We start from the raw sequence: 57,671 nt of genomic DNA, 5'->3' as shown, positions 1-57,671 counted from the left end.
TAACGATTTCTATAAAATAACCATGCAGAATGCGGTGGTAAAGTTGTTCCCGAATTCTATAGTAAAGTACGAATTCATCAACAGAGGAAAACATCATTTTCCACCGGGCTTTGATGCAGCGCTGAAAGAAGCTGTTAATAAAATGGCTGAATTGAAGCTGACAAAAGACGAAAAAAAATTCATGGCAAAGACCTGCCCGTATATTGATCTTCCCTATCTCGATTTTCTGGAAGGTTATCATTACGATCCGTCTGAAGTAAAGATCCATCAGGAAGGAAGCGACCTTAGTGTAACTGTTGAAGGTTTATGGTACAGAACGATACTTTGGGAAGTTCCCTTGCTGGCACTTATCAGCGAACTTCACTATGAGATGAACCATATGGAAAGAGATTCCAACGAAGCAGTGATGACCAAAACCATTGAGAAAGCAGATTCATTGGGGAAACTTGGAGTAACCTTTGCTGAATTTGGGACAAGAAGAAGACATTCCTATAAAGTGCAGAATCTGGTTATGGAAGCTTTAACCCAGAAAAAAGACTCTACATTTATAGGAAGTTCAAATGTTCATTTTGCGATGAAATACGGAGTTAAGCCCATCGGGACCCATGCTCATGAATGGTTTATGTTCCATGCTGCAGAATACGGCTTTAAAATGGCCAATGAACTGGCTTTAGAGCATTGGGTAGATGTGTATAGAGGTGATCTTGGAGTAGCGTTATCAGATACCTATACCACAGATGTATTCTTTCAGCAGTTTGACAAAAAATTCGCGAAACTGTTTGACGGGGTACGCCACGACAGCGGTGATCCTTTGGAATTTGCGGATAAAACCATTGCCCATTATCAGAAAAATGGCATCAATCCTATGTTTAAATATATTATTTTTTCAGATGCCCTGAATCTTGAAAAGGTTGCAGAAATCACCAACTACTGCCGGGGAAAAATAGGAATCTCTTTCGGGATAGGAACGAACCTTACCAACGATGTAGGCTTAAAACCAATGAACATCGTTATGAAACTGATTGGTGTTCAGGCTCCTAATCAGGAATGGATTCCTACCGTAAAACTGTCTGATGAGCACGGAAAATATACCGGGGATCCTAAAATGATTGAACTGGCTAAAGAATTTTTGAGAATAAAAGATTAATCAATAAAGAAAACCCATGAAAAAAATGTTCACATTATTTCTGACTTCTTTTTTAATGTCATCATGCGTGATGTACACTAAAGGTCAGGATGGAAAAAAAGGAGAGTCTGCAAAACCTGCCGCCTCTCCAGCATTTAACGCAGAGCTTGCAAAATCTCTGGGAGCAGACCAGTATGGTATGAAAGGCTATATCATCGTTATGCTGACCACCGGAACAGCAAAAATTGAAGACAAAATCAAAATGGGGGAATTAATGAAGGGACATATGGGAAATATCACCAGGCTTGCTGATGAAGGAAAGATTATTGTGGCAGGTCCTTTTTTAGAAAAGAATAAAGAAAACTACCGCGGCATGTTTATTTTCAACACAAAATCCAAGGAAGAAGCCGAACAATGGGTAAAAACAGATCCCGCGGTACAGGCCGGCGTTTTCAGCTATGAAATCTTCCCATGGTATGGTTCCGCCGCACTGCCATTATATTTAAAGCATCATAAAGAAATTTCAAAGGAAAATCCGTAACCCAGTCAAACACCATGAAATTCATCTAATATTTAAATTAAAATGAGATGTCAAAAAAATTTGCTTTGTTTTTTATCTTACTTACCACAACTCTATTTGCACAAAACTATGAAAGATATAAAAAGCTAAAAGACACAACCATTCACTCAAAAAATCTTGGATTTGGAAAAAAAATTTCCATAACAGTTCCGGTAGAGTGGCAAAACGGAATAAAAAACAATTTCCCGTTAATTATTGTATTTGACAGACAAAACAAAAGAAGTCATAATTATATCATCAATACCATTGATTATCTGACGAGTACTGAACAAATGCCTTCATCTGTAATAATCAGCGTGGAATCTGAACAGCGTTACCGTTATCATGAAACACAATACAAAACCTCTGAATCTAACGGTCTTGCGCTTGAAAATGAAAAATTCATTTTTGGGGAACTTATCCCTCTTGCCGAAAAAGATTACAAGGCTTCAAAGTTCAGGATATTAATTGGCCATTCAAGATATGGCTATTTCACAACTTCTGTTTTTAATTCAAGAGTCAATGATTTGAACGGTGTGATTGCTATGAGCCCTTTTTTCTTTCAGAAAAATATTGACTTAACGGATTCCATCAGCAAAATGAACAGCCTTTCCTATTATTCTAAAAAATATTATCGTTTCGGAATTGGTAACGATTATCCGGAGGATTTTGCCAAGATGGATTCTGTCATAAAAAAGAATATCCCCAATCCTTTTTTAGACATTAAAGGATATCGATTTAAAGCAGCTGATCACAACGCAACACCCGGTTTATTAATAAATACAGCACTTTATGACATATTTGAAGAATGGTCTGCTCTTCAGGCAGAATATTCCTCCAATAAACAAAAAGACTTAAATAGTAAAAAATCTCTTGAGCAAAAAATATTATCCCATTACGGAATCAGACTCAATTTTTCAATTGGTGCCTTAAATGGTAAGGGATGGTATTTTTATAATGAAAAACAATATGATAAAGCTATTCAGGCCTGGCAAATATTAATGGATTCTTACCCCAATTTTTCACAAGGCTTTTTATACATCATACAAGCTCAAATTCAATTAAAACAGAATTACCTTCAGACAGTCGAAAAATTTAAGACATCTTTGGTGAATTCAAAACTTTACACAGAAAAAGAAAAGCAGGAATTAGAAGCAGAATTACAGGAAATAATAAAATAAGTATAAACTAACAGAGGATTTCTTATTAAAAAACACCTTTATGCTCTTTTAAAAATTCAAAAAAACAAATTATATAACACTAATGTGATTTATTTTCACTATATTAGAGATTCATTTTCAACATCATACAAAATAACCAAAAAAAATAATTCCATGAAAAAAATGAATTTATCTAAACTTTCGAGAACAGAACTGAAAGAAATATCCGGTGGATATTTATACCCTGCATTATGTAACGGTGGATGCCACGGTGAAGCTATGATCAGATGCCCTGACGGATCAACCACCATGACTGATTACATATGCATCAACGGAAGATGTGAAGTCAATACCGGATATTGCAAGCCAAGGGTTCTTGAGCCTATCGGGCCTGTTGATCCACTGCCTCTTTTCCCATAGAAATCTATCAAAAAACAATACAAAAGCTATCCCGAATGAGATGGCTTTTTTACTTTCCCTAACAGATTCCTGTCAAAGAATGAACAAAACAAAACCGTTTTAAAGCTCTGCACATCCATCTCCAACATCCACCCTTTTTTCATACTTTTGAAAAATGGAGATGACCTATTTAATTATCGGATGTATGACCGGCGGCCTTCTGGGTGCCCTGATTTTATATTTTGCCCTGAAATCATCATCAGTTTCGAGAAGTTCCTATGATGAATTAAATAATTTATATATCAAAAGCACTGCTGATCTTACGAATGCAGTTCAGAAGATCAGAGAGCTTAACGAAGAAAATGCTAAAGAAAAAGAACAGCATCTGCTCAATCAGGATCTTCTGAATGATCTGAAAAATGAATTTGCCAGATTATCAGCAGAACACACTTCACTGAACGCACAGTTCCTGGAGCTAAAACAGCTTAATACCAGACAAACATCTCATATAGAAATGCTGGCTACTGAAAAGCAGAATATTTTTGCTAAAAATGCTGAGCTAACAGCGAAAAATGAAAGCCTTCAGCACTCATTGGAAACCCAGAAAGCAGAGATTACAAAAATCCAGGAAGAATCTAAACTACAGTTTGAAAATCTGGCCAATAAAATTTTAGAAGAAAAGACAGAAAAATTCACAACACTGAATCAAAATAATTTAAAAAATATTCTTGAACCTTTTCAGGAAAAAATAGCGGATTTAAAAAACAAAGTCAATGAAGCCTATGAAAAAGAAAATAAAGAACGCTTCTCTCTGGCTGAAAAAGTAAAAGAGCTCGCAGAGCTTAACCAGCAGATCTCTGAAGATGCCAAAAAATTAACCCGTGCTTTGAAAGGCGAAAGTAAAACCCAGGGAAACTGGGGTGAAATGATTCTGGAAAGTATCCTCGAAAAATCAGGACTGGTAAAAGGAAGAGAATATTTTCTGGAACATGAGCTGCGTGACGAGGACAATAACGCCATATTCTCTGAGTTTTCCGGTAAGAAAATGCGGCCTGATGCTGTTGTAAAATATCCGGACGAAAGAAATGTAATTATTGACTCTAAGGTTTCTCTGACTGCTTTCACAGATCTTGTGGATGAAAACGATCCCGATATTTATTCTATTAAACTGAGCCAGCATCTTGCTTCCATTAAAAACCACATTACTCAACTGAGCCAGAAAGCTTATGATGATTATGGAAAATCTCTGGATTTCGTCATGATGTTTATTCCCAGTGAGCCGGCTTATATTGCAGCCATGCAGGCCGATCAGAATCTGTGGAATTATGCATATGAAAGAAGAATTCTACTGCTGAATCCAAGTAACATGATCACTTCCCTCAAACTTATTGCTGATCTCTGGAAACGCGAATATCAGAACAGAAACTCAATGGAAATTGCTGAGCGGGGAGCAAAACTCTACGATAAATTTGTAGGTTTTGTGGAAAATCTTGAAAAAGTAGGCAGGAATCTGGATCAGGCCAAAAATGTTTATAATGACGCTTACAAACAGCTTCACACCGGAAATGATAATCTTATCATTCAAACGCAAAAGCTGAAATCACTGGGAATTAAAAACAAAAAAGATCTTCCGCCAAGTCTTATCGATAACAGCAATATCACAGAAACAGAGGGCCCGCAGTTATGAAAACCGGAACAGGCACCGGAAGATTCTTTTTATAAAGCCAGCCTATATCATCATAAATTTTGCATAATTTTGCGGAATGTTGATAGAAAGCTTTCAGAACGATAAAATAAAAAATGTCACTAAACTCTTAGCTGACAACCGTTTTCGTAAAAAATCAAAAGTTTTTGTTGTTGAAGGACAGCAAGAGAATGACAGAGCATTAAACTACAGCTTTGAACCTGTAGAGTTTTTTATTTGTGAAAATATCTTTAAAGGAAAGCTTCCTGATGCCAGAATTCACTATGTAAGTGAAAAAGTATATGAAAAAATAGCTTACAGAGGAAGCTCTGAAGGGATTATCGGTATATATCAGGCGAAAGAAGCTTCCTTATCATCATTTATTCCGAAAGAAAATGCTACGGTTATTATTGTGGAAGGCGTGGAAAAGCCCGGAAATCTGGGAGCCATTTTAAGAAGCTGCGAAGCCTTCGGCATTGATGCATTGATTGTAGCAGACGGTAAAACCGATTTTTACAACCCAAATGTCATCAGATCCAGCGTAGGCTGTCTTTTCGGGATGGAGGTTTATCAGGCTGAAAATGAAGAAGTATTTCAGTTTCTTCAGAGAAATACCTTCAATATCTACACTACCCTTATGGATGAAACCGCTGAAGATCTTTATAGAAGAGATTTCACGCAACGTTCTGCAGTACTTTTTGGTACTGAACATTCCGGCTTAAGTGATTTCTGGGTCGGAAAAGGAAAAAACACCCTGATTCCGATGGCAGGAAGTATTGACTCTCTGAATCTGAGCAATGCTGTTGCCATTACATGTTACGAATCTTTAAGGCAGAAAAAAGGATAGTTTCAGAAAAGAAGATCAATGAATCAGAGATAAAACCCGGAAGAAAATAGTAAACTGTTCTGATCTATTCAGACCATAGCTTAAAAAACAAAGCATAAAAAAACCGTTTCACTGGGTGAAACGGTTCCTTTATTGTTAAGCTTAAGCTAAAATTATTTCTTAGCAGCTTCTTTTGTAGCATCTTTAGCAGCGTCAGCAGCTCCTTTAGCAGCATCAGCAGCTCCTTTAGCAGCGTCAGCAGCACCAGCAGCAGCTCCTTTAGCAGCATCAGCTCCAGCAGCAGTTGTAGCAGCAGCAGCATCTTTAGTAGCTTCAACACCAGCAGTAGCAGCTGAATCGATTACTTTAGCAGCAGAATCAGTTACGTTAGCAGCAGAATCAGTAGTAGCAGCTGCAGAAGAATCAGTTGTTCCTTCAGTAGCAGTAGCTTCAGTTTTTTTACAAGCAACTAGAGAGATTGCAGCGATAGCAGCTACGAATAATGACTTTTTCATAATAAATTAAATTTAATTTTGTTAATATTGTTTTATAAAATTTTCTTCTGTTCTGTTATTTGAACAAGACAAAGGTATAGCAGATAGAAAAGTTGTTTATGAAAAATAATTGTAATACCTTTGTAAAATAGTTTTACAAAAAAACATAACTGATAATCAACAAATTAATTATTAAACAAAAAATTGACAGATTTAGATCTATTGCATTTTGAACAGCTTAAAAGAGACGTTCAGGCACAATATTTAAAAGAATATACTCCTTCCTATGATGATATTTCTAAATGGAAGGGGATTGATATTATTTATTTCCAGGAAGACCTGCGCAAAAAAGCGAAAGGCAACATCAGTGAAAAGTCATTCTACACCTATTTCAAAAACTCACCTGTCACTAAATTACCAAGAATTGACATGCTCAATTTACTGAGTATTTATGCGGGATACGATTCATGGTATGAGTTCAAGAAACAGCATCTTTTTGCCGGGGAACTTCTTCAGGAAAATGAAGAAATTGAAGAAGAAGACATTATTGAACTGGAAAAAACAGCTGCTGAGGCTCCGGAACTTCCAAAAACCGAGATTCAGCCTCAAAAAACCGAATACCAGCCACAGGAAAACACCAATTTACAAAAAACAACTACTGAAAATCAAACAACTAAACAAAAAACAATAGCTACAGAAAGTACTGAAATAATACCAGCACCGACGAAGAAAAATTTCTTTAAAAAACATATCTGGGCTATTGTAAGCTCAATTTTAATTACCATTACCGGGCTTCTGGGTTTTAAAGATGAAATTTTTTCAAAAACCTATAAATATTGTTTTGTTGATAAAGACAGGGGAACTTCCGCCATCAACACGATTAATATAATGGTGATGAAGGACAATGAATCTCCTATCCTTTATAAAATAAAACCGAACGAGTGTTTTTATTATTCCACAAAGGATAAAAACCTGAAAATGGTAATCACCTCTCCTTTATATGAGCCGCTCACGGTAACCAGAAGCCTGGAAAACGCTCCGGAAGAAGAACGTATAGAGCTGAAACCGGATGATTATAAAATGGCCGCTTATTATTTCTCTGTAAAAGATGCCAAAGGAAATCCGGAACTGCTTAAACAGAAAAGAAGTCAACTGGAAAACCTGATCAGCAATACTGCCGTAATTTATCAGATTTATGACAATAACATCTACGGAATTGAAAGGCTTGACAAACAAAAGTACATCACGTTGGTAACCACACCTACTACTTCTTTAAAAAACCTGAATCTTATAGAAATGATTAAGGATAAGAAAGGGAAAATAATATCTATTAAATTTAAAATTGCATCCACAGATGAAAAAAATAAATAACTTTTTACTTCTAGCAGTACTTATTATTGCATTTGCTGCCTGCAATAACAAAAAAACAGAATCAGTCAGTGATCTTGAGAAATTAAGAAACAGCAACAATACCAAAAGCTATCCTGCCGTGCAGATAGACAGTATGCAGATCATCAATTCCATTACCCAGCAAAAAGTACAGGAGCTTCTTGATCTCTCTACTCTTTACCTGACAGGAAACAGAAATACAGAAATAGATACAGCCATTTACTCCCAGATGGAAAGCTATTTTCACAAGCCTGACTCTTTAACATTCAAAAAGCTGTTCAGAGAGTTAGACAGCCTGAAGGTGAAATCGGTAAAAGTAAATAATCTGAATGTTTATAAGGAATTTTATAAAAAAGACACATTAGATTATGCCAGATTCAATGTGGAGTATTTTGATGACAAAAAGAAATCTCTCGGAACTTTTGAAAAAAATGCCCAGTATATTCTGCTATTAACTCCTTCTAAAATGCAGAAAGAGTTTAAATTCTATTTTCTGGATTTCTACTCTGCCCCGCTTAAGAAAGACAGCACAGCTTCAGGGGTTACCAAGTAATCTAAAGGGATATCGTTTTCCCAGATATCATCCACATATTCGTCGGGGTTAAAGTAATTGACCCCGATTTTTTTTGCATTCTGCGAGATACATTGAAAAAGCTTGTCATAAAATCCTTTTCCATAGCCAATTCTGTTGCCATGAGGGTCACAATACAGTAAAGGAGTGACCACGAAGTCAAAATTAATTTCTCCGGAATCCGTATCAGAAACAGGCTCGGAAATTCCCCAAGTATTGGTTTCAAAGACTGAATCTTCAAAAATCTCAACAGCAATAAGTTTATCCCCGACAATCCTGGGCACATAAACCCTAATGTCATGTTCAAAAAAATACCTGATGAAGATTTGTGTATCAATCTCTTTAAACTTCTCAATAGGGATGAAAATATGTACTTTCTGGCCTTCCCTCAGGCTGAAATAATCTAAAAAATTTCTGAATATATTCTCTGATAACAAGAAAGCCTCATCGGAAGACAAGGCTTTTCTTTTTTGCATGTATTTTTTTCTTAGTTCGGATTTTTGCATAATGATATCAATACCCATTCATTAATCACAGACCAAAATTTTTATGATCGTTATATCTTTGAGCCGAAGAAATAATTCCGCACATTATACCGTTCCTCAGGATAGAATTTTATATAATTTATCTGACAGACGAACCCTGAACGGAAGTTGAAAAGTAATCTGGTCTCCTGGTTTTGCTGTCTCACAAGGTCCTCCATGGGCATGCATTTCAGTAATGATTATTTCCTGGTCACCAGTAGTTGGTCCTGAAATCAATACTTTATCACCTAATGAAAGCTCATTATTTTCAAGTAAAAACTGTGCAATTTTGGACTTTGAATAATAATGTTCTGCTTTTCCGATCAAAGTTTTTCTGACCGCAATTTTCTGACGGATATTTTTCGTTTCAGCTTTTGCCAGAGGTTTAGCTGGTAAATCTCCTGAGTTCTTAAACTTCAAAGCATCCGATTTCCCTTTTCTGAACACTTTATTTCCGACCTGTAATCCTTTTCTCAGCTTCAGCTGTTCTTCTAAAGGCAGATGTATTGTTTCTAAACATTCTGTAGAACAGCAGTTTTCCATAGCTGCTTTACATTCATCACACTGGATAAACAGTAAATGACAGGCATCATTAGCACAATTCGTATGATTATCACAAGGCTTACCGCATTGGTGACACTGTGAAATAATATCGTCTGTAATTCTTTCTCCTAAACGGTGGTCAAAAACAAAATTCTTTCCGATGAATTTACTTTTTATGCCTTCCTCTTTTATCTGGCGGGTATATTCAATAATTCCGCCTTCCAGCTGGTATACATTTTTAAAGCCCTGATGCTTGAAGTAAGCACTGGCCTTTTCACAACGGATTCCGCCTGTACAGTACATCAGAAGGTTTTTATCTTCTTTATAATCCTGTAACTGATCATTGATAATCGGCAGGCTTTCTCTGAAGTTCTCAACATCAGGAGTAATTGCCCCTTCAAAATGTCCTACTTCACTTTCGTAATGATTCCTGAAATCGACTACAATAGTGTTAGGATCTTCAAGCATATCATTAAATTCCCGTGCTTTCAGGTGAATTCCTTTATTGGTAACATCAAAAGTCTCATCATTCAATCCGTCTGCCACGATTTTATGTCTGACTTTGATTGTCAGCTTTAAAAAAGAATAATTATCCTGTTCAACTGCAACATTCAGGCGGATTCCTTTCATAAAGTCATATACTTCCAGCGTATCCCGAAAAGCCTCAAAATTGTCTGCGGGAATACTCATCTGAGCATTAATTCCTTCGTGGGCAACGTAAATACGGCCAAGAGCATCAAGGGCATTCCAGGCTATAAATAATTCGTCGCGAAATTTTTTGGGATCTTCAATTTTGGCATACGCATAGAAAGACAAAGTAAGACGGTCTTTACCGGCCTCATCAATAAGCTGGGCTCTTTCTTCTGCGCTTAAGGTGTTATACAGTTGCATGCTATAAACGTTTTAAGTGAGAAAAATATTTTTGCAAAGATAATCATTTTTCGGGAAAATAATGATGAGGGAAATAAGCAGCTTTATGCAGGGATCATTTTGTCATTATATTTTTACATCGTACCTTGTACTGGACATATCGTCCACATTTCTTTAATAATTTTTTAAGTTTTGTTAATTGGGGCGGCTGCAATTATGACATAATATATAAAATCACACAATAGCCGTTAAATTTTAGTTAAAATTGAAACACTTAGCATTAATTGCATACTTATTTAGCATTAAATTTGCTTACAATAAAACGGAAAATTAATAAATAAAAAAAGAAAGATATACAATGAAGAGTACTTTAAAAAAACTATTACCATTTGCAGTAGTGGGAGTTGTCTCAGGAGCTACTACCGTTGGGACAATACAATATTTCGGTCAGCATAATAATAACGGTGACCAGTCTTTTTTCACAACAGCAGCCCCTACAGCATCATTTGTAGGAATGAATACAGGAGCTGTGGGTGATGATTTTGTAAAAGCAGCCAAGACTACTGTTCCGGCTGTGGTAACCATTAAAAATTATCAGAGCAGAACAACCAGCAGAGCTTCAGAGCAGGATCTGTTTGATTTCTTCTTTGGAGATCCTTTCGGAGGAGGAAGGGGCCAGCAGAGACAAAGACAGCAGCAGGCTCCGGACAATATGCCTTCAGGAATGGGTTCCGGGGTAATTATTTCTCCTGACGGATACATCATTTCAAACAACCACGTTGTAGCCGGCGCCAATAAACTGGAGGTTGTATTAAGCAACAAAAAGTCATATATCGCTACCCTGGTAGGAACAGACCCTAATACAGATATTTCTTTATTAAAGATTGAAGAAAAAGGACTTCCTTATCTCAATTTTGCCAATTCAGACAATATTGAAGTAGGACAATGGGTTCTTGCTGTAGGGAACCCGCTTGGGCTTAACTCTACCGTAACAGCAGGGATCGTTTCTGCGAAAGGAAGAGGAATCGGCATTCTGGGAAGCCAGGGGAAAGCAGCCAATCCTATTGAAAGCTTTATTCAGACCGATGCAGCCATCAATCCGGGTAACTCAGGAGGTGCACTGGTGAATGTAGCCGGAGATCTTATCGGGATCAATTCTGCCATCCAGTCTACAACAGGATATTATCAGGGGTACGGATTTGCCGTTCCGTCTAACCTGGCAAGAAAGATTGTTGAAGACATCAAGAAATTCGGAATTGTTCAGAGAGGATTCCTTGGAATTCAGTCTTTAGACTTATCCAATGATCAGCTGGTTCAGGCTTATAACAGACAGAATAAAACAAGCCTGAAAGTAGGTGCCGGAGTATATGTTACAGGCTTTGGAGATAACAGTGGTGCTGAGGATGCAGGTCTGAAAAAAGGAGATATCATTACCAAAATAGACAGCTATGCCATCACAGATTTTGCAGACCTTTCCATGTCTATCGGAAGCAAGCGTCCTGGCGATAAGGTTTTGGTAACGTATTCAAGAAACGGTAAAGAGGCTACAACCAATGTAACCCTGAGAGATCAGAAAGGAGGAACCTCTACCAGAACAAAAGCAGACCTTAGTGTAACTGAAAAGATTGGTGCTGAGTTTGATCCGCTTACTGAAAGATTCAAAACAGAATACGGGCTGAACAGCGGTGTAGTTGCCAAGGGCGTAGCAGAAGGCGGAGAAATGGCCAAAATAGGTATTGTAGACAATTATATCATTATAGAAATCAACGGAAAACCTGTCAATTCACAAAAAGATATAGAAAAGATCCTGGAAAAGTATCAGGGGAATGTTCAGGTGAAATTTGTGGATGACTATGGAAGAATTTATACCAAAGGATTCAAAATGCCTTAATCAATACTGGAAACATTCATTTCATATTAACAAAAAAACGCTGCAGTCCTGCAGCGTTTTTTATTTGTTTTTGTTCATTTTCTCAGCGATTCTTTTCTTTTTATTCCGCTCATAAATAACTTCTACAATTTTTCCTCCTACCCATGAGAACGGGAAAAACGTAAGGAAAATAGAAATCTTATAAAAGGTAGGATGATAAGGAAATATGATAACATCCAGCATGGCGATGAAAAGCATAATAAAGCCGATAAGGATAGCATATGCTACCTTTGCATACTTTACGATAAGTGCTGTAGCTACTCCCCCAATAGTAGTTCCCAATCCTGAAATAAAAAGCAGGAACCCAAAGAAGGCATTATCATCCTTCATGCTAGAAAGAAAACGCTGCCAGTGCTCAAAAGGAGCAAAAGCATCGAAAGTAACCCATTGCGGAAAAGCTCTTATACCAAGAGTAATAATAAGCCCTGCTATACCAAGACCTACGAGCACCGCAATTGTATTTCTTATAAAATTCATTAATCCTGATGTGCAATCATTGAAATTTCAATATCAACGTTTTTAGGCAGACATGACACCTGTACAGTCTCACGTGCAGGGTAGCTGTCCGCATCCAGATATGATGCATAAATATCATTCATTACGGCAAAATCATCCATACTCTTTAGGAAGATGGTAGCCTTTACAACATTTTTGAAAGTCATTCCGGCTTCTGTAAGGATTGCCTCAAGGTTTTTCATTACCTGATGCGTTTCTTTTTCAATTCCTTCCACCAGTTTACCAGTTGCAGGATCTACAGGAATCTGTCCGGAAATATACAATACTCCGTTGGCCATATTAGCTTGTGAATAAGGTCCGATAGCTGCAGGTGCGTTCACTGTGTTGATTATTTGTTTCATGTAGAATTTAATTTTTATTAGAATTTTATCTGGATGCAAATATAAAATTTATATTTTCAAATGCCAATCCAATCCTAGAAAGGAGCATTAGGCTGCGTAAAGCTTCTGTCTTTGTACTTCAGGGCATCGCTTAAGATATTGGCTTTGATCCCGATAAAGAAATCATATACTTTATACTGCCCGAAAGGAACCCAGTTGAAATTAATTGTAAAACTTCGCTGGTCTCTGGAGAATCCAATTCTTGTATAAGCCAGTTCTTTGGATACAAGATCATAATGGGTACTTCCGTTGATATTCCAGTAAGGGGTAAGTTTGATGCTTCCGTCAAGTCCTATTGAGGCAATTTTATTTCCTAATCTTGAAGTCCCTTTTGAATAGGCATAATTAGCATTAACATTCAAAGTCCATGCCTGATCAAAATGCGCATAATTATCATCATCAAAATAATAATTTTCGTTTCTTACTTCTCCTTTTGAAGAATACTTTTTGGCATAATCTGTCTTTTCGCCAAACAGCTCGCTGCTTAGGGGATATGACATCTGAACATTGAAGCCCTGCACGCTGAAATGCCCGAAATCTTCTGTTCTTACTCCAACATCTTCCCCGGGAGCAAAAGCAATTCTATAAGGATCTAAAGCAAGACTTGTATTAACGCTAAGTTTGTTATTGAAGAAAGAAGACTGTCCGCTGAATGTAAATACGGACCAAGGATGTGTTTTAGCAGCAAAGTTGTAGCTTCCTGAAAAATTCAAAGCCTCAAAGATTTTAACCTTTTTCACTCCGGTAGAATCTTTTTTAGATCTTACTTTCATCTCGATATTGTTCCCGATATTTAATCCCAGCGATCCCTGCATTCCGCTTGGAGGCGTCCCTACAATTCCCTTTTCGAAGATGGAATATGGTGTAAGGGCTCCCTGCGCGTTGTAAAAGTTTTTATAATATCCGAAGTTCGGACTTCCGAAATCCGGAGAGTAAGTAAACCCGATACTTGGAGTCATCATATGTCTTATCGCCTGTATAGCTGCTCCTTTTTTAAACTTAAGCCCGCCGTACAGTGTTGTCTGAAGACTGGCTGTTGTGGAGAAAGTGGAATACCCTGCAACATTCTTCCGTATTTCATCTACTTCAACATTTTTTACAGGGTCATAATATTTATTCAGGGTTTTTGTCGTTAATGCATTATCAATATTTGCACTTAAACTGAATGTAAAATATTTTGCCAGTGTCGTATTGGTTCCTAATGCAATATTATTTTTAAGACCAGTCTGCATTTTATCCCACATCGCTTTCGTAAAAAGCTCATTTTCCTGAGTGTTGACAAAATTGGTCAGGTTAAAACCTGTATTCACTGTAATATTTTCAAGAAGTCCTTCTCTTACTCCTGTTTTAGACTTGAATAGGTAAAACTGGTTGATGGCCACATTCATCTGAGGAAGACGAAGATCTGAGAGTCCTGTTGCAAAATTCTGTGCATAAGAGGCAGTTCCCGTAATCGTCATTGGCAGTTTCAGGAATCTTTTGGTAAGGGTTACCGTTGAATTCTGCTGGGTATTCAGAACATTCTGATTGAAAATATAGTTGTTGTTCAGCGGATTGTTATAAAACTTAGTACTTACAATATCCACCGAAGCGCTGAATGTAAGGAACGGATTGGCCTTTGTATCCTGCGAATGATTCCATGTAATTCTATAGGTACTGTTTTTGGTATAATCCTCCAGTCCTTTGATTCCCCTGACCATTGTTCCGATGTCTGCTGTAAAGCTTCCCGAATACCGGTATTTTTTCAGATAGCTCATCTGTGGACGTATATTCCAGCTTCCTTTGGTATAAATATCTGCAAGGACCTTAAGGTCAAAATGTTCCCCAATTGGCTGGTAGTATCCAAGTCCATTGAGAAAGAATCCTACATCTTCCCTTTCCCCGAAACTCGGGATAAGGATCCCGGCGGCTCTTTTTGCTGAAAAAGGAAGAACGGCAAACGGCAGTATTAAAGGTGTGGGAACCTTTTCTATATACATCTGGATTGGTCCTGTAACGATCTGGGATTTTTCTTTGGATTTGATCAGCTTTATATTGGAAGCCCGCATAAAATAATCCGATACCGTATCTTTTTTCTTGATATAGTAATCATCGGTTGTATAATCTGCATTCCTCATGGCGAATACAGAATCGTTATACTTTTTGGTTTTTTGTGCGGTAATTACCCCTTCACTTTCCTCAGTCCTGGCATTGTACGCAATGGCCTGCCTGGTTTTGGTATTATAGCTGAATTCGTTGGTTTCATATTTTTTTCCGCCCTGCATGGTTATTACAGGTTCGATGATCTTCCCTAATGAATCCAGCTTTCCGCGTGCATAGATCACATTTTTATTATCATCAATAGAAATATAATCTGCATCAATCTGCATATCCTGGTATTTCACCTGGGCCCTTTTAATCAGAAATGTCATTTTTTTAGGAACATCCCTTCTCTGATCATCGGCTTTGGTACGAAGAACATCTTCTAAAGCTTCTTTCTTTACAATGATGGTATCCTTTTTGGGAATAGTATCATTAACCGCATTTTCAGGCAATTTTCCAGACGTTTTCTGTGCTAAAAAATTGTTAAAAATTAGGATAATTAAAATTTGTAATATATTTTTGAGGACGGTTTTGGCCAATTTTATTCTATATAATTAAGGCTCAAAATTAATATAATTTTTAAAACTGTAAGATGCACAAACAAAATTTTAAAATAATTTTATCATTTCTCCTTATCCTTACCAGCACTTTTATTTTTTCGCAAAAGAAATTTATCATCGTTTTAGATGCCGGACATGGAGGTGGTGATCATGGGGCTACCAGGAATTATCCGGACATAGGACTGGTCATGGAGAAGGATGTCACTTTAGGCATTGTTCTGAAGCTGGGAGCCATGCTGGAAAAAAACAGGGATTTCAAAGTAATTTACACCCGTAAGATTGACGAATATCCTTCATTAACAGACAGAACCAATATTGCCAACAGAAACAAAGCTGATTTATTCATTTCTGTACACGTTAACTCTTCACCAAGCAGATCTGCTACAGCAAGAGGAACGGAAACCTTTGTTCAGGGGCCTGCACAGAATAAAGAAAACCTGGAAGTAGCCAAACAGGAAAACAGTGTAATTTATCTTGATGAAAAAGATAAGGAAACCTTTGCCTCTTATGATGCATCTTCTCCGGAATCGTTAATTGCTCTTAAAATTCAGCAAAGCAAATATCTGGAAAACAGCCTGACTATCGGGAGCTTTATTGAGACGAATTTTGCGGCAAGCGGACGTTTTTCAAGAGGGGTAAAGCAGGAAAACCTTCACATCTTAAGAAGAAGTGCCATGCCATCTGTATTAATTGAGACAGGGTTTGTTAACAATTATGAGGATGCCCAATACCTGAATTCCGATAAAGGCAAAGACGAGGTTGCAGAAAATATCTACAATGCGGTTATTAATTATAAAAAAGCTCTTGACAGAAAATCAGGGGGATCTGTTGCCATTAAAAAACCGGAACCTGAAAAACCTGCCGAAACGCCATTGAAAAATGATTTCAGAATATTACTGATGAGCTCTCCTACTAAGTATAATGACGGAGATCCGGCTTTAAAAGGGCTGAACTATATCCTTCCTCTTAAAGAAAACGGACAGTATAAATATTATTATGGTGTAACCAATATGGCTTCCGTAAAAGACATCAACCTAAGAACAGCTAAAGACGCGGGCTTCAGAAATGCTTTTGCCGTAGGATTTATGCCGAATCAGAAACTTCTTACCGGTTATTATACGATAGAGGTATACACCGGTGAAAAACTGAACGGAAATTCATTTATCCTTCAGACCCTGAAAGATGTGGAAAGAAACAAAGATAATGGCGTATTCTATTATACTTACGGAAAAGTATATACTTTGGAAGATGCCGTAAAGCTTCAGAAAGATATTGAAGCCAAAGGAATAAAAAACACGGTGATACAAAAGGTGTATAAATAGTACAATTCTTTTCCCGGAACATACAATAAAGCGGCTGTGCATTACGGCCGCTTTTTTTATGACGGTAAAATTCCCCTGAATATAAAAACTTAATGTTATTTTCAGGAGCCTTTTACTGATTAGGCTCTTTTTATAAAATAAAATTTTTTATTTTTGGATAATATCGGATCTATATTTTAGATAAGAATTAAACAGGCTCTAAATTTCTTATCTAATTTATATGACAGCTGCCCTCTTGGCAAATGGCCGGTTATTTCAGATAAAAAAAGCTTTAATGTAACCACAATAACATCAGTTGTTTAAAAGTTATCAATCATTAAAATTATATAAATATTAAAAAATAATTTTGAAGTTAAAAACTTAATTATTACTTTTGCAACCTCAAAATTTGGCCTATTCGTCTAGTGGTTAGGACTCAAGATTTTCATTCTTGCAACAGGGGTTCGATTCCCCTATAGGCTACCAAATTTGATATCATGCCGGATTTAAAAATACAAGAAGCGAAATTGCTTTTTAAGAAAATCCACTCTAACCCAAAAAGTTATGATTTACAAATCAATGAAGACGGGATTACAGGCAGGGATGATAAAATAAGTTTCAGACTTTACAGGACCGGAGAAAGGGTTGCTTTTGAAGTAACAATAGATAACCTTACTTTCACCAATACTACTGGAGAATGGAACAATGCTATGATCATGTTGGGAAACACGATCAAAAAAATAGAAAAAGAACAGGAAAATTTAAAAATAGAACAAGCAATAGATAAACTCAGAAAGTACCTGTCAGAAGAAAATTAAAAATTTCTGAAAATAAATTTGGTAGTTTAAAAAAAAGTTTATAGTTTTGCACTCACATTTGAACGATATGGCAAATCATAAATCAGCACTAAAGAGAATCAGACAAAACGAAACTAGAAGACTTCGTAACAGATATTATCACAAGACTGCTAGAACAGCCTTGAAAGCTTTAAGAAATGAAGAAAACAAAGCTGTAGCTACAGAGCAATTGCCAAAAGTAATCGCATTATTGGATAAATTAGCTAAGAAAAACATTATCCACAAGAATAAAGCGGCTAACTTGAAAAGCAAATTAACAAAACACGTTAATAAATTAGCGTAATAGTATAGTAGGCCCGTTCGTCTATCGGTTAGGACCTCAGATTTTCATTCTGGTAAGAGGGGTTCGATTCCCCTACGGGCTACAAATTTTAAGAGTTGATACTTATAAAAACAAAACTAACACATTACTTCGGTAATGGAAGATAGAGGGCCCGTTCGTCTATCGGTTAGGACCTCAGATTTTCATTCTGGTAAGAGGGGTTCGATTCCCCTACGGGCTACAAAAAGGACTTTTTATAAAGTCCTTTTTTGTTTTTATATGTTTCGTGTCGTTTATTTTACCCTAAAGTTATCGCTGTTTAATTTGTAAACCTGATTTACAATATTTAAATTTGACTAAAACGATACACCTTTTTCTCAAAATACTGATCCATGAAAAAAATACTTATTAGCGCCTCCCTGTTTGTAAGCATTACTTTTTTCGCACAAAGCTTTGAAACTACGGCTCATCCAAGAGTTTCAGAAATTCAAAAGAATTTCAGATATAAAAAATATCCGAAACCTGCCCTTGAAGAGTTTTCAAAACTGGCAGGAACAGAGCCTAATGAATCTATTATCATCACTGAATGTATTCCCGGCGAAATCATCGGCTGGACAAATGACCGGGGAAGCTTTTCCACCTCTCAGCATTTTAAAATAGAAAAAAATAAACTGAAAGAAATTTCTACCATTCCGGAAGCGGGTGACTTTTTAGCCAACCTTGAAAAATATGCTCCGGTTAATTACTCTTTCTGCTTTAACTCTATAAACGGAAGAGTTCACGATGCCCAATTTATCAAAAAACAAAAGAACGGCAGATATTTACTCTCAGCCCATCTTGTCGCTATAAAAAGGGGATCAGTGAACGGCAGCGATCTATATGAGCTCGAATATGAAACCGCTGATTTCAAAAACTTCAAGCCGCTGCGTATTAAAAATACAGAAGAAGAAAGCAGCAAGTGGCAGACTATAAATTAATTTCAGCATGAAACACAATTTATATAAGATTTTCAAAAAGGCTTTAGCTAAATAAATCACTCAAATCCGGAAGTTCCACAAACTACCCGGATTTATTTTTTATAATCCTTAAAAACAATATTAAATGTACTCTCTTTCAAATCTTTACATTAAAAACAAAATTTAACGATTATATTATACCAATATTAAATAATCACACAATTATGAAATAAATTACTTAACATAATTATTTTATGTTTACATTTGCATTAATTAACACCAGAAAACTAAATTTTAACATATGAAAGCAAATTTATTTGTAAGCCAGTTTATGAAGAAAGCATTAGTATTGGCTTCTACCCTGTCCCTGATGAGCACATCTTTTGCTCAGATTTCTAAAATCTATGCAAGCAGCCAGACCAATCAGGTTGTTGGAATCTGTTTAGGCTGCGGTGTACTAAATCCACAAAATGCTGTAGGAAGCAATGAAGATGATTATTCTACGATTCAGGTTTCAGTGGGATTACTGGCAAGAACGGAACAGGTATTGATTTTTCCATCCACTAATATTGCCGCTAATACTAACAAACTTGTTATCGGAATCGGATCGGACCAGACCATGCTGGCGGCACAGCTGATCAGTGGAATCTCTATCGAGACCTTCAACGGTGATGTATCTAACAACGACTACCAGAATCTTAACAACAACGCAATTAAACTCGGGGGTACAGACCCAAGCAAGGGAGAAATTGAGCTTACCATGAATAAGCCTTACGACCGTATCAAAATAAACCTTAACGGTGGTCTTCTTAGCGTGAATGGTGCACTTAGAGTTTATTATGCATACCAGTACAAAGATCCGTTTATCAATTTTATGGCTCATAGTCAAAACGGACAGATCACACTTTCTGGAGATTCTTCTTTTGAGGGATCAAAAGTTACCCTTACCAATACATCAGGAAAAGAGGTATTCAGCTCCACAATAAAATCCAATACTTTTGAAGCAAGGCAGCCTGAAGGGATTTATATCATGAATATTGAAACAAAAGATAAAAAGACATATTCTAAAAAGATCAGAATTATACCATAATTTTAAGATATTATAATGATAAAACAGAATCGGCGGCCCGTTGGGCCGCCGATTCCTATTAAAATAAAATGAGTGAATATGGTGGTTTATTTTTTAATCAGTTTCTGCTGATAAACGGCTTTATCCGTAACTGCTTTCAGAATATACATTCCATTCGGAAGCATGCTTACATTGATCTGTCCGTTTTGGAACGGTGCATTCACCTGTTTCCCGGAAATATCATAGACAGAAACATTCAGAACTTTATCTGCTGTTTTAATGTTCAGCATATCGGAAACAGGATTTGGATAAATACTGAATTCAAGCTTTTTCACTTCTGCTGTAGCCAGGCTGGATGTTGTGCTGGTTACAGATAGTGTTTTTTCAACCACTTTTCCGTTAGAGTTGAAGCTGATAACAATATTGGCAGATCCGCTTGTAACAGGCGTCAGAACAAGTTCGTCATTTCCATTGATCACCGCAGAAACAACAGCAGGATTAGAGTTTGATTTCAGGGTCTTCACCACTGAAGCGCTTATATTATCCTCATCAGCAACAGCTGTTTTCAAATCAATAGTTGTTACATTTCCTACTGAAGCCTGCGAAGGAAATGCTGTGCTTATTACCGGAGCACCGTTATCCGGGAATACAGCCACCGCAGGGAACCAGTAATAATCATTAAGAATCTTCGTGTTGGTAAGGGTTCCGCTGGCATCAAAAGTATGGATCCAGTTTTTCTGATAGTGGGCTCCAAAGCCACTTTCTGTTGTATTAAGAATTAATTCATCTGTTACAGGGTTTACGCGTAGTCCGGCACCATAAGGAATCTGTTTGAATTGTCCTGTCTGTCCTGGAATAACGGCAAAGTTTTCATTGAAAGTTCTGCTTGTTACATCAAATTTTACGATCTGTGTTCCGGAAACAAAGCTGTTAACCGAATTAATCCAGTAAAGAACATTCTGCTTTGTACTTGCTGTAAAGCTTCCGGCATTCCAGGCCCCCCAAGACCCTAAGTATTTTGTTGACGGAATATTATATACGGTTGTCGCCAAAGTATTCTGGTCAATATTTACAAGCTTTTGATCCTGAATTGCCCATACAGTTCCATCTTTTGCCTGAGCAACAGAATGATAAGCTCCCGAAATGGTAGAAACTATCGCATCAGTATTAGGGTCAATCACCAGAATTCCTGCCGATTGTTTTACGGCAAATACATATCGGGAGGTACGAATCATATTTCCGACCTGCCCTGAATACTGGCTTCCACCTCCGGTTCCGGTGATTAAGCTTCCAACCTGAAGATTATCAATATTAAACGTATAAATTCCGTTAGAAGCCCCGATATACCCTTTGTGCTCATTCACACCTACAAAAGATCTTCCGTCTCCGCCTCCAATATCATTGAACGCTGCAATTTTCTGCATGGTCTGTGCATTGGCAACCACCAATCTTCCCCCAGGGGTATATTGAGTGTCATTACCATCTGCTGCCTGTTTTGAGATAAAGTAAAATTTGTCACCGTAAATTGTACCGTACTGGGTAGTTGCTCCGAAAGCATGATTATTATTAACATTGCTGTAAACACGATAGCTGATTTGGCCATTGTTGTGTATAAAATTCACAGAGCCGTTGGTATGCCCGAACCAGTCTTCATTCACCATAAAGAATCCGTTGGTAAAATCTGTTGAAGATACATAAGGGGAAACGGGTGTCATGGTAGATGAAATAGGAGCTTCACTAAAGGCAACATTAAAATTCCATACATCCCATGAACCATTCTGCAAAGTACGGGAAGAGGCTCCTAATCCTGAATACCCGAAATCATTATCTGTAGGGTCTTTCACCCAGTACGACCAATATCCGTTGGTATTCCATCCCGACTGCCAGTGATCATTCGCATCTGCAGCAGCATAGCTGTCGAAATCGTATTGTGTAGTGTTCACGATACCACTTACCGGATAAAGCGGATAGGTTGTATTCCCGTTTTTATAGAGAGCATTGGTATTCTGTCCATTCAGATCAAAACCCAGCCCTCCTACTGCCGTTCCAAATTGGGTTCCCGGATAAAGAAGTGAGAAAAAACGGTGATCTGCCTGGGCAATGGCTTTCAGCATATCTTCTCCGGTTGCATTTCCGTTCCATCGGTATCCCCAAACCATAGCATCCGGGTTTTTACTGTCATTCCACTGGACAACAAAGGCAGCTTCATTAGAACCTGTTCCTACCCAATACTGGATGTCCGAGAAGCTAATATTGGGAATTAATGTAGTATTAAGCTGTTCATTTCTCTGGATGTCATTCCTGGGAACGCCCTGCACTGTAACCTGTGCATTCGCCATAAATGCGAACAGGAACAGCATTGTAAAAAGGTAAAACTTTTTCATTGTAGTTACTATTTTAAATTGATTTATATTCTGATTTCTTAATTGAGGTGCAAATCATATGCTCCGGCTACTTCTGTAGAAACTTCACCGAGCCATCCGGCTTCCTGATTTACTCCGGTATATACCTTAATAAAATCGATTCCGGGGAGCTTAACATAATTACCATTTCTGTCTACGGCCCATGAAATATCAATATTGGAAGCTTCATCATTATTCGGTGCATTATCTGCATATCCGTAATCATAGGATGCCCCTACCCAATAAGCTCCCGTTCCGCTCTGGTCGTAAAAATTATCCTTCAGCCGGGTTCCTGTAAAGCTGTAAGAAGCCTGGGAAAGCCATAAAGGATAATAGCTCTGTGCATGGAAGGTATTTTTAGTTTTAAATCCAGAAGTCCCATTATTATCCTGCCATTTGATGTACTCCACATCAGTCTGCCAAAACTCACTTCCGGGAACGGGAGGTTTATTTTCATTAGGTTTGAAATAAGTTATGCTGTAATTTTTAAGAGTGGTATTCTTAAAATATTCGCTGCCGGCGATTTCATACCATTCGTCCTCATCCGGCTTTCCGTTTTTGTTTTTATCATAGGCCACCATGATAATTCCAGGCTCACATGATCCGGACCTGGCAGCATTGGAGCTATTTCCCCAGAAAGCATTTCCAAGAATTTTAAAATCCCGCCCTTCCAGATTAGGAATGGTGTGATCGAAACCGAAAGCAACATAGCCTCCATATCCGCCAAGGGTAATCATCGTTGAATTTCCGCCGACAAGGGACTCTTTCGCTTTTCTTACCATGTCAGCTTCTGTATTACCGTTCAGGTATTCGGGCATTTCATTGATGAACTGGCCTACCGCCGGACGGTATTCAAAAACATTGCTGATATATTTACTGTAGGGGGCCGACTCCTGATTCACAATGATAGATGATTTGTAGATTTTCACAGCACCTTTTACCTCAACCTTCAAAGTCAGCGGATATGTTTTGGCATAAGCGCTTACAAAATCCAGCTGCAGGTTTTCAGAAATTACAGAGTCATTGATGCTCCAGGTAAGTTTTCCTTCAATCTTCGGATCAATGTTTAAAATTTTAAGCCTGTCAATTGTATAAGACTCTTTCAGTACTTCTGAAGGAAAAGTTATTTCTTCCATGATTTCTTCAGTGTCACTTTTACAGGCTGCCGTTCCTAAAAGAACAGAAGAGAAAAGTATCGTTTTTATAATATTCAAAGTTTTTCTTTCCATTTTTTCATTCGATTATTTGTATAAAAAAGCAAAATGGGCAGGAATATTTCCGCCTTCGGTTTTCCATTTGAATTTTCCGGTTTTGTCGAAACAGTATACATATCCCGTAGTCACATAGTTCCGGGCATCGGTAAGGTAGATGTCTTCTGTATAAGGATTTACTGCAATTCCGTACGGAGCTTTGATCTCATCGGCATACTGCTGGTCTATAATTTTATTCGTGATTACCTGTTCCGTTTTTACATCAATGATGCCGAAAGTTTTAACATAACTATGGGTATTGTAATTGAATTCATTGCCATAGTAATAGAGTTTGTCATTCACAATCGTCATTCCGCTTACTGCAACATGGAAGTCCTTTTTAACGGTTCCGGTAGCAGCATCCACAAGAAACAGGCTGGATGGAATATTATAGTAATCTCCCCTGGAACTTACATAGAGATCTCCGTAATTATCTTTTCTGATACGGTGAAGATTGATTGCCACATCAATTTTTCTGGTCTCTGTAAAACTGTTAAGATCAATCACAGAAACTGTCCTGTCATAATTCGGGAACATATAGCCTCCGGAATTGGCTACAAAAAGCTTATCTCCGATAATTTCCATTTCTTCAGGCTGATATCCTACCACCACCTGTCTTTCAATCGCCAGGGAAGCTGTATCAATCTCCACTACTTTCCCGGGAGGTGAGTTTGGATTTAGCTCAACAGGGCCGGCATAGCTGCTGGCATACACTTTTCCACCTTTAAATTTCATATAACGGCAGTTTTGCAGCTGTATGGTCTTAATACGTTTAGCCGTTTTGGCATCCAGCACTTCAATTTTGTTGGAAACATTCACCACTACATACATTTTACTTCCGTAAATCATGATGTCATTTCCTACATCACCAAGCTCTTTAACCACATTCGGATTGATTTCTCCATAGATATTCCGATGATAGACTCCGCTGGCATAGTCATAATAATCAAGAGTACACTTGTTACTTCCCATATTTCCTTCGTTCAGAAGATAAAAGCCTTTAACAGGTGTGTCTTCTCCGCTGCTTACCTCATCTTTTTCCGAGGGGATCACGTAATCATCCGTCCGGCATGAGAATAGGCACAGCATGGCAAAAGCCAAGAGGTAAAAGTTTAGTTTTTTCATAATGTAAAGCTTACAATGAGTTTAAAATTTCTTCCGGGCATAGGATAATTCCTTACCACGTCATAATATTGATTGAGGACATTGTTGACCTCAAAACCGGCTTTGATCTGGTGGGAATGCCAGTTGAATTTTTTCTGAACGGAAAGATCATGGGTATACCATGGCTGAAGATAATTAGCCCGGATATTATTCAGCTGCGCATCATAGCGTTCTCCGGTATACATAAAGCTGTAATTAAAACTCCAGTCCTTATAATCTGCCATCATCGTAAAAGTCAGGGCATGCCACGGCACATAGGAAATCTGATCTCCATAATAGTCTTCCTTTCTGTCAGTATAATCCCCAGCCCTCTGATAGGTATAGCTTAGCAGAGGTTTCAGCTTCACTTTATGAACATCGAATTCGGCCTGGACATTGACATCCGCCCCCAGGATTTTCACCTCTCCGAGATTCGTCATCATCCATCTGAACAGATTGGTCGTAGGCACGGCGATGATTTTATTTTCCACTTCATTATAATATCCGTCCGCTTTCACATAAATTCCTTTAAAAAACTCATGATCATAGAGTTTCTGGTAAGTAAAACCAATGTCATACTGTCTGGTAAATTCAGGTTTCAACATGACATTTCCAATCATGGTGTAATACAGATCATTGAAGGTTGGCATTCTGAAAATCCTTTTATAAAAGGCCCTTACGGAAAAATCTTTTGAATCAAAGGGCTGATAGCTCAGAAATGCAGAAGGCGCCCATTCCGTTTTGTCAGGAGATTTTGCATTTTTTTCCACGTTTTCATGTACGAACGTTCCAAGAACACTTCCCAGGAATTTAAATCTTTTCCACTGGTAGGTTGTAGCAAAAGCCAGGAGTGAAGTATAGCGGGTAGGAAATGAAAAATCCTTCAGACTAGCATCAAGATTATTATACTGAAAATCGAAGCTTGCGCTTACATCCCAGTCTTTAGTAATGGAATAGATGTTAGATGAAGAAAAATAGAGTTCCCTCTGAATATAGGTATTATCAATACGCAGTGCTGTTGTGGATACATTGGCAATATCCAGGAATCTGGAATAATCGTAGGCAAATTTAGCTTTAAACTGACTTTCTAATTTAGGGAACAGCTTTTTCCTGAAATTCGCCTGAATAAAATAATTTTCATCCAGCATGTACTGTCCTTTAGGTCCGAAATCATTATTCACAACAGCTGTAGGAATTCCACGGTCTGAAATATATCCGTAGCCGCGGACGCTCCAGCTTCCGTCATTAAGAGTTCCGTTGAACCCGGTTTCAAAACGTTTGGCCCTGATATAGGAATCATACCTTCTGGCAATGGTGTCATTGGCAACAGATCCGTCAGTATTTTTCTTTTGATATTTATACTTGTACAATCCCTCGCTCTGTACAAATTCTGAGCTGAAGCTTGCTGAAACCCGGTCTGAAATCTTCTGCTCCAGACGGAATGAGGGATTAAACAGGCTGATAGACCCTAGTTTCAGTCTGACCGTTAAGTTTGTTTTCTGATTTCCTTTAAATACAGGTGTTTTAGGCTGAATATAAATAGATCCTGAAGATCCGAAATCCTTTGCCGGCTGGAAGATTTCACTTTTCTGGCCGTTATATAGAGAAATTGCCTCAATATCATCAAGGGAAAATTTTCCAAGATCTACCACTCCGTTCTGTGCATTTCCAAGCTGAATCCCGTCATAAAAAACTCCGACATGCTGGCTTCCCATGCTCCGGATATTGACGGTTTTCAGCCCTCCCATTCCTCCGTAATCCTTGATCTGGACACCGGAAAAATACCGCAGGGCATCTGCCACCGACTGGCTGTTCAGCCTTTCCAGCTGCTCTCCCGATAAAATCTGAGCCGGAAGGATTTCTTTAAAATCTTTTTTATAAATCTGAACAGGAAGAATTGTTCTCTCCCGGATGCTGTCCTTAGACTGGGAGAATACAAGATAAGAGGCTGCCACAAAAAATGTGATAGCTCCCTTTTGAAACAGAGAAGCAGTAAGTTTTGTCACCATTAGCTCATTTAGAATAATGATGACGCTAATGGATATAAGAAAGCAACGATAAAGCACAGCATTCACTGCACAGAATCATTGTTGTCCTAAGCTTTATTCCACGAAAGCGTCAAACGTTTATTTTCTGGCAGGTCTTCTGACTTACTCCGTTTCTGAAATCCTTCCCATAAAAAAACAGTGGATATATTCTTCAGAAACTTTGGTGTGGAGCTTACAGCAGCGGGTCTGTCCCGGATTTTCACCGGATTCCCTTTTAAGCGCTTTTTACGGCTCACCAGATTTCGGCAAAGATAAACAATTATCAACACATTCAAAATCTCAAATAACAAAATGATTTTCAACAGGATAAAAACATTTCAAAATAAGAGAAAAACCCTGCGGGTATTTTTAATCCGCAGGGCTTTCGTCAAAAGAAAATATTCCTATCAGGCGATCAGCAGTTCATCAAATCCCAATATTCAGGAAAATACTGAAACGGGATTCTGCTTCAATATCTCCTCCTGCCAGACCGGAATAGGCAGGCAGCATCAGCTCACTTCCGAGGCTGAATCTTTTATAAGATGCCTCAAAGCCCAGTTTCCCGTACAAAGAGCTTCCTGATGTGCGTGGCAGCGCCTCTCCATACTGTCTGTTAGTGGCATATATCTCACCCTGAAGACCGGCCTTGGCAGATAAGATTGTTTTCTCATTCCCAGTGATCTGATAAAATCCTGTTGCAGCATAATTCCATTGATTTCCGAACTGATAATGTTTTTTATTTTCAGTTTTGATGGTATAATCTGTATTAATCAGTACTGCCAGCTTATTTTTCTGAAATTTATAATTCAGCGCAGCCTGATAATCCCAGCTTCCTGTTCCCAACTGAAAACCTGGATTAACTCCGGAAATTCCTTTTTCATCAAATTTTCCTAAAGGGACTTTTATTCCAAGACCGCCATTAAGCTGATGGACATTATCTTTTGAGTTAACGATCTGATAAATTCCCATCAGATTCAGATCCCCGATTCCATTAATACGGATGTCTCCCTGTTGAGTGTTCTTTTCGTGAAAGTGGAACGGCAGACCGGCATATATACTCAGCTTTTTCATCAGGGGAATTTTTCCCCAAAGCTGAAGTGTATTGAAATACTGGTCCTGTGTAAGGTCTTTTACAAACAAATTTTCTTTTGCCTTATAATGCTGGGCAAAATACTTAATTCCGATAAACTGAGGATTCAGCAATGACTCAAAGCCTGAAGAGCCATTTCCTGCTGCACAGCCGCAGGCATCACAGTCATCTAGCAGCATTCCGTTAAACGTATTGGAAACGTCCATACTATCATTAACCGCTTTAGCCTGAAATCCTGAAGATAAAATTAATCCTGTCATCACCATTACTTTTTTCATGTTCATTATTCGGCAAATTTTGGGTTAGAAATAAAGTTTTTATCGGAAAGCGTTTTCAGAAAAGTGATAATAAACTGCTTTTCCTGGCTGTTCATAGCAATTCCGGTATGACCGTTCTGTTTCAGCTCCGGGTCCAGATTAGGATGGTCTTCAACTCCATCAGAATAGAAATTGAGAACGGCATCCAGTGTATAGAATCTTCCGTCATGCATATAAGGTGCGGTATATTCTACATTTCTGAGGCTAGGCACCCGGAATTTCATCCAGTCGTTCTGATCGAGTGTTACCCGGTATCGTCCCGGATCTTTAAATTGTTGATGATAATACATTCCTGTATTTCTGAAACTCTCATCGGTAAACAATTCTCCGCTATGGCAGGAAGCACATTTCTGCTGGAAAAGTGCCATTCCCTGAGACTCTTCCGTAGTCAGTTTTTCTTTTCCCTGCCTGAACCTGTCATATTTTGATTCTGCTGAGATCAGGCTTGCCATAAACTGTGACAATGCTTTCAGGACGCGCTCTCCCGTAATATTTTCATCTCCATAGGCTGCTGCAAAAAGTTTTTTATATTTCGGATCTGCTTTCAGTTTCGTAATAGCTTCCGGCATTGAGCTGTCCATTTCATTTGCATCCGTAATGGGAATAATGGGCTGCTCATTCAGGTTATGGATTACTCCATCCCACATATATCTTTTCAGAAATATCATATTCTGGATAGGCGGCGCATTCCGGATTCCTATTCTGTCCTCTACACCATGGCTCACATTATGCCCATGATGGGTAAAAGCATTTTCCTGAATGTGGCAGAATCCGCATGAAATGGTATTATTACGGGAAAGCTTCCCATCGTAGAACAGCTTCCTTCCCAACTCCACTCCATTTTTAGTAACCGGATTGGAGGCTTTATCAAAGGTCATCTCCGGAAAGTAAGACGGAAACTGCAACAGATAGGCATCATCTTTTTCCAAGGGCTGCATTACTTCATCTGAACAGGCTGAAAGGCTTAGAAAGCAAATCAGAAGCAGTGGTATTCTTGTCAGTAAATTAATCATTGTGAACATGGTCTACTTTAAACATGTTTGTCAGGTTATCCGTTACGTTTGTCAAATGCTGGTTTGAGCCCATTGCCATATCGTTATCTGTATTCAGTATCAGCTTTTTCTTTCCGCTCAGAAACTGATTAAGATCTGCCAGAATGTGGACTGACGGCTTAATCTGGCTCGTTACTCTGGCCGTAACCGGAAGGTTCAACGAAATTTCCCGGTAAAGATCAGGGGTATTGTTTGCCGTAACATTTCCCATATTTCCGGTGTGGTTCATAAATTCTTTATCTGCCGATGTTGTTCCATATTTGCCTTCCAGCTTTACAAATACATATCCGGCAGCCCATGACCAGGACATCCCTTTTTGTTTGGCCGTGTTCCAGAATTCTGCCTGCCCGTCCTGTCCCAGCAGATAGGCTTTCTGGCTAAGCCCAAGTCCGAATTTTATTTTCTTATAATTATTTTTAGGGATACCGTTCAGATCCAGATAAACCACGCCCGCTTTGGCCTCTGCCTGATCAATAATAAAAGCCCCTTTGTCCGGGTTGTTTTCGTTGTATTTAAATTCATTTCCGTTTTCATCAATCAGGCTGATATTACTGATAATATATTTCAGTGTGGAAAACTTGTGCTTCTGCCCTGCTGTGGAAGTCTGTATAGTCTGATCCAATACAATATTGCCTAAATTATTAAACCCGTTTTCGAATTTTATCTGAATAGTACCTGCTGAAGAATCCTGAGGGTCATCATCGCGGTTCTGACATGATGTAAAAGCTGCCAGTGTAAAGGCAACAAATAATAATGATAAAAATTTACAGATTTTCATTTTGATTTTTTAAGTTGAATTTTCGATATAAGAATGGTTCTGAATGTGTAAAAACACTCAGTTTTTTATTGGCAAAAAGCCATTTCCTGACACTTAAATTATTTTAAGTGACAGACTTTATGTGCCATAAGAACTCTTATGTTTAAATAAAAGCTCCTGCGGGCTTTGCCTTTAATATGATAAGTAAAAGATAAAACTTAAAAAAACCGGAGGTTTGAAAATATGCTTCAGAAACAGAAAGGAATAAGCTTCTTCGTAAATGAAGCTGAAGTTTAAAAAAGGTATTTTTTCAGTGATGGTAACTGTTGTAATACCGGAAGGAATATAAGTATCAGGAATTTTCTGTCCTGAAGTTTTAGTTTTGTTTAAAGGAGAGGAATCGGTATCGTTTGTTTTGGCAAGCTGTTTACTGAGATAACATTTTCCGTTACAGTGAACTTCCGGCCTGCTTTTATTGATACACAATACTTTTGAGATATAATCATAATTTACAGCATATTCCGTCAATGGGATCAGAGGTCTGAACACCATATAAAAAGTAAGAAATATGCTGCAAATTAAATTCATGCTTTACTTTTTGCTTACTGCTTCATCATATCTTCTGCTCACCTCTTTCCAGTTCAGCACGTTCCAGATTGCAGTAAGGTAATCTGCTCTTTTGTTCTGATACTTCAGATAATAGGCATGTTCCCAAACATCAATTCCCAGGATAGGAGTTCCTTTTTCCTCAACAACATCCATTAAAGGGTTGTCCTGATTAGGGGTTGAAGAAACGAATAATTTCCCGTTTTTATCAACAGAAAGCCATGCCCATCCCGAACCAAAACGGTCTGCTCCCGCCTTGCTCATCTTTTCTTTAAAAGCGTCCAGACTTCCAAAGGTTTCATTGATTGCTTTCAATAATTTAGGTGAAGGCTGTGTGTTTTTTTCAGGGGTAAGAACCGTCCAGAAAAGTTCGTGGTTGTAGTGTCCTCCGGCATTGTTCCTTACGGCAGGCGGTAATTTAGAAACTCCTGACATGATCTGAAACAAGGTCTGTTTTTCCTGCGGGGTTCCGGCAATCGCTTTATTAAGGTTAGCAACATAAGCTGCTGCATGCTTTGAATAATGGATCTCCATTGTCTGTGCATCAATATTTCCCTCCAGTGCATTGTATGCGTACGGCAAAGGGGTCTGCTTAAACTGAGCAAAAGCGAACTGAGCAGCAAATACTGCGCTTAAAGCCGCTATTTTCAAAATCTTCATAACGTTTTGTTTTTATGGTTGAACAAATATTTCTTTTTTAAGAAGGGAAGCCAGAGACCGGAAGAGAAAAGTTTCGGATCTCCTTTCTCCGTCACTTCAGCAGCTTCTTAATATCCTCAATGAGTTTTTCACGGTCGGGATGGTATTTTCCGTTAAGTTTCGGAGTTTTCCCTTCCGGGTCTTCATAATTTAATCCTGAATAATACAGGATCGGCATATTGTCTTTATTGTACCGGCATCTGATGTTTCCTTCCTGATCGACAAGGGCAATCATTCCGCTGTGATTAAGGCTTTCGCTTTCATCTTCCTTATCACCTACATAAATATTGAACTGATCTGCCAGTTTTCCGATATAATCACGATCTCCGGTCAGAAAATGCCAATCGGAAGATTTCGCGCCTACTCTTTTAGCATGCTCTTTTAATGCTTCAGGAGTATCATTTTCCGGATCGATACTGATGGATATGATGCCGAAATCAGGGCTGTTCACCTCATCTTCAATGGCTCTCATATTCCGGTTCATAACAGGGCAGATCGTAGGACACTTGCTGAAGAAAAACTCTACCAGATATACTTTTCCGAGCATATCTTTATTGGTGATCTTTTTATTATTCTGGTCGGTAAGTTCAAAGTCAGGAACCTTCATTACGGTATAAAGATTCTTTTTAAAATATCCCATTCCTACCCCTATTCCTATAAAAAGTAAGGCCATTACAGCGATGGGAATAATCACTTTTGTTTTAGCCTTTGGTTCTGTCTTTTTATTTTTGGGCATATTTCTGAGGATTTTTCTTAAACTCATCTTTACAGTAGGTATTGCAAAAACCGTACGTTTTATTTTTATATACGGTGGTATCTTTTAAAAACTCTGCTGTTTTCATATGGCATACCGGGTCTTCAGCATTGACTACTTTTACATTTTTCAGGTTTTCCCCGGAAGTGGTCATGGATTTTTTATGCTTTACTTTAGGCGCTTCCTGAGCACACGAAAGCAGGGATATTGACAGCAAAGCCGTCAAAATAATTTTTGATTTCATTTTAATCTTAAATTGAAATTAATGATAGAGTGAATACAGGTTTTTTGATTTTAATACCGATCATGAACAGAAAACCGCCTGTCAATGACAGCCCAAGAGATTTCTTTCATTTACAAAAGACCGGATGATTAAAGTTAACTAAACATTTAGTTTAAAAAAATCCTAAACCAGCGGAGGATGGAATATCCTGGAGAAATATTCTGAGGTATAAAAACTATGGGAAACTGAAATTTCCTTTCCGGGAGAAATTAAACCTTCCTGTTGAGAACTGAAAGAAATAATATCATTGGAAATAAAAACATCCAGCCCTGCAATTTTTACTGTTTGTGAATTATTGGACTGTTTTTCTGTTTTGGCCAGCTCTTTTTCCACATAGCATTTCCCTTTACAGGTTGACTGGGGAATACTTTTGTTTTCGCAAAGGTTCTTTACAATATAATCATAGTTTACCGCATAGTTAATCAATGGCAGAACAGGGCGTACTGCAATGGCAAAAATGATGAATATGGAAATAAAAAACCTCAACGATTCAGTTCTGTAGTACAAATATACTATTCAAAATTAGTTTATGTCTTATTCCTGATGAATGTCATTGATTAATTTTGGTTAAAATGTTTCCGCATAGATCTTTTTGCCGCGAATACATAATTTTTTTTATTATGAATTCAGGTTGGCTGTATAAGCTTTGGCGTCCTAAACATAAAAATAACAGCCTCCATTGCCAATAGCATCGGAGACTGTTATTTGTCTTCATGAATTTTTTCTAAGCCTTATACGTCCCTTTAACAGAAACCGTTATATAGTCGTTGCCGTTTTTATCCAAATTTCATTCTCTGGATTCTCACAGCATTTAGGATAGCCAATAGTGCAACTCCCACGTCTGCAAAAACAGCTTCCCACATGGTAGCCAGACCTCCGGCTCCCAGAACCAGAACAACGGCTTTTACAGCGAAAGCCAGAATAATGTTCTGCCATACGATCTTTTTCGTCTGTTTTCCGATATTGATGGCCATTGGAATTTTGCTTGGTTTATCATCCTGAATTACCACATCGGCGGTTTCAATGGTTGCATCGCTTCCCAGGCCGCCCATTGCAATTCCTACATCACTCAGTGCCACTACGGGAGCATCATTTACACCATCTCCTACAAAAGCTACCGTTTGATTTTTGGCTTTGATTTCTTTTACTTTATTGACCTTATCTTCCGGTAAAAGATCTCCGAATGCACGGTCTATACCCAACTGATCAGCCACATATTTTACGACGGTACTTTTATCGCCGCTCAGCATGGTTGCTTTTACGTTCATTTTATGCAGGTTGTCTACAGTTTCCTTAGCGTCACTTTTTATGCTGTCGGCAATGGTGATAAAACCTGCAAACTTTTTATCATAGGCTATGGCAATAACGGTGTAAACAATGTCAGTGTGTTTTACATTATAGCTGATACTGAATTTATCCATCAGCTTAAAGTTCCCTACCAGCAATTCTTTTCCTTCTATAGCTGCTTTCAGGCCGTGTCCTGCTATTTCTTCAACGTTTTCCATCGGGAGTGAGTGGTCTATTTCTCCAACATAATTATGAATAGCTGTAGCTACCGGATGCGTACTTTTACTTTCCAGGGCATTCACCATTTTCAGGATATGATCTTTACTGAATTCAGGCATGATATTTACTTCCTGTACTTTAAATACGCCTTCGGTCATGGTTCCGGTTTTATCCATCACTACATTCTGAATTTCTGCAATGCTGTCTAAGAAATTACTTCCTTTAAACAGGATTCCGTTCCGGCTGGCTGCGCCAATTCCCCCGAAATATCCCAACGGTATAGAGATCACAAGTGCACACGGGCAGGAAATCACCAGGAAGATCAAAGCTCTGTACAGCCAGTCTCTGAACTGATAATCATCTACAAAGAAATAAGGCAGCAGGCAGATTCCTATGGCCAGAAAAACTACAATTGGCGTGTATACTTTTGCAAATTTCCTGATGAACAGTTCAGTTGGAGCTTTCTGCGCCGTGGCGTTCTGTACCAGCTCAAGAATCTTGCTTAGTTTACTGTCTTCATAGGCAGTATTTACTTTTACCAGAGCAATGCTGTTCATATTGATCATTCCGGCTAATACGGCTTCTCCTTTGTTTTTGGTATCCGGTTTACTTTCTCCTGTAAGGGCTGCGGTATTGAATGATGCCGAATCTGAAAGGAGCTCTCCGTCTAACGCCAGCTTTTCACCGGGCTTCAGCTGGACAACATCTCCGATTCTGGCTTCTTTTGCTTTAATGATTTTCGGCTGATTATTTTCCATGACAGTAACCTCATCAGGGCGCTGATCCAGCAATGCTTTTATATTTCCTTTTGCTCTTGAAACGGCCATTCCCTGGAAAACTTCTCCTACGGAATAAAAAAGCATAACAGCCACTCCCTCGGGATATTCTCCTATAACAAAAGCACCTACTGTAGCGATTCCCATCAGGAAAAACTCAGAAAATACGTCTCCCTGAAGGATGCTTTGCCAGGCTTCTTTCAATACGGGAAGTCCTACCGGCGCATACGCTGCCAGATACCATACCAGGCGTACCCAGCCCGTAAACCAGTCTGTTTTGATATAATTATCCAACACTATTCCAACCAGCAGAAGTACAAACGATACTATTGCGGGAAGAAACATCTGAAAAACGGTTTTATCTCCCGTATCGTGAGAGTGGTCATGCCCGTCTCCTTCTGAATGGTCGTGTTTATGCTGTTCTTTTTTTGGTTTTGTACTGCAACATTCTTCCATAACTGATATTTTGATGTAAAATTATAGGTAAACCCAATGCAATGCTATTGCAAACTTTCCAGACAGTTCTCACAGATTCCTTTGGCAAACAGCCTTATTTCATCAATTCTGAAATTCGTCTGTATATTCTCCGGAAATGAAATATCTTCCCTGCATGTGGTCTGCCTGCAGATTTTGCAATAGAAATGAAGGTGCCAGTCTTTGTGTGTTTTTTCGTCACACTCATCGTGGCAGAGTTTGTATTTTGTAGTTGTATTTTCCTGTATGCTGTGAACAATCCCTTTCTCCTCAAAGGTTTTCAGAGTTCTGTAAATGGTTGTTCTGTCTGCATTTTTAAAATGATACTCAATTTCAGAGAGGGAAAGTGCCATTTCCTGACTGCTTAAAAAATCATAGACCAGAATCCGCATGCTGGTCGGCTTGGTATTTTTATCTATAAGTTTGGTTTCTATATCTTTTCGCATATTTTATTCATTTTAAAGATGTATTTCCTGTTCTTCGCAGTCTTTTCAATCTGAAAAGTGACCACCTGGCTGTTTTCACAAGATTTACGGTTCCTGTTTTCTGTACCCTTTCTTAATCAACTCTAATTTAGGCATAAAAAACAGGATTTTCTTAGTTATCATTTTCTAATGTTCATGACCTCCGGAATTGGAAAGTTTTGCATTGATGAAAAAAGCTCCTTTCACCACTACTTTTGCATCTGCCGGAATATTGGTAACCGGGGTGATTGCTGTGTAGCCCATATCTGAGGTTCCTTTTACGACTTCTACTTTTTCAAAATTCATATTTTTAGCTTTCTGTTCTGCGTGCCGTCCGGCTTCAGATTCATTTTTATGGGCATGATCTGCTTCTCCTTCATCATGGCCGTGCCCGTGGTCATCATGAGTTCCTTTTTCCGCATGCTCTTTTGCTATTTTATCAGTCTTTATAAAAATATAATACTTTCCGTCTGCTTCTACGATGGCTTCATCCGGGACGGCAGGGGTTGTATTTTTATCAAGGCTTACAATTCCGGTAATGTTCATTCCGTCGATAAGACCCGCTTTATTTCCTGTTACCGCTGCATGTACGGAAACAGTTTTGCTGTCATTTTCAAATGAAGAACCAACACTGTAAATTTTTGCATCGTATTCAGTTTCCGGATTATTGGTCAGTTTGAAATGAACAATCTGCCCGATTCTCATTTTAGGAAGGTCCTTTTCAAAAACCTGGAGATCAAGATGAATTGAATTGTTATCAATAATCTCAGCTACCGGGGATGAGACATCTACGTAACTTCCTATTTGTGCAGCAATACTGCTCACCGTTCCGCTGATAGGTGCAGTGATCACCAATCCTGATCTCATGTTTCCATTGTTTACTTTTCCGGGGCTTATTCCCATCATCTGGAGCTGTCTTAAAAGAGAAGCTTTCCTTGTCCTAAGTGTTCTGAGTTCAGCATCGGCACTCTGCAGGTTCTTTTTGGCTCCGGCATCATTATCAAAGAGCTCCTTCTGACGTCTGTACTCCTGCTCTGCATAAGTAATTCTGCTGTTGGTTGTAAGATAATCCTCCTGCAGCTGAATAAATTCCGGATTGGCAATGGTGGCAATTACCTGACCTTTTGTTACAATGCTTCCTACCTGAACATTCAGGGTTTTAATAACACCGCCGTACAGAGAAGTTACTGTTGCCTTATTGTTGTTCGGAACTCTTAAAAGACCATTGGCTTTAATTGTTGCTGTTAACTCTTTCATCTCAACGGTTCCTAAGGTAATTCCCACTGATTTCATCTGCTCTTCTGTAAGCGTTGCAATGGCTTCAGAGCGTTCTCCATGTTTTTCTTCGGACTGTTCCGTTTTAACTTCAGATTTTTCTGCCTGAGCTTCTTTTTTTCCACAGCTGATCACCAGAAGAGCAATAATGGTAAGGTATATGATATTGTGTTTTACTTTCATGTTATTTATTAATGATTGAGTTAATGGTAACTACAGATTGGTTGACCTGCTGTATGGATTCTAAATATTTAAGCTGGATATTGGTGGCTGTCTGCAGGGCAAAAAGATATTCCACATAAGATATTTCTCCTGTTTTATAGCCTAGCTGCGCGGCTTTTACAATTTTCTCCGCATTCGGAACTGCCTGCCGGGTATAGTACTCATACTGCTGAGTGTCCTGCCGGTATTGGCTGAGAGCATTTTCCAGCTGCGCTGCAAGCTGTTGTTTCAGCATGCGGGCATTTGTTTCTGCGGCCTGTTTTTCATATTCTAAAGACCTCATCCTTGCTTTTGTTGCGCCAAAAGTCAATGGAATGGCAACCCCTACAGAGAATGAATTGAAACGGTCTCCGGCATTATAGAATTTTTCCTGTCCGTTTTTGGTATGAAACCCAATTAATGACTGGCTTGTAAGCCCCAGGCTGAATTCGGGAAGCCCCTGTGCTTTTTCAACATTTTTATTTTTCTCCGCTATTTCCATTTCATGGTAAAAAGCTTTCACTGCCGGATTATTTGCTACAGCTGTACTGTCGAGAATATTTTCGGGTTTTAAAGGCTCGTAACTGTTTTTAAAAGGAACTTCAAAGTCCTCCGGAGTATTTAGCAGGGTTTTTAAATTTTTATAGGCATTGTTCAGGTAGACTTCATTCTGCTTCAGCAGCAGATTAATTTCACCTTTTTGCGTTTCCGCCGTATTAATTTCAATCTTCTTAATATCTCCTGCTTTAAATCTTACGGTGGCAATTCTTATGAAATCCTGGTAAAGACTGTCCAGATTTTTCAGCTTTGACTGGTTATACTGAAGGTATTCAATCTGGTAATAATAAGTCCGTACCTGTTTCACCAGCTCATTAACAGAAATTTCCTTATCAATACGGCGGCTTTTGATGTTTTCATTGACCAGCTCTTTTCGTGCTTTGAAAAGCGTTGGAAATGGAATGCTCTGCGAAATAGCAAAAGACTGATCAAATTTCGGACTGTTATACTGACCCAGTTGGGCTTCAAAATTGAGTTTGGGAAGCTCTTTGGCCGTTCCCTTCAATGCTTCCGCAGATTGTATACTGAGATCTTTTGATTGTAACGTAAGATTATTCTCGGTTGCTATTTCTACCGCCTGCTCAACGGAGATCTGCCGGGTTTGTGCATTAAAAAGCTGTCCGGACATCAGAAAAACCAATATAATAATCATTGGAACAGAAGGTTTTATTTTAAAACTTCTTCCTGAAATCTTCGTATTAAAAATAATATAAAGCATTGGTAAAACGAATAAGGTCAGGAAAGTTGCGGTAACCAGCCCGCCAATTACTACGGTTGCCAGAGGTTTCTGTACTTCTGCTCCGGCTCCTGTGGAAATCGCCATAGGAAGGAATCCTAATGATGCTACAGTGGCAGTCATCAAAACAGGTCGCAGCCTGGTTTTAGTTCCTTCATATACTCTTTTCAGCACATCAGTTTCGCCTTCTTTTTCCAATTGATTGAATGTCCCGATCAGAACAATACCGTTAAGTACGGCAACGCCGAAAAGGGCAATAAATCCAATCCCAGCACTGATACTGAAAGGCATATCTCTCAGCAGCAGGGCAAATACTCCTCCAATGGCACTCATCGGAATGGCTGTAAAAATCAGAGCAGCCTGTTTGAAGGAATGAAAGGTAAAATACAACAGCATAAAGATCAGAAACAGGGAAACCGGAACGGCAATCATTAAGCGCTTACTGGCTTCCTGAAGGTTTTCAAACTGCCCCCCGTAGGTAAAGTAATACCCTGAAGGCAGCTTAACTTCTTTATCCAGTTTTGCCTGGATATCTTTTACCACACTCTGCACATCGCGGTCTTTTACATTAAACCCAATGACAATTCTTCTCTTTCCTTCTTCACGGCTGATTTGTGCAGGTCCAAGTTTATAACTGATATTGGCAACCTGGGATAATGGGATCTGTGCTCCTGAACCGGCAGAAATCATCAGGTTATTCACATCATCAATATTGGTTCTGTGAAGGCTGTCCAGGCGGACTACAAGATCAAAACGTCTTTCATTTTCAAAAACCTGCCCTGCTGCTTTTCCAGCAAATGCGGTGCTTACGGCATTGTTTACATCTTCAATATTCAGTCCGTAATTGGCCATTCTCGTTCTGTCATATACCACATTGATTTGCGGAAGCCCACTTACTCTCTCAATCTGCGGGGCAGTAGCTCCTTCAACCGTCTGAATGATCTTTCCTACTTTGTCTGCATACATTGAAAGAGAATCTAAGTTTTCACCAAAAATCTTAACGGCAACATCCTGTCTGATCCCCGTCATCAGCTCATTGAAACGCATCTGGATCGGCTGGTTCTTTTCGAAGAAAACTCCGGGAATAGTTTCCAGCTTTTCGCTGATCTCATCTCCCAGTTCTTCGTAAGATTTCTTCGATTTCCATTCGCTTTTTGGCTTTAAAACAATGATCATATCGGTTGCTTCGGGAGGCATGGGATCGGTAGGGACTTCGGCGGAACCGGTTTTTCCTACTACCATTTTTACCTCATCAAATTGCTTAATGATTCGTGAAGCCTGCATGGAGGTTTCTATACTCTGGCTCAGTGAGCTTCCCTGAGGCAGAATACAGTGAAAGGCATAGTCTCCTTCCTGTAGCTGAGGAATAAATTCGCCCCCCATATTTTTGAAAATAATAGCAGTAATAACGAATATGAAAACAGTCGCTGAGACGATGATATATTTTACTTTGATAGCTTTCTGCAGCAATGGCTGATAGATCTTCTGCAGACGATTCATCATTTTATCTGAAAAGGTTTCTTTATGGGATATATTTTTAGACAAAAACAAGGCACTCATCATCGGAATATAGGTGAGTGAAAGGATCAGCGCCCCCAAAATAGCAAATCCTACTGTTTTAGCCATTGGGGTAAACATTTTCCCTTCTACTCCCACCAGAGTAAGAATCGGAATATACACGATAAGAATAATAATCTCACCAAATGCGGCACTGTTCCGGATCTTGGATGCGGAAAGGAAAACTTCTTCATCCATTTCACTTTGGGTAAGTCTTCCTACAGATTTCCTAATTCCCAAATGATGCAGGGTTGCTTCCACAATAATAACAGCTCCGTCTACAATCAAACCGAAATCTATGGCTCCGAGACTCATCAGATTGGCACTTACTCCAAATACATTCATCATTCCCAAAGCAAATAGCAATGAAAGAGGAATAGCTGAAGCAACAATAAGCCCTGCTCTGAAGTTACCCAGAAAAACTACTAAAACGAAAATAACAATCAGGGCTCCTTCAATCAGGTTTTTTTCTACAGTATTGATGGCTCTGCCTACCAGATCTGTCCTGTCCAGGAACGGCTCTATCACCACATCATCCGGAAGTGATTTCTGAATGGTGGGAATTTTAGCTTTGATATTGCTTACGACTTCATTACTGTTGGCGCCTTTCAGCATCATAACAACGCCTCCAACAGCATCTACTTTTCCGTTATAGGTTAGTGCCCCGTAACGAACCGCACTTCCAAGCCGTACATCTGCAACGTCTTTGATAAAGATCGGAACACTTCCTGTTTCGTTTTTTACGGCAATACTTTTTATATCGTCCAGAGAGGTTACAAATCCAATCCCCCGGATGAAGTAAGCATTAGGCTTTTTGTCTATATAAGCTCCTCCAGTATTCTGGTTGTTTTTTTCCAGAGCGGTAAAGATATCAGTGATGCTTACACCCATTGCTTTCAGTCGGTCCGGATTTACAGCCACTTCGTATTGTTTTAATTCTCCTCCGAAACTGTTTACTTCTGCAACTCCCGGGGTTCCGTTAAGCTGTCTTCGGATGATCCAGTCCTGCATGGTACGAAGTTCTTTGGCATTGTATTTCTTCTCGCTTCCTTTCTTCGGATGGAGGATATACTGATAGACTTCTCCCAGTCCTGTACTTACAGGAGCCAGCTCCGGAGTTCCTACCCCTTTGGGAATTTCTTCTGCAGCCTGCTTCAGGCGTTCATTTATCAGCTGCCGGGCAAAGTAAACATCTACATTTTCTTTGAAAACAACGGTAATTACGGAAAGTCCGAACCTTGAGATGCTTCTTGTTTCTTCTATATCCGGAACATTGGCAATGCTCTGCTCTATAGGAAAGGTAACGAGCTGTTCCACTTCCTGTCCGGCCAGTGTAGGACAGACGGTGATAATCTGCACCTGATTGTTGGTAATATCAGGAACGGCATCTATGGGAAGCCTGGTAGCACTCCATACTCCCCAGATAATCAGCAGCAGGGTCATAATACCAACAACGACCTTGTTTTTGATGCTGAATTTTATAATTTTATCTAACACAATGTATTTTAATTTTTATGAATAAATAACTGGTACAGGAATGGTATTCCGGCACAAATATATCATGAAGGCCTCTGCAATGAAATTGCAAAGTCCAGGCACTCAGAAAGCATTACTTCCTGATTATCAATAAAAATTAAATTTTGGGAGGCTGCCAGATATGGTCATACACCTGATAAGCAAAATTGTTTTTCTGAAAAAGAATTTTCTTTGAGAAGTGAGCCGGAATATGATCCGGAATTTTCAGCAGGGAATACATTTTGAAAGCGGATACTGTAATCTGACAGCAGCTGCATGTACAAAGCGGTGAACAGATATCTCCTTTATCTTTGGAATGGGACTCCTCCGCATTAAAGGTAATCTTCACCTCCTCTGAGCCGGAAGGACGATGCACGTCTTCACACGGCATGAATGACAATGCCATGAAATAGAATGCTAATATCCATCTGAACAGGTTCATATCATACAAAGGTATACATTTTTTATGAATAAGGTTTTTAAATTTATTCTGACAAAACTGATCATCAATAAAATGACCAATCAGTTTTTATTAAAGTCCGTTCAAAAATTGTTCCGGATTGTACCCGCAAAAATAGTAGTTTTGTAATTGTACAAGCCATATCTACATCACAAAAGGCATCATCAGCATTGTTGTGGGGAAAACACATTAATTTAATGGAAAATAATAACCTTATGAAAATCGGAGATCTGAAGATACTACTTGAAGCTCTCCTTTCGAAACTAGACAACATAGATAGCAACCGGCCTGTTTTCTCAGACCAAGATTTATATTGGAATATCACTGATGAAGAATTATACGATCCTTATAAAGAACCTGTTGACCTCACTATGGGCAGCCTTTCAAATGACTGGGAATTTTTACAGAAAATGATGAATGGAGAAAGAGATATGATAGATTATGACCTCTATAAATTGGCAGCAATACTGAAATATTCAGGAAGTAAGGGGATTATTGCAAAAGAGTCTTCAAATTGATTAATTATAATTCAATAAAAAAAGCCACCGCACTAAGCGATGGCTAAAAAAATCAAATCTAATTATTACAGGTTAGGATTGTTCTCTATTTCCTTCTGTGGAATACTGAACAGATAATATCTGCTGTTCGGGGCAAAAGAGCTCTGGTCCGGGAAATTCAGGACCGAGTGCCCTCTTCCGTTGACGGTTTTTACCGTTCCGTCCGGAGTGGTTACCTGGACTTTAATCGGTTTTCCTTCCTCATCCACAAAAGCTTTTCTTTCTACAGCTCCCTGGGTACGGATCACATCTGAAAGGGAGAATCCTTCTCCAAATAATTCTTTTCTTCTTTCAATCAGGATAGCCTTTACCACTTCATTCTGGTCCAGTGATCCACTGTAAGGATTAGCATGTCTTGCAGATTTCAGCTGGTTCAACGCCGCTACAGCATTGGCGACATTTCCGGATCTGGCTTCTCCTTCCGCTTCAATCAGGTACATTTCTGCGGCCCTCATCAATACAATATCTGCGATAAGATTGGCCTTGAATTTAAATTTAGCATATCTCAGCAGCCCTTCCCGTCCCGGAAGACCATCCCAGGAAAATAGCTGAGATCTTATATCATTGGCATCAAACAGGTTTTTAAAATAAGGATCTGCCATAAAGCTGTAATAGTAGCTGCCTGAGGAAGATACATCCAGATAATGGAACGCATAGCTTGCATCCGACTGTTCCTGGGTTTGTCCGTGCCCCCAGATCCATTCCCCATTGCTGATATCATTGAACCCTTCTTTATATTTTTCCGGTGTCATCAGAGGAAAGCCGTTCCTTGCTGTTCTTGCCGCTTCAGCAGCCTTACTCCATTCCCCGGTATTCAGGTAAGTTCTTGCCAGAAGACCATTAACGACAGATCTATCGATCTTATCTTTATTATTTCTGGTATAATTTTTCAGCAGGTTATCAGCATCCGTCAGGTCACTTTTGATTAAAGTATAGATCTCTTCAAGACTAGCTCTTTTCTTCGGAGCAGAACTGATTGTTGATGGTTCCGTATAAATCGGAGCTGTTAAAGCTGTCTTATCCTTAAGGTAACTGAACTGGTAAAAGCTGGCCAGATTAAGATAACAGAAGGCACGAAGTGCTTTAGCCTGCCCTTTCACCTGGTCTTTTTTAGCCTGGCTTCCTTCTGTTCCATCGATACGGGTGATCACATTATTCATGTTGTTGATCGTGGAATACAGCATCGTCCAGATAAATTGCGGACGCCCCGCAGTATTGTTTACCATTTCAGCAAAAGCGTAAGCCGTAGGAAATCCGTATTTATTGGTCAGTACTGCAACATCGCTTCCCATTGCATCACTGGTTCTGAGTACTGTTGAATACCCGATGTTCGCAAACGTTGTTCCGTCATCATTAAATTTAGCCCATGTTCCGTTAATCACGGTTTCTGCACTTTCAGCGGTTTTAAACACTTCCGCACCATTGGCCTGATCTGTTGGAGCCGTTTCCAGCTCACTTTCACAGCTGGTAAGAGACCATGCTGCAACAAGGGCAAAAGATAAATATTTTAATTTTTTCATTGTTTCAATTTTAAAAGGTTAAAGTGTTGCCTGAAGACCGAAAGTTACCGTTCTCATGGCCGGATATCTGAAATAGGTTGTTCCTTCCAGTGCCTGTTCAGGATCAAGTCCTTTATGTTTGTAAAATGTCAGCAGATTTTCTGCCTGAATATAAATTCTGAATTTCTTCAGTCCAAGCTTTTCAAAATAATCTGAAGGCAGTGTATAGCCAAGATTGACATTTTTAAGCCTTGCATACGAGCCTGAATACAAAAATCTTGAAGAGCTTGAATTCCAGTTATTCGTCGTTGTGCTTAATGAAGGGACATCCGTGTAGGGATTTTCGGGTGTCCAGCGGTTCAGCATTTCAGTGCTCCAAGCGCGACCGGCGGAACTTCCGTTATACATGAGTGAAGTATAATCTGTGTCCAGAATCTTTCCTCCCAAACTGAAAGAAAGCAGCGCAGAGAAATCAAAATTCTTATAGACAATACTGGTGGTAACCCCTCCCATTAATTTTGGCAATGCTGATCCCTGCGGAGTTTTGGTTGCTTTTCCGTACTCCGAAGTCGTTCCGTCTATTGTATTTCCGTTTTCATCCTGATAAATATATCTCCACAACGGTTTTCCGGTGGCCGGATCCACTCCTTTCCATTCCTGGATAAAGAAATCATAGATAGAACCTCCTTCCTGCATACGTTTTGTTCCGCTGACTACAGTTCCTTTAGGAAGTTTAAGGATCTTATTCTTCAGAGTACTCAGGTTTACATCCACATTCCATTCGAAATCATCATTTTTGATGGGTGTTGTGAAGAGTGAGAATTCAAACCCGGTATTCTGGATGGTTCCGATATTGGCAGGAAAATCACTGATTCCCAAAGACGGAGCGGTCGGCATATTGAATAAAAGGTCCTGACTTTTTCGTTGAAAATACTCTATATTTCCTTTAATCCTGTTATTAAGAACGGCAAATTCAAGACCTGCATTGAAGTTAAGATTGGTTTCCCACTTCACGTCGTTCGTTGCCGTTTTGGTAAGAACCGTTCCCGGCTCACCTAAATTATTGTAAAACCGATACAGTTCCTGATAAGCATACAGCGTACCCAGCTTATCATTCCCCTGTCCTCCGTAACTCGCACGAAGGGTCAGCTGGTTGAAGAAGTTCAGGTTTTTGATGAAATCTTCATTGGAAGCTTTCCATGAAGCTCCTACCGACCAGAATTTCCCCCATCGGTTATCTCCGTAAAAACGGGACGATGCATCAGTTCTTGCCGATGCTGAAAGGAAATAGGTATTTTTAAAATCATATTCGGCTTTACCTAAGAAACTCAGTAGTGTCAGCTTATCACTCTTTCCGGTAAAGCTTCCTAACAATGCTGCTGCACTTGGCTCATAATAATACGGCAGCGAAAACTGGCTTCTGGTACCGGATATTGTCTGATAATCATATTTATAAAACTCCTGTCCTGCCAGGATATTAAAATGGTGCTGGCCGAATTTCTTGTCATACGTCAGGATATTACTCGTTGTATACGAAAGTGTCCTGGAATTGGAACGGCTCACCGAACCTCCTGTCTCTTTTCCTTGTCCTAAGATAGGATTGGTATAATAATGTCCGTTGTAATTCACCAAATCTACAGAGAAGCTGGATTTAAATTTCAGTTCCGGAAGAAAAGTAAAATCAAGAAAACCTTTTCCTGAAAAGTTATCTTCCCGGTTTTCATTTTTATCCAAAGGTAGTGTTGCTGCTAAATTCTGGTTCTGAAGCGCATTACTTGGTCTGTATTTTCCGAAATCAAACACCCTTTCTCCATCAGCATTCAGTCTATAGCTTCCGTCTGGATTTCTTTCATAATACGGATAAAAAGAAGGAATTGTTCTTGCTGCCTGAATCACATTGCTTGCTTTGGAATCCGAAGAAGTCGGAGCCTGCTGGATACTGTTCGTATAGCTTAAATTCACTCCTACGTTCAACCATTTTTTGACTTCTGAATTCAGCTTTAAGCGTGTGCTGTATTTTTTGAAACCAGATTGAATTGCAATTCCTTTATCATCCAGATAGCCTAACGAAAAGAAATAATTGCTTTTATCACTTCCTCCACTGATATCAAAATCAACCTGGTTTCTGGAAGCCATCCTCTGAAGAACATCTCTCCAGTCATCATTCCATAAAGCTTTTGCACCCGGCAGCAATTTCCCGTCTGTTCCTACAGGATTGGGATAACCCGGCCCGTACGGATTAATCCCCAGGGAAGACACAAGGTTATCTGAAGCCATCTGTGCTGCCTGCTGGGCAGAGATTTTATCAGATTTGTATCCGTTTCTCAAGGCCTCCCAATGCAGCTGGAAATACTGATCTGTATTTACCTGCTCATAGTCCTTAACGGCTCTTCCGGAAAATCCCTGACTGATATTGAAGTTAATTTTCGCTTCTCCTTTTTTACCGGATTTAGTGGTAATGATGATGATTCCGTTAGCTCCTCTTGATCCGTATAAAGCACTTGCCGTAGCATCTTTCAATACACTGATGGATTCAATATCATTCGGGCTGATGGAGTTGATATTTCCGTCAAACGGAATTCCGTCTACCACAAAAAGCGGATCACTGGAAGCACTTACAGAGCCAATCCCCCGTATTCTGATGGATGCTGTGGAGCCAGGCTGTCCTGAAGCACTTGCTGCCTGAATTCCCGGAACCTGCCCTTCCAGTGCTTTTGTAATGTTAGTAACAGGTCTGTTATTAATCTTATCGCTGGAAATAGTAGCTACAGACCCGGTATAACTGTTTCTTTTTGCCTTACCATAAGCCACTACTACTACTTCATCAATTTCTTTTTCACGGATTGTATCTTTTTTCGGCTGGGTTTCCTGCGCGTTCACAGTAGCAATTCCAAGAAAAAATACAGCAACCGGAGGAATCCAAATTTTAGATTTAATTAAATATTCACCAATCATAATCAATTTTATTTATCATATATTAAAAATTTACCCTTTGCAGAAAAGTCAGCAAAGGGCATCGATAAATACGATTAACCAAATGCTTATTTTTCCTTTAAAGGCTGAATGTAACACCTTGCACAGAGGCAGGTTGTTAAGACTTCACGGGGTCAGTTCCCTCCATCTTTCTTTATAAGCCGATCGAAATATGTCTGCAAATCTAAAAACAATTAGTCTACAAAACAAGTAGACTTATATTTTTTTAATGAAATTTTTTCAAAAATTAACTTAATTTTTAATTAAAATCCATCACATCAAAGTATTACACAGTTATTGATTTCGTAAATATGATAAATATCATTATGAATTATTCAAAGAAGAAAAAACTGAGATTAGAAAAAAAATACTTCATTAACTGAACTAAACTTTCTAAATTTATAACATGAAAATTTTAATTGTCAATGGCCCCAATCTGAACCTGCTGGGCACGAGAGAACCCGAAATCTATGGAAGTATTTCTATGGAGACCTGCTTTACAGAACTGAAAAATGAGTTTCCAGCCCACGAACTGGATTATTACCAGTCTAATATTGAAGGGGAAATTATCAACAGACTGCAGGAAGATGATTTTGATGCTCTGGTCATTAATCCGGGAGCCTATACTCACTATTCCTATGCCATCGCAGACTGCTTAAAGAACATCAGCAAGCCGAAAATTGAGGTACATATCAGCAATATTTACAAACGTGAAGAATTCCGCCAGAAATCTGTAACGGCAGCTCATACGGATGCTGTATTGTCCGGATTTGGAATGGACGGGTATCGGTTAGCGATCCTTAGTTTAAAATAAATCCAATTGGCTGATTCCATGAAAATAAAAGACAAGGTTTATTGCAAATGTATTTCTATTTTTCCAAGCCAACTTACCAAGAGGAAATCATATATCATTGAAGAAATAGGTCCTGATAATATCAGAATCTATAACGATGAGAACAAACTGAAATGGTATTCGAAATTTTATTTTAGTTTAAATAATGAACCCGAAATAATTTCAATTCATATAGATGACGAAATACTATATGAAGAATCTGATACCGTAGAAGTAACTATTAAATTCTCAAATAATGATAAATACTGGGTAATTTTTACTACGCCTAAATATTTGGATGAAGCATTGAATGAAGAACCTTTTTATTCAGTATCTAAATATATCGTTGTCAAAAAGATTAATGAGCATTCAATTCAAACAGCAATTCATAAACTAGACGAACAAAACGAATTGCTTGAAAACTGCAGAAAATACAAATAAAAAAGCCCCATCAATGATGAGGCTTTCTATGTATAAGATATCTGATTAGATAGTTTGTTCCTGCAATTGAGGACCTGAAGCGATTAGCTTTCTTCCTTCTTCAGTATCACAGTACTGCTCAAAGTTTTTAATGTATCTCGCCGCAAGATCTTTTGCTTTTTCTTCCCACTCTGAAGCATTGCTGTATGTTTCTCTAGGATCAAGGATACCTTCGGAAACATTTGGAAGCTGTGTAGGAATTTCAAGGTTCATGATAGGAACTTTTGTTTTAGGTGCGTTATCAATAGAACCATCGATGATCGCATCGATAATCGCCCTTGTATCTTTCAGAGAGATTCTGTTCCCAGTTCCATTCCATCCTGTATTAACAAGATACGCTTTTGCTCCATGCTCTTTCATTTTACCGATCAGTGTTTTAGAATACATAGTCGGGTGAAGGGTAAGGAATGCTTCTCCGAATGCAGGAGAGAAAGACGGCTGAGGTTCAGTAATTCCTCTTTCTGTTCCGGCTAACTTTGATGTATATCCGCAAAGGAAGTGGTATTGTGCCTGATTATCATCCAGAATGGAAACCGGAGGAAGTACCCCGAACGCATCTGCAGAAAGATAAACGATCTTCTTAGCATGTCCTGCTTTTGAAGGAAGAACAATTTTATTGATATGATAGATTGGGTATGATACTCTTGTATTTTCAGTGATAGATCCGTCTTTATAGTCTGCAACACCGTTGTTTATCACTACATTCTCTAAAAGTGCATCTCTCTTGATTGCTCTGAAAATATCCGGTTCTTTTTCTTCGGAAAGGTCAATTACTTTAGCATAGCAACCTCCTTCATAGTTGAATACTCCGTTGTTATCCCAACCGTGCTCGTCGTCACCGATAAGGTATCTTTTAGGGTCAGCAGACAAGGTCGTTTTACCAGTTCCTGAAAGACCAAAGAAAAGAGCAACATCTCCTTCTTCACCTACGTTTGCAGAACAGTGCATAGACGCCATACCTTTCAACGGAAGATAATAGTTCATCATGGCAAACATTCCTTTCTTCATTTCACCACCGTACCATGTACCTCCGATAATCTGAAGTTTTTCTGTAAGATTGAACATAATGAAGTTTTCAGAGTTCAGTCCCTGAGCTTCCCAGTTCGGGTTGGTTGTTTTGGAACCGTTGATAACTGTGAAATCAGGCTCTCCGAAGTTTTCAAGCTCATAGTGAGACGGACGGATGAACATATTCGTAACGAAATGAGCCTGCCACGCTACTTCAACGATGAACCTTACTTTTAGTCTTGTATCTGCATTGGTTCCGCAAAAAGCATCAACAACATAGATTTTCTTAGCTTCAGCAAGCTGGTTCAGCACTAATCCTTTACAAGAATCAAAAATTTCTGCTGTAGTAGGAAGATTTACTTTTCCGTCCCAGAAAATTGTGTCTCTTGTAACATCATCCTGAACAATATATCTGTCTTTAGGTGAACGACCTGTGAAAATTCCAGTTTTTACTGATACTGCACCTGATTCCGTAAGTTCAGCTTTCTCAAAGCCTTGATTTTCAGGAGATACTTCAGCCTGATATAATTCTTCGTAAGAAGGGTTATATACCACCTCGTAATTTCCTTTAATCCCTAATTTTTCTAAATCCTGGATGATTTTAGCGTGTTTCATTTTACTTATATTTTCTATTTCTTTATTGGGTTCAACAAAATTAATATTAATTATTTGTTAAAGGTGGTTTAAATATAATGATATAAGTCAGAATGACAAATAAAAAAACAGGATTGTAAATTACTGATTACGAGTTTATTATTTCAGACCATTCAAAAACACTGGTGAAACCTTTTCCCCAAAAATAGTCCTTAAAGCCTTCAAATTTGGCGCTCATTACAAAATCCCCGCCCCATGCTCCCAGACTTTTAACAAAAACGGGACAATCTGCGAAAAACTTTTCCTTAACTGTAGGAATTTCAATGAAATCTGAAATTTTATGTTCATGAATCATCATCAGTTCAGAAAAATTTTCCAATTCATTGCATAATAAAACTTTTTTTGTCAAATCCGAAAATTCAAGGATCAGTTCCGGAGACTTTACTTTTGATTTGTAAAGTTTAATTCCTTCGCGGCTATCCTGCTTCTGATTTAGGTGAATAAAAATAAGCTCATTTTTGAAAGACGGATTGAAGCCTGTTTTTTCATACCATATTTCAGGCTTACTTTTAAACAATACAGCCGATTTCTCTCTGGCCACTGCAATATCGTATCCGCTCCCGCCAAGGCTGATGCTGTTTAAATGAAAAGGATCAATTCCGGCCCATTCGGCTAGATTATTCATTAAGGTTGAACTGCTTCCCAGTCCGTAATCTGCAGGAAACTGAAGATTAGTTTTTAAAGAATAGGAAAAACGGTTTTTGAACTGGGTTTCTGAAAGCTGCTGAACGTTTTTAAGGGTTTTGAGAATAAATTCAGCAGCTGACGGCAGATTGGTTTCCTGGATCTGCCAGTTTTTGTAATTGATGACTGCTTTCAGCCATAATTTATTCTGATGATAGGCTTCCCAGAAAATAAGGAATTTTCCATCATCTTTTTCTTCAAAAAAAAACTCTTGTCCCAGCAGCGTTGGTACCGCCAGGACAAGAGCTCCGTCTATCGCGAAATATTCTGAAGTAAGCATAAGCTTTCCCGGTGAAAATATTTCGCCCATATGATTTTTATTAGATGGCTGAAGCCACTTCCACAGCAGCATCAATTTTCTTAATCAGTCCCTGAAGTGTTTTTCCAGGACCTACTTCCACAAAATTAGAGGCACCGTCTTTGATCATATTCTGAACAGACTGCGTCCACTTTACAGGACCTGTAAGCTGAGCGATCAGATTTTGCTTGATCTCATCAGGATTGGTAATGGCTGTAGTGGTAATATTCTGATAAACCGGAATGGTTGCTTTTCTGAATTTTGTTTTTTCAATGGCAGCGGCCAATCTTTCCTGTGCCGGCTGCATTAAAGGTGAGTGGAATGCTCCGTTTACCGGAAGTAATAATGCTCTTCTGGCTCCTGCTTCTTTAAGCTTTGCGCAGGCTTCTTCTACTGCAGGTGTCTCTCCTGAAATAACAAGCTGTCCCGGACAGTTATAATTGGCAGGAACTACAATTCCATTGATTGATGCACAAATTTCCTCAACTTCAGTATCTTCAAGACCTAAAATTGCAGCCATTGAGCTTGGATTGGCATCACAAGCTTCCTGCATCGCTTTTGCTCTCTCGGAAACTAATTTCAGTCCATCATCAAAAGACAGAACTCCATTGGCAACCAATGCTGAAAATTCTCCTAAAGAATGTCCTGCAACCATCTCAGCTCCAAGACCGTTTACTGCTTTTAGAGCAGCTACTGAATGTATAAATATAGAAGGCTGGGTAACCTCTGTTTTCTTAAGATCTCCATCTGTTCCGTTAAACATAATGGAAAGAATATCGAAACCTAAGATTTCATTGGCAGACTCCATCAGATCTTTGATATCTTTTCTGGAATCATACAATTCTTTTCCCATTCCGACAAACTGAGAACCCTGCCCAGGAAATACAAGTGCTTTCATGTATTGAATTAAATATTATGCAAATATAAATATAATGTTAAAATAATTCTGTTAAAGAAATATAAATCCTTTATGGTACTAATCTGATTACACGGTAACCTGTATTTACATAAGCTCCGTTAGCTTTAGATTTTACAAATTCGAACTTGGTAGCCAGCTGTGTCTGTACTTTGTTCATCTGCTTAAAGATCTCTCCTTTTTTGTTTTCTCTCGTCAGCATATCATTGACTACATCAAAACCTACAACGGCATATTTAGGAGGTGTCTTACAATATTTTGTTTTGTATGCTGCCAGGATTTCTTTTTCAAAATTCCCGTCGGTATTAATTTTTCTGTCCATCAGGTATACAAGGCTAGCCTGACTCAACTCATCAACTTTCTTTTCGAAAACCGGAGAATAGTACATACTGAATGCTTTTACTCCCTGAACTTCTTTGGAAAGACTGATCATTCTATTCGCAAAAGCTTCTCCCGCAGCATCAGCATCACTTGCTAAAATAGCAATAACCGGAGCTGACTGTCCTGTCATCATATTCTGATCCAGCTGGATTTCAGCAGGGGAATTAACAATGATAACATTGGGATTTTTAACGGCTTTTTCAAGTCCGCCTTTGATGTACGCTGCCATTTCTTTTTTGCTGTCAGCAACAACGTATATTTTCTGGTCTGAATAAACAGATTTAACTTCTTCTACGATTTTATCAGCATAGGTCTGGTCATTAGTTTCTACAATGATCAGGTTACTGTAATTATACAGTTCCGGTGAGTTGGCAAATGGGGCTACGATAGGAATTTTCTGATTTTTGGTAAAATCAAGAACATCAATCACATTAGACTTAAAGAATGGGCCAATAATCAGGTCTGTATTATCCGGGTTAATTTGTGTGAGTGAATTTCTGAATGATGCCTCATTTCCTGAATCCACGATCTTAATATCCAGCTTCTGTCCTCCCCTTGCATTTCTTTCAATGGCAAGTTTAGCTCCTGTAAGGAAATCCATGGCCATTCCTCTGTATTGGGTTTCATTGGTGCTGTATCCAAATGGAAGCATTAATACTACGCTTAGTGCATCTCCATTTTTCTTTACGTAAGCCGGGTCCTGCTTTTTGATCTTTAATACCATTCCTGCTTTCAGCCCGTGGGAAAGATCAGGGTTAAGTGCAATCAGCTCATCTATGGAAATTCCAAATTTATTGACAATAGAGAAAACAGTATCTCCCTGTTGAACGGTATAGGTAACATAATCATCAGCCGTTGCTCCTGCAGATCCTGCTGAGGATCTTTCATTGCCTGAGTCTATTTTTGTTTTCGGATTTACCGCTTCTGAAGCGGCATCCGTATCTGATTTTTTAATATTGATGGTTTCGCCAGGTTTCAGGCCTTTTTCTTCTAATCCGGGATTTAAAGCAAAAAGTTCCTGCTGGCTGATTCCAAACTGTTTTGAAATTCTGTAATAATTATCTTTTGCCTGGATAACATAGGTTCCTTTATCTGAAGAGCCGGAAGCTACAGGTTTTTCAGACGGTGTGTCAACAGGTTTCGCTACAACGGGAGCTGTCTGCTGCCCTCCGCCATATTTTTTTATGCTTTCAAGAGGTAGTGTGATTTCGTCACCAATCTTCATATGAGAATCCAGTTCAGGGTTCAGCTTTCGAAGATCTGTTTCAGAAATGCGGTACTGTTTTGTAATTCCGTAAACGGTTTGCTTTGGCTGTAATACAATTTTCCCAACTGATACTCCTCCTGTATTCGGTTTTGCTTTTTCAGCGGGAACAGGTTTAGAAACCGGTGTGGTATGTTTTTCAGCTTTTACTGTAAGAACATCACCAATAGCCAGTTTTCCGTCTTTGAATTTTGGATTCAGCTTTAACAATTCGTCTACAGTTATCCCGTACTTTTTAGCGATATTATAAGGATTATCTCCTTTGGCAACGGTATGTGAATTTTGAGCAGACACCCCCAAAACCATACATAAACTGGACAGAATAAAAAACCTCTTTATCATATTCGATAATTATAATTTACAAAAATACTTCTTTAAAATTAAATGGCAACAATTATTAATTTGGATTCTTGAACCACCATTTCTTGCAAACAATTTTCAAGCCATGAATACCCGTAATCTGAAAAGAATACGCTGAAGTTATATACCCTCTCCTGCCAGGTCTTAGACGGATGTATATCTAAAAATAGATTCTCCAGCCTTTCCAGCAGTTCGTTCTGTTTTATTTTCTCTGCATGAAGAAGTCTCTTTTTCATTCTTTTGAAAGATTTCAACTGTCTTACTTCTTCAGCTTTCACCATATTTCCGAAAGATTTTTCTGTAGTTTCCGCAACAGCTTTCAATTCTGAAAAACTTTTTTCCAGCAGCATTTCTTTTTCTTCCAGCAATTTTAAAACATTACTGTCTTCTAAAATTTTCTGATTGGTAATGTTTGTAAAGCTTCCAAAAAAGTCTTCAATTTTAAGACCCAGTTTTTCTATTTTCCCCAGTGTTTTTTCCGGAAGGAAAAGCATTGAGTTTCTCGGAATCAGAATTGGAAAGGGAATATTGATTTTTGAAAAGTAATCTTTGAGCTCAAGCCAGTACATAATTTCTGCATTCCCGCCAATATAAGCAAGATTGGGAAGTACTTTTTCCTGATAAACGGGACGCATCAGAGCATTTGGACTGAACTTTTCAGGATTATTTTCCAGTTCATGCAGAATCTGCTCCTGTGTGAATCTGATGTCTTTATCTACTATAGTATAAAAAGTACCATTAAAATCTATTCTGTCTCTTGTTTCTGAGAGATAAAAAAGATTAATTTCTCTTGGATTGACCTGAACTTTGCCGTATTTCTCTTTCAGAAAGCTTACTTTTTCTTTTGAGTTACTGTAAAGGCTGAAATTCAGAAGCTCGTCTTTGAAGATTTCTTTAACCTGCGTTTTAAGTGTTCTGGAATCTCCGTCTATCATCAACAGTCCAAATTCTGAGAAAAGTCTGTTAACTAAAATTTGTATTGCCCGGGTAAGCGTATTTCCTGTTTTGTAAGCTTCTTTCAGCATCAGAACCAGTTCTGTTCCGAAAACAGAATCTTTAAATTCCTTTTCAAATTCTGAAATGAAAAAGGTATCGCTGACTTTCATTCTTCCAACAGGCCCACCGGATTTTTCGTTAATCTCGTAATAGTTACTTTCTGTTTTGAAATGATTGATCTCTGCAAAATCATGATCTTCAGAAGCCATCCAGTATACCGGAACAAAGTTGAAGTCCGGAAAGTTTTCTTTCAGGAAGGTACATGTTTTGATGGTCTGCAAAATTTTGTAGATAAAGAAAACAGGGCCGGAAAAAAGATTCAGCTGATGTCCGGTTGTGATGGTAAATGTATCAGGCCATTTCAGCCTGTCGAGGTTTTCTCTCTGCCTTGAAGAAAGAGGTAAGCCTTCCAGCTGTTTTTCCAATTCATCTGCCAGTATATTTCTCTGATCCTGGGTAAAAGAGTCTTTTTTAAGATGAATTTGTTTTCTGAAATGCTCTAAAGAAAACATATTTTCTTCAAATCCCCCGATGTTTTGGCTCAGAAAATCTTTCACCAGCTGAGGGATACTTTCTATGTCGTTAAATGATATTTTACTGATTGTTTTCAACTTGTTTTTCTTTTAGTTGAACAAATACCACACAATTCCGATGTTAAGCCTGAAATCATAAACAGGATAGTGTGGAAATGCATAGGCTTTATTACTGGAAACTACAGTTCCGATCTGCTGTCCTTCTACGTAAAAGAACATTTTTTTCACCTTCATATTGATATAAAGATCGGCAATAGGCTGCCCTCCGATTGAGAATGCCTCTGCATTGGGAAGAATGTATTCATTCAGGATCGGGAAATAATCTCTTGATGCAAATTTAGAGAAGTAATATACTTTTAATCCGGCCTGAATTTCGGCAGCTTTTTTGAATGCATGGGTCTGATAGAAGAAATTTGCTCTTCCGATAAAGCCTGGCAGAGGAAGCAGTTCTTTATTGGTTAATGTATTCTGGAAATGAAGCCTTGTATTCAAATGAAATTTACCAAAGCTGAAGGTTGCATCTCCTCCTATCTGGGAAATATTCAGTGAGCTCTCGCTTTGTTTCGGGGTGGCATTGCTGTCAAAATAAGTATAATTTTCTATTCTGAAATAATTGGCAAAAAGTTCCGTTTTGAACCATTTCAGGTTGACACTTCCTCCGATCTCTGTTACAGATTGGTTCTTTGCATTCTCAAGGTAATAATTGAAACCATTATAAACAGAAGTGTTCAGTAAATAATTGAAGGAAGGATAAGCACTTTGAAAATTTACTCTGGTATTAACAAAATAATCTTTTATGGGTTCAAACTTAAGGTTGTTGGTTGTTCTGAGATAACTTCCGAACAGACTTCCGTTTGAGAACTCTAAAAAGGATTTCAGCTGAATCTTATCCCAAAGTTTGACCTGAAGATTTCCTACGGCACCAATTCTATTTTCTTTCAATTCTCCGGGAAGAGCTATTCCATTAATCGTTGCAAAATCCCGGACACCGAATTTCAGCATCTGGTAACGAACTCCGGCATCAAGTTTGAGTCTTTCATTGTTAAAAACAAGGCTTACTGTATTGCTGAAATTATCTGAATATTTTTTGGTTGTCAGGGGAAAACCATTCGTTACCTCTGTCGCTGCATCTGTATACCAATATGGCTCCAGCTGTCCCTGATTATAATAATATTTATTTCCCTGATGGAAAATGGTATGCCTTATACTGAAAGGAAATTTCTCTGCATTGAACGGTGTAAACTGATGGCTCAGGTAATATCTTCTATAAGAGAACTGTGAGCTGGATGACGCCAGGTTCACCTGTGCATTCTGCCTGTTCTTGTAATTGCTGTCTCCGCTCTGGAATCTTGCATCATCTACAATTCCCCCACTTTCCTGATTGTTGACATTCTGATGCAGGTAATGGGCAAATAGTTCATAGTTTCCACTCTTGGAAACATAGTGCCCGGAAAAGAGGGTATTGTTATTAGCGGCCAGTGAATTCCTATAAAAACCCTGTGAACGAAGTCCCATATACTCAATGGCAAAGTTGAACCTTTTGCCGATATTCTGGGTATAGGTAGAATTAAGGGCAGCACCGTTTTTCATTGCGGTATGGTAAATGAAAGATGCTGTAGGAGTCTTTACGTCATAGTATTTAATATCATCTGCTCCTAAGATCATGTAGGATTTATTGGAAGGCAGAAGAGACAGATTCTGTTCAGCGTTCACTCCATATATCAGAGGATTGAATCCTGCACCAATATTAGCAGGCTGGACTCTTCCAAAATTATCCCGGTTATTGTATTGGGAAAAGATATGGGTCTTATCAAAAGTCATTACGGTATCAAAAACTTTCTTTTCAGAAAACTGGGTCTGATACAGATAATCATTGATGGTAGGTTTAAAAATTTTCAGGGAATCTTTTTTCCCTGAATCAATGACAAGGGTGTCTTCTGCTTTTTTAACGATTTTACCAGAGTCTGTTTTGACTGTCTGAGCTTTAACATTAAAGCATATGAAGAGTATGATGATGAAATATCTCATTGTAATATTTAAGCTACAAAAATATAAAATCTGCTACAATGTATTCATATAAGTTGTGAGTTTAATTAAATGGGGTAATTAATCTTCTGAAAATATTACCTTTTTAAATGAGTATCTTTAGAATATTTCAGAAATTATTTTTATTCCATAAAAAAAAAGCAGCAACATGTGACCATGTTACTGCTTTTAAAAATTTATATAAGTGTTCTTCTGTGAAGAAGCTTTTACTTATTAAAGTGAGTTGTCAT

General features: G+C 38.6%; 48 protein-coding genes, 3 tRNA genes and 2 riboswitches (1 of these 53 running past the window's edge). Of the genes, 20 read left to right on the top strand and 31 right to left on the bottom strand.

Going from position 1 to position 57,671, the window contains the following annotated elements; translation table 11 throughout:
• The 6 genes from pncB to AOB46_RS14920 all read left to right on the top strand — a co-directional run.
• Nucleotides 1-1,147 carry the 3' portion of a nicotinate phosphoribosyltransferase gene (gene pncB / locus AOB46_RS14945; protein WP_062700796.1) on the top strand. Its footprint begins 32 nt before the window's first position, so only the last 1,147 of its 1,179 coding nucleotides appear in the window; its start codon lies beyond the left edge, outside the window; it ends in the stop codon at nt 1,145-1,147.
• Nucleotides 1,148-1,163: 16 nt separating this feature from the next.
• Complete coding sequence (locus tag AOB46_RS14940; protein WP_241489225.1) at nt 1,164-1,667, top strand: YciI family protein; 504 nt, start codon at nt 1,164-1,166, stop codon at nt 1,665-1,667.
• A gap of 47 nt (nt 1,668-1,714) precedes the next feature.
• Complete coding sequence (locus tag AOB46_RS14935) at nt 1,715-2,866, top strand: hypothetical protein (RefSeq protein ID WP_062700792.1); 1,152 nt, start codon at nt 1,715-1,717, stop codon at nt 2,864-2,866.
• A gap of 153 nt (nt 2,867-3,019) precedes the next feature.
• Complete coding sequence (locus AOB46_RS14930) at nt 3,020-3,265, top strand: bacteriocin-like protein (RefSeq protein WP_062700790.1); 246 nt, start codon at nt 3,020-3,022, stop codon at nt 3,263-3,265.
• Between the two features lie 154 nt (nt 3,266-3,419).
• On the top strand, nt 3,420-4,931 hold the full coding sequence (gene rmuC / locus AOB46_RS14925; RefSeq protein ID WP_410470272.1) for a DNA recombination protein RmuC: 1,512 nt from the start codon (nt 3,420-3,422) through the stop codon (nt 4,929-4,931).
• Between the two features lie 76 nt (nt 4,932-5,007).
• A complete protein-coding gene (locus tag AOB46_RS14920; RefSeq protein WP_062700788.1) occupies nt 5,008-5,775 on the top strand; it encodes a TrmH family RNA methyltransferase in 768 nt (255 codons plus the stop codon).
• A gap of 152 nt (nt 5,776-5,927) precedes the next feature.
• Here AOB46_RS14920 and AOB46_RS14915 read toward each other — a convergent pair whose 3' ends face one another.
• Complete coding sequence (locus AOB46_RS14915; protein WP_062700777.1) at nt 5,928-6,269, bottom strand: hypothetical protein; 342 nt, start codon at nt 6,267-6,269, stop codon at nt 5,928-5,930.
• A gap of 183 nt (nt 6,270-6,452) precedes the next feature.
• Here AOB46_RS14915 and AOB46_RS14910 point away from each other — a divergent pair, with 183 nt between their 5' ends.
• Nucleotides 6,453-7,619: a hypothetical protein gene (locus AOB46_RS14910; RefSeq protein WP_062700775.1), complete on the top strand. Its 1,167-nt coding sequence runs from the start codon at nt 6,453-6,455 to the stop codon at nt 7,617-7,619.
• On the top strand, nt 7,603-8,190 hold the full coding sequence (locus tag AOB46_RS14905) for a hypothetical protein (RefSeq protein WP_062700773.1): 588 nt from the start codon (nt 7,603-7,605) through the stop codon (nt 8,188-8,190). Before AOB46_RS14910 ends, AOB46_RS14905 begins: the two co-directional genes overlap by 17 nt.
• Here the strand turns inward: AOB46_RS14905 and AOB46_RS14900 are convergent.
• Together AOB46_RS14900 and AOB46_RS14895 are read right to left on the bottom strand one after the other, a co-directional pair.
• Nucleotides 8,139-8,684 (bottom strand): 5-formyltetrahydrofolate cyclo-ligase, encoded by a 546-nt coding sequence (locus AOB46_RS14900; protein WP_241489224.1) that lies wholly within the window; start codon nt 8,682-8,684, stop codon nt 8,139-8,141. The genes AOB46_RS14905 and AOB46_RS14900 overlap by 52 nt on opposite strands.
• A gap of 126 nt (nt 8,685-8,810) precedes the next feature.
• Nucleotides 8,811-10,166: a rhodanese-related sulfurtransferase gene (locus AOB46_RS14895; RefSeq protein ID WP_062700771.1), complete on the bottom strand. Its 1,356-nt coding sequence runs from the start codon at nt 10,164-10,166 to the stop codon at nt 8,811-8,813.
• Nucleotides 10,167-10,503: 337 nt separating this feature from the next.
• Here AOB46_RS14895 and AOB46_RS14890 point away from each other — a divergent pair, with 337 nt between their 5' ends.
• Entirely contained in the window at nt 10,504-12,036 is a 1,533-nt protein-coding gene (locus AOB46_RS14890) for a trypsin-like peptidase domain-containing protein (RefSeq protein ID WP_062700769.1), read from the top strand.
• 60 nt (nt 12,037-12,096) lie between these two features.
• Here AOB46_RS14890 and AOB46_RS14885 read toward each other — a convergent pair whose 3' ends face one another.
• The 3 genes from AOB46_RS14885 to AOB46_RS14875 form a co-directional block, all read right to left on the bottom strand.
• Nucleotides 12,097-12,552 carry a hypothetical protein gene (locus tag AOB46_RS14885; RefSeq protein WP_062700767.1) on the bottom strand — a complete coding sequence of 152 codons (456 nt, stop codon included), beginning with the start codon at nt 12,550-12,552 and terminating at the stop codon, nt 12,097-12,099.
• Nucleotides 12,552-12,932, bottom strand: coding sequence for a RidA family protein (locus AOB46_RS14880; protein ID WP_062700765.1), 381 nt, complete (start codon nt 12,930-12,932; stop codon nt 12,552-12,554). The genes AOB46_RS14885 and AOB46_RS14880 overlap by 1 nt, the downstream gene beginning before the upstream one ends.
• A 74-nt stretch (nt 12,933-13,006) precedes the next feature.
• Complete coding sequence (locus AOB46_RS14875; RefSeq protein ID WP_062700763.1) at nt 13,007-15,592, bottom strand: putative LPS assembly protein LptD; 2,586 nt, start codon at nt 15,590-15,592, stop codon at nt 13,007-13,009.
• Nucleotides 15,593-15,645: 53 nt separating this feature from the next.
• Between AOB46_RS14875 and AOB46_RS14870 the strand changes: the two genes are divergently transcribed.
• The 8 genes from AOB46_RS14870 (at nt 15,646) to AOB46_RS14835 (ending at nt 20,079) form a co-directional block, all read left to right on the top strand.
• On the top strand, nt 15,646-16,935 hold the full coding sequence (locus AOB46_RS14870; RefSeq protein ID WP_082377161.1) for an N-acetylmuramoyl-L-alanine amidase: 1,290 nt from the start codon (nt 15,646-15,648) through the stop codon (nt 16,933-16,935).
• A gap of 390 nt (nt 16,936-17,325) precedes the next feature.
• Nucleotides 17,326-17,400 (top strand) — tRNA-Glu (locus AOB46_RS14865).
• A gap of 11 nt (nt 17,401-17,411) precedes the next feature.
• Complete coding sequence (locus AOB46_RS14860; protein ID WP_062700761.1) at nt 17,412-17,732, top strand: hypothetical protein; 321 nt, start codon at nt 17,412-17,414, stop codon at nt 17,730-17,732.
• A 67-nt stretch (nt 17,733-17,799) separates the two neighbouring features.
• A complete protein-coding gene (gene rpsT / locus AOB46_RS14855; protein ID WP_062700759.1) occupies nt 17,800-18,054 on the top strand; it encodes a 30S ribosomal protein S20 in 255 nt (84 codons plus the stop codon).
• 10 nt (nt 18,055-18,064) lie between these two features.
• A tRNA-Glu gene (locus AOB46_RS14850) sits at nt 18,065-18,136 on the top strand.
• A gap of 66 nt (nt 18,137-18,202) precedes the next feature.
• A tRNA-Glu gene (locus AOB46_RS14845) sits at nt 18,203-18,274 on the top strand.
• A gap of 151 nt (nt 18,275-18,425) precedes the next feature.
• Entirely contained in the window at nt 18,426-19,010 is a 585-nt protein-coding gene (locus tag AOB46_RS14840; protein ID WP_062700758.1) for a hypothetical protein, read from the top strand.
• A 280-nt stretch (nt 19,011-19,290) separates the two neighbouring features.
• Nucleotides 19,291-20,079, top strand: coding sequence for a T9SS type A sorting domain-containing protein (locus AOB46_RS14835; RefSeq protein ID WP_062700756.1), 789 nt, complete (start codon nt 19,291-19,293; stop codon nt 20,077-20,079).
• An 86-nt stretch (nt 20,080-20,165) separates the two neighbouring features.
• Here the strand turns inward: AOB46_RS14835 and AOB46_RS14830 are convergent, their stop codons facing one another.
• From AOB46_RS14830 to AOB46_RS14750, 17 genes are all read right to left on the bottom strand, one after another.
• A complete protein-coding gene (locus AOB46_RS14830) occupies nt 20,166-22,442 on the bottom strand; it encodes a DUF5074 domain-containing protein (protein WP_062700755.1) in 2,277 nt (758 codons plus the stop codon).
• Between the two features lie 38 nt (nt 22,443-22,480).
• Nucleotides 22,481-23,689 carry a hypothetical protein gene (locus AOB46_RS14825; protein ID WP_062700753.1) on the bottom strand — a complete coding sequence of 403 codons (1,209 nt, stop codon included), beginning with the start codon at nt 23,687-23,689 and terminating at the stop codon, nt 22,481-22,483.
• Nucleotides 23,690-23,701: 12 nt separating this feature from the next.
• Nucleotides 23,702-24,835, bottom strand: a complete 1,134-nt coding sequence (locus AOB46_RS14820; protein WP_062700751.1) for a YncE family protein — start codon at nt 24,833-24,835, stop codon at nt 23,702-23,704.
• Nucleotides 24,832-26,862: a TonB-dependent receptor plug domain-containing protein gene (locus tag AOB46_RS14815; protein ID WP_062700749.1), complete on the bottom strand. Its 2,031-nt coding sequence runs from the start codon at nt 26,860-26,862 to the stop codon at nt 24,832-24,834. Before AOB46_RS14815 ends, AOB46_RS14820 begins: the two co-directional genes overlap by 4 nt.
• Nucleotides 26,863-26,970: 108 nt before the next feature.
• Nucleotides 26,971-27,156, bottom strand: a riboswitch (cobalamin riboswitch).
• A gap of 150 nt (nt 27,157-27,306) precedes the next feature.
• Nucleotides 27,307-28,254: a transporter gene (locus AOB46_RS14810; RefSeq protein WP_241489223.1), complete on the bottom strand. Its 948-nt coding sequence runs from the start codon at nt 28,252-28,254 to the stop codon at nt 27,307-27,309.
• Nucleotides 28,254-29,300 (bottom strand): cytochrome-c peroxidase, encoded by a 1,047-nt coding sequence (locus AOB46_RS14805; protein WP_410470271.1) that lies wholly within the window; start codon nt 29,298-29,300, stop codon nt 28,254-28,256. Before AOB46_RS14805 ends, AOB46_RS14810 begins: the two co-directional genes overlap by 1 nt.
• Complete coding sequence (locus AOB46_RS14800) at nt 29,293-30,117, bottom strand: MbnP family protein (protein WP_062700745.1); 825 nt, start codon at nt 30,115-30,117, stop codon at nt 29,293-29,295. Before AOB46_RS14800 ends, AOB46_RS14805 begins: the two co-directional genes overlap by 8 nt.
• A 171-nt stretch (nt 30,118-30,288) precedes the next feature.
• A complete protein-coding gene (locus tag AOB46_RS14795; RefSeq protein ID WP_062700743.1) occupies nt 30,289-30,684 on the bottom strand; it encodes a hypothetical protein in 396 nt (131 codons plus the stop codon).
• 3 nt (nt 30,685-30,687) lie between these two features.
• Nucleotides 30,688-31,362 (bottom strand): superoxide dismutase, encoded by a 675-nt coding sequence (locus AOB46_RS14790; RefSeq protein WP_062700741.1) that lies wholly within the window; start codon nt 31,360-31,362, stop codon nt 30,688-30,690.
• 91 nt (nt 31,363-31,453) lie between these two features.
• On the bottom strand, nt 31,454-32,137 hold the full coding sequence (locus tag AOB46_RS14785) for an SCO family protein (RefSeq protein ID WP_062700960.1): 684 nt from the start codon (nt 32,135-32,137) through the stop codon (nt 31,454-31,456).
• A complete protein-coding gene (locus tag AOB46_RS14780; protein ID WP_062700739.1) occupies nt 32,124-32,399 on the bottom strand; it encodes a YHS domain-containing protein in 276 nt (91 codons plus the stop codon). Before AOB46_RS14780 ends, AOB46_RS14785 begins: the two co-directional genes overlap by 14 nt.
• 162 nt (nt 32,400-32,561) lie before the next feature.
• Nucleotides 32,562-32,945, bottom strand: a complete 384-nt coding sequence (locus AOB46_RS14775; RefSeq protein WP_241489222.1) for a hypothetical protein — start codon at nt 32,943-32,945, stop codon at nt 32,562-32,564.
• Nucleotides 32,946-33,214: 269 nt separating this feature from the next.
• Nucleotides 33,215-34,867 carry a heavy metal translocating P-type ATPase gene (locus tag AOB46_RS14770; protein ID WP_410470273.1) on the bottom strand — a complete coding sequence of 551 codons (1,653 nt, stop codon included), beginning with the start codon at nt 34,865-34,867 and terminating at the stop codon, nt 33,215-33,217.
• A gap of 353 nt (nt 34,868-35,220) precedes the next feature.
• Complete coding sequence (locus tag AOB46_RS14765; protein WP_062700733.1) at nt 35,221-35,640, bottom strand: Fur family transcriptional regulator; 420 nt, start codon at nt 35,638-35,640, stop codon at nt 35,221-35,223.
• A 165-nt stretch (nt 35,641-35,805) separates the two neighbouring features.
• The gene (locus AOB46_RS14760) at nt 35,806-37,116 is read right to left on the bottom strand and encodes an efflux RND transporter periplasmic adaptor subunit (RefSeq protein ID WP_062700731.1); all 1,311 of its coding nucleotides are present in this window, start codon (nt 37,114-37,116) and stop codon (nt 35,806-35,808) included.
• A gap of 1 nt (nt 37,117) precedes the next feature.
• Complete coding sequence (locus tag AOB46_RS14755) at nt 37,118-41,482, bottom strand: CusA/CzcA family heavy metal efflux RND transporter (protein ID WP_082377157.1); 4,365 nt, start codon at nt 41,480-41,482, stop codon at nt 37,118-37,120.
• A gap of 136 nt (nt 41,483-41,618) precedes the next feature.
• Nucleotides 41,619-41,942, bottom strand: a complete 324-nt coding sequence (locus AOB46_RS14750; protein ID WP_062700729.1) for a DUF6660 family protein — start codon at nt 41,940-41,942, stop codon at nt 41,619-41,621.
• A gap of 215 nt (nt 41,943-42,157) precedes the next feature.
• Between AOB46_RS14750 and AOB46_RS14745 the strand changes: the two genes are divergently transcribed.
• A complete protein-coding gene (locus AOB46_RS14745) occupies nt 42,158-42,478 on the top strand; it encodes a hypothetical protein (protein ID WP_062700727.1) in 321 nt (106 codons plus the stop codon).
• Nucleotides 42,479-42,543: 65 nt separating this feature from the next.
• Here AOB46_RS14745 and AOB46_RS14740 read toward each other — a convergent pair whose 3' ends face one another.
• Together AOB46_RS14740 and AOB46_RS14735 are read right to left on the bottom strand one after the other, a co-directional pair.
• A complete protein-coding gene (locus AOB46_RS14740; RefSeq protein ID WP_062700724.1) occupies nt 42,544-44,037 on the bottom strand; it encodes a RagB/SusD family nutrient uptake outer membrane protein in 1,494 nt (497 codons plus the stop codon).
• 18 nt (nt 44,038-44,055) lie between these two features.
• A complete protein-coding gene (locus AOB46_RS14735) occupies nt 44,056-46,971 on the bottom strand; it encodes a SusC/RagA family TonB-linked outer membrane protein (protein ID WP_062700722.1) in 2,916 nt (971 codons plus the stop codon).
• A gap of 83 nt (nt 46,972-47,054) precedes the next feature.
• Nucleotides 47,055-47,152: riboswitch (SAM riboswitch) on the bottom strand.
• A 243-nt stretch (nt 47,153-47,395) separates the two neighbouring features.
• Between AOB46_RS14735 and AOB46_RS14730 the strand changes: the two genes are divergently transcribed.
• Entirely contained in the window at nt 47,396-47,803 is a 408-nt protein-coding gene (locus tag AOB46_RS14730; RefSeq protein WP_062700720.1) for a type II 3-dehydroquinate dehydratase, read from the top strand.
• Nucleotides 47,804-47,809: 6 nt separating this feature from the next.
• Nucleotides 47,810-48,262 (top strand): hypothetical protein, encoded by a 453-nt coding sequence (locus AOB46_RS14725; protein WP_157845069.1) that lies wholly within the window; start codon nt 47,810-47,812, stop codon nt 48,260-48,262.
• A 45-nt stretch (nt 48,263-48,307) separates the two neighbouring features.
• Here AOB46_RS14725 and pckA read toward each other — a convergent pair whose 3' ends face one another.
• From pckA to AOB46_RS14695, 6 genes are all read right to left on the bottom strand, one after another.
• Nucleotides 48,308-49,924, bottom strand: a complete 1,617-nt coding sequence (gene pckA, locus AOB46_RS14720) for a phosphoenolpyruvate carboxykinase (ATP) (protein WP_062700716.1) — start codon at nt 49,922-49,924, stop codon at nt 48,308-48,310.
• 127 nt (nt 49,925-50,051) lie between these two features.
• Entirely contained in the window at nt 50,052-50,957 is a 906-nt protein-coding gene (locus AOB46_RS14715; protein ID WP_062700956.1) for a GYDIA family GHMP kinase, read from the bottom strand.
• Between the two features lie 10 nt (nt 50,958-50,967).
• A complete protein-coding gene (fabD, locus tag AOB46_RS14710; protein ID WP_062700714.1) occupies nt 50,968-51,843 on the bottom strand; it encodes an ACP S-malonyltransferase in 876 nt (291 codons plus the stop codon).
• A gap of 70 nt (nt 51,844-51,913) precedes the next feature.
• Nucleotides 51,914-53,848, bottom strand: coding sequence for a LysM peptidoglycan-binding domain-containing protein (locus AOB46_RS14705; RefSeq protein WP_062700712.1), 1,935 nt, complete (start codon nt 53,846-53,848; stop codon nt 51,914-51,916).
• Between the two features lie 38 nt (nt 53,849-53,886).
• On the bottom strand, nt 53,887-55,473 hold the full coding sequence (gene bshC, locus AOB46_RS14700) for a bacillithiol biosynthesis cysteine-adding enzyme BshC (RefSeq protein WP_062700710.1): 1,587 nt from the start codon (nt 55,471-55,473) through the stop codon (nt 53,887-53,889).
• A 12-nt stretch (nt 55,474-55,485) separates the two neighbouring features.
• Complete coding sequence (locus AOB46_RS14695; protein WP_062700708.1) at nt 55,486-57,423, bottom strand: putative porin; 1,938 nt, start codon at nt 57,421-57,423, stop codon at nt 55,486-55,488.
• Nucleotides 57,424-57,671: the final 248 nt, after the last annotated feature.

Origin of the sequence: Chryseobacterium indologenes (assembly GCF_001295265.1) — a bacterium.
GTDB classification, from domain to species: domain Bacteria; phylum Bacteroidota; class Bacteroidia; order Flavobacteriales; family Weeksellaceae; genus Chryseobacterium; species Chryseobacterium indologenes_A.
Note: the sequence above shows the minus strand (reverse complement) of the source record. Positions and strands in the feature narration are given on the sequence as shown.

Excerpts from the sequence above, each read along its gene's own strand:
- AOB46_RS14940 (WP_241489225.1), top strand. The coding sequence starts at position 1,164 with ATGAAAAAAATGTTCACATTATTTCTGACTTCTTTTTTAATGTCATCA.
- AOB46_RS14935 (WP_062700792.1), top strand. The coding sequence starts at position 1,715 with ATGTCAAAAAAATTTGCTTTGTTTTTTATCTTACTTACCACAACTCTA.
- AOB46_RS14930 (WP_062700790.1), top strand. The coding sequence starts at position 3,020 with ATGAAAAAAATGAATTTATCTAAACTTTCGAGAACAGAACTGAAAGAA.
- rmuC (WP_410470272.1), top strand. The coding sequence starts at position 3,420 with ATGGAGATGACCTATTTAATTATCGGATGTATGACCGGCGGCCTTCTG.
- AOB46_RS14920 (WP_062700788.1), top strand. The coding sequence starts at position 5,008 with ATGTTGATAGAAAGCTTTCAGAACGATAAAATAAAAAATGTCACTAAA.
- AOB46_RS14915 (WP_062700777.1), bottom strand. The coding sequence starts at position 6,269 with ATGAAAAAGTCATTATTCGTAGCTGCTATCGCTGCAATCTCTCTAGTT.
- AOB46_RS14905 (WP_062700773.1), top strand. The coding sequence starts at position 7,603 with ATGAAAAAAATAAATAACTTTTTACTTCTAGCAGTACTTATTATTGCA.
- AOB46_RS14900 (WP_241489224.1), bottom strand. The coding sequence starts at position 8,684 with ATGCAAAAAAGAAAAGCCTTGTCTTCCGATGAGGCTTTCTTGTTATCA.
- AOB46_RS14895 (WP_062700771.1), bottom strand. The coding sequence starts at position 10,166 with ATGCAACTGTATAACACCTTAAGCGCAGAAGAAAGAGCCCAGCTTATT.
- AOB46_RS14890 (WP_062700769.1), top strand. The coding sequence starts at position 10,504 with ATGAAGAGTACTTTAAAAAAACTATTACCATTTGCAGTAGTGGGAGTT.
- AOB46_RS14885 (WP_062700767.1), bottom strand. The coding sequence starts at position 12,552 with ATGAATTTTATAAGAAATACAATTGCGGTGCTCGTAGGTCTTGGTATA.
- AOB46_RS14880 (WP_062700765.1), bottom strand. The coding sequence starts at position 12,932 with ATGAAACAAATAATCAACACAGTGAACGCACCTGCAGCTATCGGACCT.
- AOB46_RS14870 (WP_082377161.1), top strand. The coding sequence starts at position 15,646 with ATGCACAAACAAAATTTTAAAATAATTTTATCATTTCTCCTTATCCTT.
- AOB46_RS14860 (WP_062700761.1), top strand. The coding sequence starts at position 17,412 with ATGCCGGATTTAAAAATACAAGAAGCGAAATTGCTTTTTAAGAAAATC.
- rpsT (WP_062700759.1), top strand. The coding sequence starts at position 17,800 with ATGGCAAATCATAAATCAGCACTAAAGAGAATCAGACAAAACGAAACT.
- AOB46_RS14840 (WP_062700758.1), top strand. The coding sequence starts at position 18,426 with ATGAAAAAAATACTTATTAGCGCCTCCCTGTTTGTAAGCATTACTTTT.
- AOB46_RS14835 (WP_062700756.1), top strand. The coding sequence starts at position 19,291 with ATGAAAGCAAATTTATTTGTAAGCCAGTTTATGAAGAAAGCATTAGTA.
- AOB46_RS14830 (WP_062700755.1), bottom strand. The coding sequence starts at position 22,442 with ATGAAAAAGTTTTACCTTTTTACAATGCTGTTCCTGTTCGCATTTATG.
- AOB46_RS14825 (WP_062700753.1), bottom strand. The coding sequence starts at position 23,689 with ATGGAAAGAAAAACTTTGAATATTATAAAAACGATACTTTTCTCTTCT.
- AOB46_RS14820 (WP_062700751.1), bottom strand. The coding sequence starts at position 24,835 with ATGAAAAAACTAAACTTTTACCTCTTGGCTTTTGCCATGCTGTGCCTA.
- AOB46_RS14815 (WP_062700749.1), bottom strand. The coding sequence starts at position 26,862 with ATGGTGACAAAACTTACTGCTTCTCTGTTTCAAAAGGGAGCTATCACA.
- AOB46_RS14810 (WP_241489223.1), bottom strand. The coding sequence starts at position 28,254 with ATGAACATGAAAAAAGTAATGGTGATGACAGGATTAATTTTATCTTCA.
- AOB46_RS14805 (WP_410470271.1), bottom strand. The coding sequence starts at position 29,300 with ATGATTAATTTACTGACAAGAATACCACTGCTTCTGATTTGCTTTCTA.
- AOB46_RS14800 (WP_062700745.1), bottom strand. The coding sequence starts at position 30,117 with ATGAAAATCTGTAAATTTTTATCATTATTATTTGTTGCCTTTACACTG.
- AOB46_RS14795 (WP_062700743.1), bottom strand. The coding sequence starts at position 30,684 with ATGAATTTAATTTGCAGCATATTTCTTACTTTTTATATGGTGTTCAGA.
- AOB46_RS14790 (WP_062700741.1), bottom strand. The coding sequence starts at position 31,362 with ATGAAGATTTTGAAAATAGCGGCTTTAAGCGCAGTATTTGCTGCTCAG.
- AOB46_RS14785 (WP_062700960.1), bottom strand. The coding sequence starts at position 32,137 with ATGCCCAAAAATAAAAAGACAGAACCAAAGGCTAAAACAAAAGTGATT.
- AOB46_RS14780 (WP_062700739.1), bottom strand. The coding sequence starts at position 32,399 with ATGAAATCAAAAATTATTTTGACGGCTTTGCTGTCAATATCCCTGCTT.
- AOB46_RS14770 (WP_410470273.1), bottom strand. The coding sequence starts at position 34,867 with ATGGGAATCGCTACAGTAGGTGCTTTTGTTATAGGAGAATATCCCGAG.
- AOB46_RS14765 (WP_062700733.1), bottom strand. The coding sequence starts at position 35,640 with ATGCGAAAAGATATAGAAACCAAACTTATAGATAAAAATACCAAGCCG.
- AOB46_RS14760 (WP_062700731.1), bottom strand. The coding sequence starts at position 37,116 with ATGAAAGTAAAACACAATATCATATACCTTACCATTATTGCTCTTCTG.
- AOB46_RS14750 (WP_062700729.1), bottom strand. The coding sequence starts at position 41,942 with ATGAACCTGTTCAGATGGATATTAGCATTCTATTTCATGGCATTGTCA.
- AOB46_RS14745 (WP_062700727.1), top strand. The coding sequence starts at position 42,158 with ATGGAAAATAATAACCTTATGAAAATCGGAGATCTGAAGATACTACTT.
- AOB46_RS14740 (WP_062700724.1), bottom strand. The coding sequence starts at position 44,037 with ATGAAAAAATTAAAATATTTATCTTTTGCCCTTGTTGCAGCATGGTCT.
- AOB46_RS14735 (WP_062700722.1), bottom strand. The coding sequence starts at position 46,971 with ATGATTGGTGAATATTTAATTAAATCTAAAATTTGGATTCCTCCGGTT.
- AOB46_RS14730 (WP_062700720.1), top strand. The coding sequence starts at position 47,396 with ATGAAAATTTTAATTGTCAATGGCCCCAATCTGAACCTGCTGGGCACG.
- pckA (WP_062700716.1), bottom strand. The coding sequence starts at position 49,924 with ATGAAACACGCTAAAATCATCCAGGATTTAGAAAAATTAGGGATTAAA.
- AOB46_RS14715 (WP_062700956.1), bottom strand. The coding sequence starts at position 50,957 with ATGGGCGAAATATTTTCACCGGGAAAGCTTATGCTTACTTCAGAATAT.
- fabD (WP_062700714.1), bottom strand. The coding sequence starts at position 51,843 with ATGAAAGCACTTGTATTTCCTGGGCAGGGTTCTCAGTTTGTCGGAATG.
- AOB46_RS14705 (WP_062700712.1), bottom strand. The coding sequence starts at position 53,848 with ATGATAAAGAGGTTTTTTATTCTGTCCAGTTTATGTATGGTTTTGGGG.
- AOB46_RS14695 (WP_062700708.1), bottom strand. The coding sequence starts at position 57,423 with ATGAGATATTTCATCATCATACTCTTCATATGCTTTAATGTTAAAGCT.